Origin of the sequence: Arthrobacter sp. H35-D1, from assembly GCF_030063185.1 — a bacterium.
GTDB lineage: Bacteria > Actinomycetota > Actinomycetes > Actinomycetales > Micrococcaceae > Specibacter.
Window position 1 is genome coordinate 1 of record NZ_JASISP010000018.1, and the last position, 57,671, is coordinate 57,671.

The 57,671-nt window shown below is 60.0% G+C and carries 44 protein-coding genes, 1 tRNA gene and 1 pseudogene (1 of these 46 running past the window's edge); 26 read left to right on the top strand and 20 right to left on the bottom strand.

Going from position 1 to position 57,671, the window contains the following annotated elements:
* Positions 1-748, bottom strand: a 748-nt coding sequence (locus QMG25_RS15075; RefSeq protein ID WP_283461652.1) for a DDE-type integrase/transposase/recombinase, incomplete at its 3' end; no start/stop codon positions are given.
* 222 nt (positions 749-970) lie between these two features.
* On the opposite strand from QMG25_RS15075, the gene QMG25_RS15080 reads away from it, so the two are divergent.
* Entirely contained in the window at positions 971-2,737 is a 1,767-nt protein-coding gene (locus tag QMG25_RS15080) for a glycoside hydrolase family 13 protein (protein ID WP_283461655.1), read from the top strand.
* A 42-nt stretch (positions 2,738-2,779) separates the two neighbouring features.
* On the top strand, positions 2,780-4,171 hold the full coding sequence (locus QMG25_RS15085; protein WP_283461657.1) for an FAD-binding oxidoreductase: 1,392 nt from the start codon (positions 2,780-2,782) through the stop codon (positions 4,169-4,171).
* 153 nt (positions 4,172-4,324) lie between these two features.
* Here QMG25_RS15085 and QMG25_RS15090 read toward each other — a convergent pair whose 3' ends face one another.
* The 4 genes from QMG25_RS15090 to QMG25_RS15105 all read right to left on the bottom strand — a co-directional run bounded on the left by QMG25_RS15090 (position 4,325) and on the right by QMG25_RS15105 (position 9,281).
* Positions 4,325-5,698: a DUF4032 domain-containing protein gene (locus QMG25_RS15090; RefSeq protein WP_283461659.1), complete on the bottom strand. Its 1,374-nt coding sequence runs from the start codon at positions 5,696-5,698 to the stop codon at positions 4,325-4,327.
* 126 nt (positions 5,699-5,824) lie between these two features.
* Positions 5,825-6,922 (bottom strand): ABC transporter ATP-binding protein, encoded by a 1,098-nt coding sequence (locus QMG25_RS15095; protein WP_283461661.1) that lies wholly within the window; start codon positions 6,920-6,922, stop codon positions 5,825-5,827.
* Positions 6,923-7,065: 143 nt separating this feature from the next.
* Positions 7,066-7,845: a trehalose-phosphatase gene (gene otsB / locus QMG25_RS15100; RefSeq protein WP_283461663.1), complete on the bottom strand. Its 780-nt coding sequence runs from the start codon at positions 7,843-7,845 to the stop codon at positions 7,066-7,068.
* Positions 7,842-9,281, bottom strand: a complete 1,440-nt coding sequence (locus tag QMG25_RS15105) for an alpha,alpha-trehalose-phosphate synthase (UDP-forming) (RefSeq protein WP_283461795.1) — start codon at positions 9,279-9,281, stop codon at positions 7,842-7,844. The genes otsB and QMG25_RS15105 overlap by 4 nt, the downstream gene beginning before the upstream one ends.
* 195 nt (positions 9,282-9,476) lie before the next feature.
* Here QMG25_RS15105 and QMG25_RS15110 point away from each other — a divergent pair, with 195 nt between their 5' ends.
* Together QMG25_RS15110 and QMG25_RS15115 are read left to right on the top strand one after the other, a co-directional pair.
* A complete protein-coding gene (locus QMG25_RS15110) occupies positions 9,477-10,379 on the top strand; it encodes a DsbA family protein (RefSeq protein ID WP_283461665.1) in 903 nt (300 codons plus the stop codon).
* Positions 10,380-10,537: 158 nt separating this feature from the next.
* Positions 10,538-10,611: transfer RNA gene (locus tag QMG25_RS15115), tRNA-Thr, on the top strand.
* Between the two features lie 104 nt (positions 10,612-10,715).
* On the opposite strand, the gene QMG25_RS15120 is transcribed toward QMG25_RS15115, so the two are convergent.
* The 3 genes from QMG25_RS15120 to QMG25_RS15130 all read right to left on the bottom strand — a co-directional run bounded on the left by QMG25_RS15120 (position 10,716) and on the right by QMG25_RS15130 (position 12,644).
* Positions 10,716-11,855 (bottom strand): site-specific integrase, encoded by a 1,140-nt coding sequence (locus tag QMG25_RS15120; RefSeq protein WP_283461667.1) that lies wholly within the window; start codon positions 11,853-11,855, stop codon positions 10,716-10,718.
* Positions 11,856-12,036: 181 nt separating this feature from the next.
* Positions 12,037-12,255 (bottom strand): helix-turn-helix domain-containing protein, encoded by a 219-nt coding sequence (locus tag QMG25_RS15125; RefSeq protein ID WP_283461669.1) that lies wholly within the window; start codon positions 12,253-12,255, stop codon positions 12,037-12,039.
* Between the two features lie 119 nt (positions 12,256-12,374).
* A complete protein-coding gene (locus tag QMG25_RS15130) occupies positions 12,375-12,644 on the bottom strand; it encodes a hypothetical protein (protein WP_283461671.1) in 270 nt (89 codons plus the stop codon).
* Between the two features lie 98 nt (positions 12,645-12,742).
* Between QMG25_RS15130 and QMG25_RS15135 the strand changes: the two genes are divergently transcribed.
* Positions 12,743-13,141, top strand: a complete 399-nt coding sequence (locus QMG25_RS15135; protein WP_283461673.1) for a hypothetical protein — start codon at positions 12,743-12,745, stop codon at positions 13,139-13,141.
* Positions 13,142-13,187: 46 nt separating this feature from the next.
* On the top strand, positions 13,188-13,688 hold the full coding sequence (locus QMG25_RS15140; protein ID WP_283461675.1) for a hypothetical protein: 501 nt from the start codon (positions 13,188-13,190) through the stop codon (positions 13,686-13,688).
* On the opposite strand, the gene QMG25_RS15145 is transcribed toward QMG25_RS15140, so the two are convergent.
* The gene (locus QMG25_RS15145; RefSeq protein WP_283461677.1) at positions 13,636-14,358 is read right to left on the bottom strand and encodes an ArsR/SmtB family transcription factor; all 723 of its coding nucleotides are present in this window, start codon (positions 14,356-14,358) and stop codon (positions 13,636-13,638) included. The genes QMG25_RS15140 and QMG25_RS15145 overlap by 53 nt on opposite strands.
* Before the next feature lie 36 nt (positions 14,359-14,394).
* On the opposite strand from QMG25_RS15145, the gene QMG25_RS15150 reads away from it, so the two are divergent.
* From QMG25_RS15150 to QMG25_RS15170, 5 genes are all read left to right on the top strand, one after another.
* Positions 14,395-15,138 (top strand): hypothetical protein, encoded by a 744-nt coding sequence (locus QMG25_RS15150; protein ID WP_349307146.1) that lies wholly within the window; start codon positions 14,395-14,397, stop codon positions 15,136-15,138.
* 27 nt (positions 15,139-15,165) lie between these two features.
* A complete protein-coding gene (locus QMG25_RS15155) occupies positions 15,166-15,891 on the top strand; it encodes a hypothetical protein (RefSeq protein WP_283461681.1) in 726 nt (241 codons plus the stop codon).
* Between the two features lie 221 nt (positions 15,892-16,112).
* A complete protein-coding gene (locus QMG25_RS15160; protein WP_283461683.1) occupies positions 16,113-16,988 on the top strand; it encodes a C40 family peptidase in 876 nt (291 codons plus the stop codon).
* A 273-nt stretch (positions 16,989-17,261) separates the two neighbouring features.
* A complete protein-coding gene (locus QMG25_RS15165; protein WP_283461685.1) occupies positions 17,262-18,434 on the top strand; it encodes a hypothetical protein in 1,173 nt (390 codons plus the stop codon).
* Positions 18,435-21,239, top strand: coding sequence for a DUF4365 domain-containing protein (locus QMG25_RS15170; protein ID WP_283461687.1), 2,805 nt, complete (start codon positions 18,435-18,437; stop codon positions 21,237-21,239). It abuts the gene before it with no gap.
* Between the two features lie 16 nt (positions 21,240-21,255).
* On the opposite strand, the gene QMG25_RS15175 is transcribed toward QMG25_RS15170, so the two are convergent.
* Positions 21,256-22,047, bottom strand: coding sequence for a DUF8453 domain-containing protein (locus QMG25_RS15175; protein WP_283461689.1), 792 nt, complete (start codon positions 22,045-22,047; stop codon positions 21,256-21,258).
* Between the two features lie 547 nt (positions 22,048-22,594).
* On the opposite strand from QMG25_RS15175, the gene QMG25_RS15180 reads away from it, so the two are divergent.
* From QMG25_RS15180 to QMG25_RS15225, 10 genes are all read left to right on the top strand, one after another.
* Positions 22,595-22,885 (top strand): hypothetical protein, encoded by a 291-nt coding sequence (locus QMG25_RS15180; RefSeq protein WP_283461691.1) that lies wholly within the window; start codon positions 22,595-22,597, stop codon positions 22,883-22,885.
* Between the two features lie 264 nt (positions 22,886-23,149).
* Positions 23,150-24,457, top strand: coding sequence for a type IV secretion system protein (locus tag QMG25_RS20610; RefSeq protein WP_502866422.1), 1,308 nt, complete (start codon positions 23,150-23,152; stop codon positions 24,455-24,457).
* Entirely contained in the window at positions 24,450-25,916 is a 1,467-nt protein-coding gene (locus tag QMG25_RS15190; protein ID WP_283461696.1) for an SCO6880 family protein, read from the top strand. The genes QMG25_RS20610 and QMG25_RS15190 overlap by 8 nt, the downstream gene beginning before the upstream one ends.
* Positions 25,913-27,373 carry a putative type IV secretion/conjugal transfer ATPase gene (locus QMG25_RS15195; RefSeq protein WP_283461698.1) on the top strand — a complete coding sequence of 487 codons (1,461 nt, stop codon included), beginning with the start codon at positions 25,913-25,915 and terminating at the stop codon, positions 27,371-27,373. The genes QMG25_RS15190 and QMG25_RS15195 overlap by 4 nt, the downstream gene beginning before the upstream one ends.
* Positions 27,373-29,193, top strand: a complete 1,821-nt coding sequence (locus QMG25_RS15200) for a type IV secretory system conjugative DNA transfer family protein (RefSeq protein WP_283461701.1) — start codon at positions 27,373-27,375, stop codon at positions 29,191-29,193. The genes QMG25_RS15195 and QMG25_RS15200 overlap by 1 nt, the downstream gene beginning before the upstream one ends.
* A gap of 2 nt (positions 29,194-29,195) precedes the next feature.
* Complete coding sequence (locus QMG25_RS15205; protein ID WP_283461703.1) at positions 29,196-29,747, top strand: hypothetical protein; 552 nt, start codon at positions 29,196-29,198, stop codon at positions 29,745-29,747.
* Between the two features lie 15 nt (positions 29,748-29,762).
* On the top strand, positions 29,763-30,920 hold the full coding sequence (locus QMG25_RS15210; protein WP_283461704.1) for an ArdC-like ssDNA-binding domain-containing protein: 1,158 nt from the start codon (positions 29,763-29,765) through the stop codon (positions 30,918-30,920).
* Between the two features lie 508 nt (positions 30,921-31,428).
* Positions 31,429-32,079, top strand: a complete 651-nt coding sequence (locus QMG25_RS15215; RefSeq protein ID WP_283461706.1) for an N-6 DNA methylase — start codon at positions 31,429-31,431, stop codon at positions 32,077-32,079.
* On the top strand, positions 32,076-33,737 hold the full coding sequence (locus tag QMG25_RS15220) for an Eco57I restriction-modification methylase domain-containing protein (protein ID WP_283461709.1): 1,662 nt from the start codon (positions 32,076-32,078) through the stop codon (positions 33,735-33,737). The genes QMG25_RS15215 and QMG25_RS15220 overlap by 4 nt, the downstream gene beginning before the upstream one ends.
* 34 nt (positions 33,738-33,771) lie before the next feature.
* Complete coding sequence (locus QMG25_RS15225; RefSeq protein ID WP_283461711.1) at positions 33,772-36,291, top strand: DEAD/DEAH box helicase family protein; 2,520 nt, start codon at positions 33,772-33,774, stop codon at positions 36,289-36,291.
* Positions 36,292-36,395: 104 nt separating this feature from the next.
* Here the strand turns inward: QMG25_RS15225 and QMG25_RS15230 are convergent, their stop codons facing one another.
* From QMG25_RS15230 to QMG25_RS15240, 3 genes are read right to left on the bottom strand one after another with little or no spacing between them, the layout of a single operon-like run.
* Positions 36,396-36,917, bottom strand: a complete 522-nt coding sequence (locus QMG25_RS15230; RefSeq protein WP_283461713.1) for a hypothetical protein — start codon at positions 36,915-36,917, stop codon at positions 36,396-36,398.
* A 22-nt stretch (positions 36,918-36,939) separates the two neighbouring features.
* Positions 36,940-40,491, bottom strand: a complete 3,552-nt coding sequence (mobF, locus tag QMG25_RS15235; protein WP_283461715.1) for a MobF family relaxase — start codon at positions 40,489-40,491, stop codon at positions 36,940-36,942.
* The gene (locus QMG25_RS15240) at positions 40,488-40,778 is read right to left on the bottom strand and encodes a hypothetical protein (protein WP_283461717.1); all 291 of its coding nucleotides are present in this window, start codon (positions 40,776-40,778) and stop codon (positions 40,488-40,490) included. The genes mobF and QMG25_RS15240 overlap by 4 nt, the downstream gene beginning before the upstream one ends.
* Before the next feature lie 1,191 nt (positions 40,779-41,969).
* On the opposite strand from QMG25_RS15240, the gene QMG25_RS15245 reads away from it, so the two are divergent.
* Complete coding sequence (locus QMG25_RS15245) at positions 41,970-43,232, top strand: hypothetical protein (protein ID WP_283461719.1); 1,263 nt, start codon at positions 41,970-41,972, stop codon at positions 43,230-43,232.
* Positions 43,233-43,559: 327 nt separating this feature from the next.
* On the opposite strand, the gene QMG25_RS15250 is transcribed toward QMG25_RS15245, so the two are convergent.
* The 5 genes from QMG25_RS15250 to QMG25_RS15270 all read right to left on the bottom strand — a co-directional run bounded on the left by QMG25_RS15250 (position 43,560) and on the right by QMG25_RS15270 (position 47,645).
* Positions 43,560-44,618: a DUF4192 domain-containing protein gene (locus QMG25_RS15250; protein ID WP_283461722.1), complete on the bottom strand. Its 1,059-nt coding sequence runs from the start codon at positions 44,616-44,618 to the stop codon at positions 43,560-43,562.
* A 98-nt stretch (positions 44,619-44,716) separates the two neighbouring features.
* A complete protein-coding gene (locus QMG25_RS15255; protein ID WP_283461724.1) occupies positions 44,717-45,685 on the bottom strand; it encodes a hypothetical protein in 969 nt (322 codons plus the stop codon).
* Positions 45,685-46,158, bottom strand: coding sequence for a hypothetical protein (locus QMG25_RS15260; protein ID WP_283461725.1), 474 nt, complete (start codon positions 46,156-46,158; stop codon positions 45,685-45,687). The genes QMG25_RS15255 and QMG25_RS15260 overlap by 1 nt, the downstream gene beginning before the upstream one ends.
* Before the next feature lie 183 nt (positions 46,159-46,341).
* Positions 46,342-46,611 (bottom strand): SRPBCC family protein, encoded by a 270-nt coding sequence (locus QMG25_RS15265; protein WP_283461727.1) that lies wholly within the window; start codon positions 46,609-46,611, stop codon positions 46,342-46,344.
* A gap of 323 nt (positions 46,612-46,934) precedes the next feature.
* Entirely contained in the window at positions 46,935-47,645 is a 711-nt protein-coding gene (locus tag QMG25_RS15270; protein WP_283461729.1) for a DUF6338 family protein, read from the bottom strand.
* A 584-nt stretch (positions 47,646-48,229) separates the two neighbouring features.
* On the opposite strand from QMG25_RS15270, the gene QMG25_RS15275 reads away from it, so the two are divergent.
* The 3 genes and pseudogenes from QMG25_RS15275 (at position 48,230) to QMG25_RS15285 (ending at position 51,845) form a co-directional block, all read left to right on the top strand.
* Positions 48,230-50,419, top strand: coding sequence for a helix-turn-helix domain-containing protein (locus QMG25_RS15275; RefSeq protein WP_283461731.1), 2,190 nt, complete (start codon positions 48,230-48,232; stop codon positions 50,417-50,419).
* A gap of 10 nt (positions 50,420-50,429) precedes the next feature.
* Positions 50,430-50,771, top strand: a pseudogene (locus tag QMG25_RS15280) (AlbA family DNA-binding domain-containing protein); the annotation flags it as partial.
* 552 nt (positions 50,772-51,323) lie between these two features.
* Positions 51,324-51,845, top strand: coding sequence for an ATP-binding protein (locus tag QMG25_RS15285; RefSeq protein ID WP_283461797.1), 522 nt, complete (start codon positions 51,324-51,326; stop codon positions 51,843-51,845).
* 1,459 nt (positions 51,846-53,304) lie between these two features.
* On the opposite strand, the gene QMG25_RS15290 is transcribed toward QMG25_RS15285, so the two are convergent.
* Positions 53,305-53,541 (bottom strand): hypothetical protein, encoded by a 237-nt coding sequence (locus QMG25_RS15290; RefSeq protein ID WP_283461733.1) that lies wholly within the window; start codon positions 53,539-53,541, stop codon positions 53,305-53,307.
* A 144-nt stretch (positions 53,542-53,685) separates the two neighbouring features.
* Here QMG25_RS15290 and QMG25_RS15295 point away from each other — a divergent pair, with 144 nt between their 5' ends.
* The gene (locus tag QMG25_RS15295) at positions 53,686-56,622 is read left to right on the top strand and encodes a helix-turn-helix transcriptional regulator (RefSeq protein WP_283461735.1); all 2,937 of its coding nucleotides are present in this window, start codon (positions 53,686-53,688) and stop codon (positions 56,620-56,622) included.
* A gap of 14 nt (positions 56,623-56,636) precedes the next feature.
* Here the strand turns inward: QMG25_RS15295 and QMG25_RS15300 are convergent, their stop codons facing one another.
* Positions 56,637-57,671, bottom strand: the 3' portion of a protein-coding gene (locus QMG25_RS15300) for an HD domain-containing phosphohydrolase (protein ID WP_283461738.1). It continues 552 nt past the right edge of the window; the window shows 1,035 of its 1,587 coding nt (coding positions 553-1,587); its start codon lies off the right edge, out of view; it ends in the stop codon at positions 56,637-56,639.

Here is a 57,671-nt window from a genome sequence, read left to right on the forward strand (position 1 = left end):
TCGTGTCCCTGGGCACGATGTCAGCCTTGGCGACCTTCACCGCGTTCTCCACCCCGCCCTTGGAAGCGGGATCCGCCGGCTGACACGTCAACACCGTCACCCCGTAGTAGCGGGCAAAATCCACGGTCTGCAAGTTCCGCACCGGCACCCCGGCCACATGCGAGACCGTCACCGTCTTTTCGTTATCCGTCAGGACATAAGTGGGCGCCCCGCCAGCGATGCGGAAAGACCTATCCAGGGCCGCGAACACGGACGGCGCCGTCCTATCCCGCAAAGCGATGACAATCCGGAACCGTGACCACGCCAGCCAGGCCACGAACAACACCGTCTTCACACCGTCAATATAAGGGCCGTCTCCGAAATCATATTGTAGCCAGCCGCCAGGCTCCGTGACCCACGGCCGGTGCACGCGCACCCGTCCGAGCTTCCACTCGGCCTTGACCTGGGCCATCGCGCGGCGGGTGGAACGCTCAGACCCCGCATAGCCCATGCCCACCAGCTTTTGGTGGGTAACATCGGCCCGGATCCGACCCCGTGTCTTTTCCACGAGCTCCTCGATCTTGGGCAGGTACTCATCGGTGATCTTGTCCCGGGCCACCGGTTCCGCCAAGGGCCGCCCGGCATCGCGGGCGGCGACGTGCTTGGCCACGGTGTGATGCGAACAGCCCGCGAGCTGGGCTGCGGCACGCAACGACTTCGTAAGATCATACGCTTCAAGAATTTCCATGATTTCTCCGTCAGACTTCATACAGAGCCTCTTCCTGGTTTGGTTTGGTGCGACTAGACACCGACATCAAACCCCAGGAAGGGGCTCCCGCCGTTAACAACACGGCGATGCTAGAAAATAAGAGTGGGCAGATCTCATGGCCACCAATGGGCATTTCTGCTGGCCATCAGTGGGCAGTTACGTGGCCGCCTATGGGCAGTTTGCCATGGCCGCTAACAGTGGGGGACTGCCTCACGCATTTGGGTGCGCAGCGTTCAGGACGGCGAACCCCGGTATGACGAGGCCCGGGTCATCGACACCCTCGACGGCTGGGTCTGGTGGGAAACAAGCATGCTGGCCGTGAACCCTGTGGCTCGCTACCGATTCGTCATTGAGGTGGCCGGCCTTGACCACGAAGGCGCCAGCTACTGGCACCTGAACAACGGGGGCTTCTTCAACAGGGACACCTCCGACTACAACGACTTCAGGGTCACCACAGCCAATGATGCGCCTGCGTGGTCGCGCGACGCCGTGATGTACCAAGTGTTCCCGGACAGGTTCGCGAGATCGTCCAAAGCCGCAAACCGTACCGTCCCGGAGTGGGCCATCTCCTGCACTTGGGAGACTCCGGTCGAAGGAACCGGGCCGGATGCTGGCCGCCAATTCTACGGCGGGGACCTGAACGGAGTCACGGAGAAAATTGACGAGCTGGCGGACCTCGGCGTGGACATCGTGTACCTGACACCCTTCTTCCCCGGGCGTTCCAACCACCGCTACGACGCCTCAACCTTCCATGCAGTGGATCCGCTGCTGGGTGGCGACCAAGCGTTGATAGATCTGGTGCAGGCCGCCCACGCCCGCGGCATGAAGGTCATGGGCGACCTCACCTCCAACCACACGGGTGCTGCCCACGAGTGGTTCATCCGTGCCCAGTCAGACCGCAATTCCGTGGAGGCCGGCTACTTCTACTTCAACGAGGACCACAGCGACTATGAGAGCTGGTGGGGCGTGAAATCCCTCCCCAAGCTCAACTGGGCCTCCCAAGCGCTCCGCGAAGCGTTCGTCACCGGAGAGGACTCCGTCGTGGCGCATTGGCTGAAGCCTCCGTTCAACCTTGATGGCTGGCGGATCGACGTCGGCAACATGACGGGCAGGCTCGGCGCCGTGGACCTCAACCACGAAGTTGCAGCGCTCATCCAGGCGAGGATCCTCGAGATCAATCCCGATGCATTGCTGCTGGGCGAGGAAACCTCAGACGCCGGTGTGGATGTGGACGGTTTCGGCTGGCAAGGTGCCATGACGTACTCGAATTTCACCCGTCCCCTGTGGCAGTGGCTGGGGGACCACACCGCCAGGGTGGACTTTTTCGGCACCCCGCTGCCGGGCCCCAACAAGGTGAGCGCCGACGTCGTGCTGGCCACCCACAAGGACCTCTCCAGCGCCTTCAGCTGGCCCGTGCGCAACGCGACGATGAACGCGCTGAACACCCACGACACGGCCCGGGCGGGAAGCGTGATGATTCCCGGTGGCCCGATCGTGGCGGCGACGCTGTCCATGCTGCTGCCGGGCATCCCCGTGGTGTTTGCCGGCGACGAATTTGGTTTGCTGGGCGACAGGGGCGAGTCGTCGCGCACGCCCATGCCCTGGGGCGACCCGGCACGCGTCGTGACGGATCTGCGCCCCGCCTACGCTGCCCTGGCCGCGCTGCGCCACCGGAGCCCGGCCGTGGCCCATGGTGGCATGCGGTGGTTGATGGCCGACGGCGATGTGCTGGCTTTTGTGCGCGAGTCGCCGCTGGAGTCGCTGCTCGTTATTGCCGTGAGGGCTCCTGTGGAGGGGCTGGACCTGAACGCGTTGGGTCTGGGCGATGCCGCGGACATGTTCCAGGATCAGATCTTTGGCACCGGGGACGTGGACGCGGCCGACGGCGTGAGCCTGGCCGGTCCCGGCGCCTACGTGTGGCGGCTGCCCGGGGTCAGCGTGCCAGCTGGCACGCCAATGCCGACGGTGCGTGAACTCGTTCTAGACTGAAGTGAAACATACGCGCTTTGACGAAAGAGGCACTGCAAGACCATGGCAGAAATCGGGATTGATCCTTATCAAGGCTTCGCGGCGGCGGTGCTTGCGTCATTGCGAGGGGAACAGCTCAGCGTTGCGCCGGAGGACCTGCAGACTTTTGCCATAGACCAAGGACCCGTGACGGATTTCCACGAACCGGCCGCGGTGGTGTGGGCCGAGAGTGTTGCCGACGTGCAGGCGGTGGTGCGGGCCGCTGCCGCACACAACGTGCCGCTGGTGACCCGCGGTGCGGGAACCGGCGTCTCCGGCGGAGCCCACGCAACGGCTGGCTCGGTGGTGCTGAACCTGACCCGGATGAACACGATTCTGGAAATCAACGCGGCCGATGAAATTGCCAGGGTCGAACCGGGCGTCATCAACGGCGACCTCAACCAGGCGCTGGCCGAGTTGGGGCTCATGTTCGCCCCCGACCCCGCCAGCTACAAGATCTCCACCATTGGCGGGAACATCGCCACCAATGCCGGCGGACTGCGGTGTGCGAAGTACGGAGTTACGCGCGACGCCGTGCTTGCCCTTGATGTGGTGCTGGCCGACGGCACATTGATCCACACCGGGCACAGGACCTTCAAGGGCGTGGCAGGCTATGACCTGACAAGCTTGTTCGTGGGTTCGGAGGGGACTTTGGGCGTTGTTGTCGGCGCTACTGTGCGCTTGAAATACCTGCCCACCATCGTGCGCACACTGGCGGTGTTCTTCCCCGATGTGCAGACGGCTGCGGCGGGGGTGTTGGCGCTGGGGTCGGCGCGCGTGCAGCCCTGCATCCTTGAACTGTTGGACGGACCGTCGTTGCAGGAGCTGGACTTCCGGAATGGAAGCGACCTCGCCAGCAGGGGCACGGCGCTGCTCCTGATCCAGTTCGACGGGCTGGCCGCAGCGCAGGAAGAGGCTTTGGCCATTGCAGCTGTGGAGGAGCTGGGCGGAACGGCCAGCCGAGAAGATCCGGCAGAGGCCCAACGGCTTGTTGACCTGCGACGCAACAATCGCGGACTGGACGTTGACGCGGTGAACAGGGTGGGAGAGGACGTGGCCGTGCCGCGCTCCCAATTGGTCCACTACATCTCCGCGCTGGAAGAAATGGCTCGACGCCATGGTGTGGACCTGAATGTCATTGCCCACGCCGGAGACGGCAATCTGCACCCTACGTTCTCAGTGCCAGGCATGGATGCGATCAGCGTTGCCTCGCTGAACGCGGCCCTTGACGATTCCATTGCCAAGGCCCTCGAGCTTGGTGGCACCATCACCGGCGAGCACGGGATCGGACAGTACAAGCTGAGATGGCTGCCGTTGGAACAAAGCGAGCAGGTGTTGGAAATCCAGCGCAGCATCAAGGACATGTTTGACCCGCAGGGCATCCTCAACCCCGGCAAGGCCATTCCCACCGCTTGAGAGACGCTCACTGCGGTCATCGCGACTTGTAGGAGCGTCCGATGCAGACGCCCCGAACGTGCAGGAGGGTCCGCAGTAAATCCCCCGAAAGTGCAGGAGCGTTGGTAGGTAGGTCGGTAGGTCGGTAGGTAGGTAGGTCGGTAGTGGGGTGGGTTAGTCGTCTTCGTAGGAGTCGGCGTTTGGCAGGACTCCTCCTTCCAGCATGGTGAGGGTTTCCGTGTCGGTGCTGAGCATGATGGCGTCTTCGTCGCGGCGGTAGCGCAGGATGTTGTCTACGTAGGACTGCACTGCTTCGGCCAGAGGGACGTTGCGCTCTTCCTCCTGCGACTTGAACCAGCGGTGCTCCAAGACCTCGTGGACCACTTCTGCAGGTTCCAACTTGCCGCCCAGCTCGCGGGGGATGGCCCGCACAATGGGTTCGAAGATGGTGCTGACCCACTTGTGCGCGCTGATTTCCTCGTCCATGGGCGTGCCCGAGTCGGCGCGGAAGGAATCCATGTCATTGAGCAGGCGGCGGGCCTGGTTTTCCTGGGCGTCCAGTCCGGTCAGCCGCAGCAGGCGGCGCTGGTGGTGCCCGGCGTCCACCACCTTGGGCTGGAGTTGGATGGTGGAGCCGTCGGGCGTGGTCTTGATGGCGTATTCTTCCACGTCGAAGCCCAGCTTGTTCAAGCGGCGGATGCGGGCGCCGACGCGCCAGCGGTCCTCCAACTCGAAGGACTCCTTCTCGGTCAGCTCTGCCCACAACCGGCGGTAGCTATCCATGATGAGCTCGCTGGTGGCGACGGGATCCACCTTTTCCTCAATGAGGCCGCCCTCCAAAAGGTCCATGAGCTCGCCGGCGATGTTGACGCGGGCGATCTCCAGATCATATTCGCGCTGCCCGGTGGACAGGTCCGGGTAGAGTTCACCAGTTTCGGCGTCGACAAGGTAGGCAGCGAAGGCTCCGGCATCGCGGCGAAAGAGCGTGTTGGAGAGGGAGACATCGCCCCAGTAGAAGCCCACCAGGTGCAGGCGAACCAGCAGCAAGGCCTGGGCGTCGATGAGGCGGGTCAAGGTGTCCCGGCGCAGTTTCTGCGAGAACAGCGCACGGTACGGCATCGAGAACTTCAAATGCCTGGTGACAAGCACAGGGTCAAGGGGCGCTCCTGTTGGGGTACTGCGGCCACTGATCACGGCAACAGGTTCCACACAGGGCACATCGAGGCGGGCCAGCTTGCGCAGCATGTGATACTCGTGCTTGGCCACGTGCTCGGAGGTTTCCTTGATGGCAATGACTGAGCCGTCGAGGTGGGCAAAACGAACCACGTGGCGGGAGATGCCGCGGGGCAGTGCGGCGAGGTTTGCCGCGGGCCAGTCCTCCAGCTGGATGTGCCACGGCAGGTCAAGCAGTCCGGGATCCGCGCTGGCTGCGGTGATGTTCAACGATCCCATGACTTGGGCCGGAGGCGCGCTTTTCCGCGGGAGCTTGCCCATCTGCTCGAAGTCGGTGGGTTCGTGGTTCCACTTGGCGCCTGGTTGCTCAGTCATGGGCCAATTCTCTCTTAAAGGGTAGGGGGATTAAACGCCGAGACGCGGCTGCCGGTTGGAAAGTTATCCAACAGGCAACCGCGCCTCAAGGTGCATTGGTCTCGACAGGCTCGACCACCGGGGTGGTCAGACGGTGATGCTCTTGTCGCCCAGGCGGGCACCTGATGTTGCATCGAAGAGGTGCACGTGCTTGGCCGACGGGCGGACGTGGACGGTGTCGCCCTTCATCGGTGGGCGGCGGCCGTCGACACGGACCACCATGTCGCGCTCGTTGCCGTTGATGATGGCGTGGCCGTAGATGAACGCATCGGCGCCGAGTTCTTCGACGACGTCGGCCTCAACTGCTAGGCCTTCTCCGGCGCCAACCATCTCGAGGTCTTCGGGACGGACACCCACGGTGACGGTGTTCCCTGCTGCTTCACCCAACACAGAGCTGGGCACCGGGTAGATGGATCCACCGAACATCACGCCGCCGTCAACCACAGGCAGTTCCAGCAGGTTCATGGCGGGTGAGCCGATGAAGCCGGCAACGAACACGTTCTGCGGGGCATCGTAAAGGTTGCGGGGGGTGTCAACCTGCATCAGCAGGCCGTCCTTGAGCACTGCAACGCGGTCGCCCATGGTCATGGCCTCAACCTGGTCGTGGGTCACGTAAACGGTGGTGACGCCCAGACGGCGGGTCAGCGACGCGATCTGGGTGCGGGTCTGGACGCGCAGCTTGGCGTCCAAGTTGGAGAGGGGCTCATCCATGAGGAACACCTGCGGGCTGCGCACAATGGCGCGACCCATGGCAACACGCTGACGCTGGCCACCGGAGAGTGCCTTCGGCTTGCGGTCAAGGTAGGCCTCGAGGTCCAACAGCTTGGCGGCGTCCTGGACGCGCTTGGCGCGCTCTTCCTTGGAGACGCCGGCGATCTTCAGTGCGAAGCCCATGTTGTCTGCAACGGACATGTGCGGGTACAGCGCGTAGTTCTGGAAAACCATGGCGATGTCGCGGTCCTTCGGCGGAACGTCAGTGACGTCGCGGTCGCCGATCAGGATGCGGCCGGCGTTGACATCTTCCAGGCCGGCGAGCATGCGCAGTGAGGTGGACTTGCCGCAACCGGAAGGTCCCACGAGAACGAGGAATTCGCCATCGGCGATGTCAATGTTGAGCTTGTCAACAGCGGGCTTCGTGGTGCCCGGGTAGATCCTCGTTGCATTGTCAAAAGTTACTGTAGCCACAGTGATATATCCCTTCATCGGCAGGTACGTGCCGAACGATCCTCAAGTGAATGGTTTTTTCATGCGTCAGGCCGCGCGCCGCTGGTGCAGCACACAGTCTGATGTATGAAGTATGACACATTTTCCCCGTGGGCGGGGTCACTTTATGAGGTCATGTGTGCGCTGCGGGCCTCCGCGAGCAGCTCGAGGATTTCCGGGAGTGTGTGTTCGTCGGGGATGCGGAACTGTGCGGCGCTGTCCCCTGGACCCACCTTGAGACCGAGATCCCCGGGCAGGAGCGCAGAAAATGCGTGCTCGTCCGTGACGTCGTCCCCGGCGAAGAAGGTGGCCGTGGCGCCGCTGAACTCTCGCAGCGACACCAGGCTTTGGCCCTTGTTGGCCTTGAGCACTGAAATCTCCAGCACCTTCTTGCCTGTGGTGATGTGGAAGGCGGGGTTGCCGGACAGGGCCGTGTTGACATGCTCGACGGCGGCGATCCCGTCGGCGTCGTCGGCCAACCTGTAGTGGAGCACGACGCCGGCCGGCTTCTGTTCGGCGGCAGTCCCCGGGAAGTCCCTGGTTGCCCGGGCAACACAATCCCGGGCTTGTTCCAAGGAGGACTGTTGCTCCGCCGAGAGCTCCAGCACGGGGGAATCGGGCCCCCAGTACGTTTCCGCCCCGTGGCTGCCCACCAGCAGTGTCGGGGCCGGAGGGGCGGCGACCGAGCGTAAACTCTCCAATGCCCGGCCTGACACGAGCGCCGTCGTCGTGCCTTCCATGCCGGCCAAGGTGGCAAGGGCCGCCGCAGAGCGGGGGAGCGGGCGGGCGTCCTGGGCGCGGCTGACAATCGGGGCCATGGTGCCGTCAAAGTCCAGGGCCACCAGCAGGTGCGGGGTTTGGGCCAAGCGGACGACGGCGGTGCGCAGTTCCACGGGCAGGCTCATACCGGCGTGGCCTCCTTCTGCAGTGCGGCGAGGAATTCGCTGCTCCAGCGCTGGACGTCGTTGTTGACGATCTGCCGGCGCATGGCCCGCATGCGGCGGCCGGCCTCAGCGGGGGAGAGGTTCACGGCGCGCAGGATGCCGGACTTGAGGCCGTCGATGTCGTGCGGATTGACCAGGATGGCGGATTTGAGCTGGTCGGCGGCGCCGGCGAACTCGCTCAGGACCAGTGCGCCGGTGTTGTCGCCGCGGGCCGCCACATACTCCTTGGCGACGAGGTTCATGCCGTCGCGCAGGGCCGTGACGAGCATGACGTCGGCGGCCAGGTACAGCGCCACCATCTCCTCCACGGGGTAGCTGTGGTGAAGGTAGCGCACTGCCGTGTTTTGCATGGTGTCGTACTGGCCGTTGATCCGGCCCACCATGCCCTCCACGTCCTCACGCAGTTGGATGTACGTTTCCACCCGCTCGCGGCTGGGGCTGGCGACCTGAATCAGTGCGGCGTCCTCCACGGTCAGCTCACAGTCGTGAAGCAATTCACCGTAGGCCTTCAACCGGTGGGTGATGCCCTTGGTGTAGTCGAGCCGGTCCACGCCCAGCAGCACAGTCTTGGGGTTGCCGAGCTCTTCGCGGATTTGCCGTGAACGGGCAATGACGTCTTTCCTTCCGGCCAGTTCCTGGATCTGGCCGACGTCGATGGAGATGGGGAACGGAGCGGCCCGGGCAATGTGGACCACGTTCCCTTCGTTATCCTTGACCTGAATTTGGGCGGACTTGACGCCGGCGCCGACAAAGCGGCGGGCGGAGCGCAGGAAATTGGCCGTGTCACTGGCACGCTGGAAACCTATCAAGTCGGCTTCGAGCAGGCCCTCGATGATGCTCTGGCGCCACGGCAGCTGGGCAAAGATCTCCTGCGGGGGAAAGGGGATGTGGTTGAAGAAGCCAATGCGCAGGTCCGGGCGCAGTTGGCGGAGGTAGCGGGGGACCAGCTGCAGCTGGTAGTCCTGCACCCACACGGTGGCGTTCTGTGCGGCAGTGTTGGCGGCAGCCTGGGCGAACCGCTTGTTCACCCTGCGGTAGGCGTCCCACCAGGTGCGGTGGAATTCCGGCGGTGCAATGACGTCGTGGTAGAGCGGCCACAGGGTGGAGTTGGAAAAGCCCTCGTAGTAGAGCTCCACTTCCTCGGCGGACAGCGGCACGGGCACCAGATCTATGTTTTCGTGGTGGAACGGTGCCAGCTCCTCGTCCGGGGCGCCGTGCCAACCCACCCACGCACCGTCCTGCGTCGCCATGACAGGGGCCAGCGCAGTGACGAGGCCTCCGGGGGAGCGGCGCCATCCGCCGTCGCCCTCTTCCGTGGAAACCCTGTCCACCGGCAGCCGGTTTGAGACCACAACAAAGTCCGAATCGCCGGGGTGGTGCAGCGGCTCGTTGATCATTTCTTCAGGCACGTGGAACTCCCATGGTTCGATCTGCGGTTTGTCCCAGCTTATCCCGCGGGGAAAATACCGGGCGGTAGAGCGCGGCAGGGGGCGGGGCGGACGGCATCGAGGATTCTTCAAGCTTTCTCCCCTAAGATGATCAAGGACTTGCCGTTGCACGGCCCTTTTTCATGCCCAAAGACTTGAGGAACAATGAGCCCCAAAAACGAACCGCGATTGACCAATGCACAGCGAACGGCGCAGGCCCGCGAAAAGGCAAAGGCCATTCGCGACACCCAGCTGAAGAAGGAAAAGCGCAACAGCTGGATGATTCGCGGCGGAGTTTTGCTGGCTGCGCTGGTGGTCATTGCGATCATCGCGCTGGTGGTCATCAACACCAACAAGGCCAATGAGCCGGTGGCCGAGACGGGACCGGTTCCCGCCAACGCCAACGTCTACGGCGGCGTGGTCCTGGGCAAGGACGCAGCGGTGATAGCGCCGACTACTACGGAAACTTCCGTTGACGTCAGCAAGGTGCCACCCATGCCGACGGCGGCGCCCACCTCGGTGGATCCCGCGAGCATCGGGATCAAGCCCTCGGCATCCGGCGAGCCGGCACCCGTGGTGGTCTACCTGGACTTCATGTGCCCGGCCTGCAATGGTTTTGAGCAGAACTACGGCCCCGGGCTGGACAAGCTGCGCAGCGAGGGAAAGGTGACGGTGGAGTACCGCCCGCTGCCGTTCCTTGACCGCTTCTCCTCCGGCACCAACTACTCCTCACGCTCGGCAGCTGCGGCAGCCTGCGTGGTGGACAAGTCCCCGGAGAAGTACAAGGCGTACGTTGATTCGCTCTTCGCCAACCAGCCTGCGGAAAACAGCAAGGGCCTGGACAACGCCACGCTGGAGAAGTACGCCACCGAAGCCGGTGCCGCCGACATCAGCAGCTGTGTAGCTGAGAAGACCTTCCGCCCGTACGTGGCCTACGGCGGAGCGCTTGCAGCATCTGCCGGTGTCAATGCCACACCCACCGTCTTCGTCGACGGCAAGCAGTGGATGCCGGAGACGGACAAGGACTTCAACGCCTTCGTGACCAAGGTGCTGGACGCCAAGAAGTAGCTTGTTGTGGCTGGTGCTGCGCTCGCAGGAAGCGGGGGCTGCACCGGCTACGGAGCATGCTGAAACCGGCTCCCCGACGCGCAATTGCGGGGGGGGGAGAGCCGGTTTTCATTTTCTCCGGCGCTTACGGTAGCCTTGTCTAGCGCTTGATTGCGTCTGCCTCCTTAGCTCAGCTGGCCAGAGCACCGCTCTTGTAAAGCGGGGGTCATCGGTTCGAATCCGATAGGGGGCCCAAAAAGCCCGGATTTACAGGGATTTTTGATGTGAGAATGGCCCCGAAAGGGGCCATTTTTGCTTAACCTACCGGTAACCTACCGGATTGGGTCACCTCTTTCATCATCTTTCGTCCTCTTGGGTCGGTTCCTGAGGGCCCTCCGGTGGCTCCGAAACTTCTTCGGATGATGGCATTTCAGTGCCACCCGGCTGGTCCTCTTGGCCTGTTTCATGCACGGGCTGAGTCTCGTCTTCGGGCTTGAACGCGTCAGTGACGGACGTCGTGTCCAACGCCTCATGGATTTCTTCAATGTAATGTTTCTGGGTCATCGAAATCTTGGAATGGCCGGCTTGATACGCTGCCGCCTCGGGGCCCAGGGTTCGCGCGATGCGAGTTGACGTGGCCTTCCTGAAGGTCTTGAAGGTCACCCATTCGTAGCCGGCCCGGTCTGCAACCTTGCGCCAAAGCTTCCCCACATTGTTGGGATCGACAGTTGTTCCCGTCGATGAAGGGAAGATGAGATCGAGAGGATTGGATACTCCCGATTGCTTCTGACGATTGCGGCGTAAGAGGAGCTGCTCCACTAGGAACGCAGGCATGGCAAGATGGCGGACGCCATGCTGAGACTTTGGATGGTCCTGGATCCTGGCGCCGCCTGTCCGCGTTCTAATAACTGTGGCATTGATAAAAACTGTGGGCGGAGTGGCCGTGAGGTCAAGATCGTCCCAGCGCACCGCGAAAAGCTCGCCTGGGCGAACGCCCGTGGCAATGAAGAAGTCCATCATTTCGTGAAGTTCCTGCGTTCGGGGCCGGCCGAGGGTTGGCTCCCGTTCCCACTCTATGACTTTGGCCCTGAGGTCCCGATACTGCTCTACATCGAGGGCCTTGGGCTTAGATTTCTTGCCGCGTGGAATGGTGATTCCCCTAACCGGGTTACTCGTGACGGCGTCATGACGAAGGGCTACTTTGAACATCCACGACAGGACGGCGCCACAACTTCTAGCTGTGGACGGTCCCACGTCCTCAACGAGTCCGCGAATGAAGCGGTCGATCACGCCTGAGGTCGCTTCGCCAATGCGGACTTCCCCGAGCGCCGGCAAAATGTATTTGTTGACGCAGTAGTCGTACTTGTCCTTTGTCCGCGAGGCCTTGTCGGAAGCTTCAAGGTCGACCAGGAACACCTTCGCGAGTTGCTCGATCTTGTCCCGGGAGTTTACGAGTCCATCCCTCGGTGTCTTGCGGTCAACCAACTTCTGCTGCAAGTTCCTTCGCGCCGAGGCAGAGGAGGCACCCCGCGCTTCTACATGACGGATTTTTCCATCCAAGTCGCGGAATCTGGTGCGGGCCTGCCAGGAGCCCGCACCGAGCCGATGAACGTGGATGGACCCCCAAGCGCCCATGGGGAGGGGATCTCTGGCCATCTGACTTATCTCCAGACTGCCGTTATTCGGGATCAGACCGGAGCGACAGCCACGCCTCGAAGTCCGTTTGGCTGACCCGAAGATGCTTGCCGATCCTGTAGGCGTGTGGCCCGACGCCCCGCGACCGCCACTGGTAGAAAGTCTGCAACGGAATCTGCAGCTCCTGGCAGATCTCGGTTGGGGACAGCCAATGGGTGGTGTCGGAATCGATACGGCTGCTGTTCTGGGTGTACATGCTCATGTCGGTACCTTCCTCGGGTCCTGCCAACGTCTAAGCGCCAGCAAGCTGGATTCGATACCTAACCATGGTTGAAATCGCGTTTTACTACATGACCGCAACCAATAGTGGGTCGTGATGGCTTATAACCAAGGAGCGAAGAAAAGGCGCGCCTGAGCTATTTCATGAATAACTTGGGATGAGTTGACGGCGTAGGCAGGGTGGGCATCGGTGAGGGTGGCGTCTGTCATGCGGACAATCCCGGCGGTTGACAGCATTGCGAGTGCCTGGGTGACAGTGACCGTGTTGAGGGAGAGCGCGGTGGCAATTGCAGGCGCGGTTGCAGGGCCGTGTGTGACCAGCATGTGCAGGATTCGGCCTCTTGTCAGATTCATCAATATTGAGGGTTCCATGGAAAACGCTCCCTGGCAGCGCACAAGACGCTTTATTGGATCTGTCTATTATTGAAATTTACTCTCACTAGGTCATGGTGTAAATACCGCTGATCACCATGACTGTGGATAAGCCGAACAGGTTCGATGCCGTACCCGCCAGCTTCAGACAGAACGGGAATCCCATGACGAGACATCCTCAAATTGAGACTTTCGTGCAGGCTGCGGAGAGCATGCACGAGAACAGGTACTGGGCAAGGGACACCTGGGAGCAAGTGGAGTTTCTTGAAGCTCTCCGCGATGTCATAACCGAGCTTTGTTTCCACCTTGACCGCAACCATGTCCTAGATCCAAGGGGGCTGGCGGCATTTGCGGCTGCGGGCGAAGGCCAATACGGTTCACCGTGGATGGGGCATAGCGCGGAATCGGTGTTGTTGCCCGAGTTGGACAGAGCGATCCAACGATCCCTTGCAGCGGTGGTGACCAAGGACAATACTGGAGAGGACCCGGCGGTATAGCCAAGCAATGTTGGCCAACCGGCCCGGCCAACGTGAGGAGTCCGTTGTGAGTGATGGACGCGGTAAGGCACCAGACCAGCCATCGCCTCAGACGGTCATGGGGAAGCGTATCAACTTGCTCTTGGACGCTGCTGCAGAGAAGCGTGGTTCACCTGTGCTCTTCCCCGAGATCAAGGTCGAGCTGGCTGCGCGTGGTGTGAGTATGTCGCGGGCGCGGTGGTTTTATATGAAGGACGCCTCTGGACCTCTGGTAAAGAACAAAAAAGTCTTGACGGCCATCTGTGGCATGTTCGACGTCAACCCCGCGTATCTGCTGGACTTGGACTCCAATGAACTCCCTGAAAGTATTCAGGCAAGGCTCGAATTTGTTCGAGCACTCCGGGTGGCCCGGATCCAGGCCTTCGCCGCACGCACCTTGGATGACGTTACGCCGGAGACGTTGAATGCGATCGCAGATTTTCTTAACCAGGATATCCAAGCGACTGACGACGGCGCTACTGCTTCGGAGTCGTCAAGTACTGAAGGTGGGCTTCCAAAAGCACCCTGATGCGATCGGGATTGACTGAGTACCGTGGTGCGCGTCCGTGTCGACGTCCAGGCTCAACGTCTGCCTCGACAATTCCGGCATCCTCGAGAAGTACAAGATGCTTGGCCACGCTGGCATCGCTGGCATCCACATTGGCCACAATTTCCCCGCGGGGCTCCGGTCCATGCTCCAGTAGATAGCGAATGATCTCATTGCGTGTTCGGTTGCCAAACGTGGTCATGGCAATCTCAGCTTCTGGTGACCAATCTTTGACTGGCGGATGCGTGCTTCGCGTCATGGCTTCATTCTGCCCCATAGTTGTCAACAGGGTAAGAGTGACCCCTTGACAATATATTCCTGATACTTGGACACTAGTATTATTACCTTTTGAAGAGGGTTGTCCGCGATCGTTGACCACGCCCAGCCCACTGGGTCCGGCACCTGCCGGAACGATCTTGCCGCCACCAGTGGTGTCCCCAGGGTCTTCCACGTAACGCCCAACGGCGTCGCGCTTGATATTGAAGCTAACTGCAAAGCGGTGATCATCATGGGTCTCAGGACCAGCGAACCAGTTGAAGTATTTGGCACCATCACGGCGGATCCCTCCCTCATCCGTCCTCCTGAATATGACATTCCTGTCGACCAGCTGATGAGGGCCGTCGAGGGCGTACGGCCCTACGTGAAGATTCACTTGGGCAGGTTCGGTCTCGGCGGTGACGTTGACGACGTGCTGCAGGACATCCGACTTGCAGCGTGGCAGGGAACGGTGCGTGGCACCTACCGGGCCATTCCGGGGGTGAAGTTTGATGCTTGGGTCCAAGGGATTGCGTGTAACCTGTGTGCACTCCATGTGCGCCGGAGCATCGCGAGGTCGGCGCTGCCGCTGGACGAGCAGTTCGAGTCCGGTAGCAACAGCCTGACAGACCTCCACCTGACGCGGCCCGATGAGCAAGCCACTAACCGCATCTGGGCGGAGGAAGTTCTGCAATTCGTCAAAACCCATGTCTCTGAGCACACTTGGGAACTCGCACTGGCAAGCCTGCCGAATATGAAAGCAGAGTCTCAGTCTGATGTGGCCTTTGGTGCATCTTCCCGCACCTGCTGGAACGCAATCTTTGTGGTGCGACAGATGGCACTGACTGCGAGCCACGCGCTGGAAGTGGAGCCACAAAAAATTGTGGATCTTGCAACGCTGCGAACGTACGTTGTTGCGACCCTGCCGAATCCGTTACTACGGCTCATCGCGGACGACCTCGTTTTGCCGGCATTGCTGGGTAAGGCGCGTGCTGCCGCTGTTGCCGGCGTGGCCGAAAAGGCTGGCGTCAGCGTGCGTTACGTTAAGGTTCAAATCGGTCTGGTACGGGACCTCGTTACGGCCGCCGAGGAAATCCTTCGTTCCGGCACCGGAATTGAAGGTTCCGTCATCGAAGCGCGCATAACTCCTGCTTCCCACACTGTCGCCCGAGTCTGAGTGTCTACATAGCGCTGAGGTGGAATCATGAACACGGGATGGCTGATATTCAGGGTCAAGCCAAGCCGACGCCGAGCCTGGCTGCTGTTGCTGATCACGGTCCTGGCTATCGCCGGGATTGCAATTGTGTTGTCGCTCCGAACACCAGCGGCGACGCCTGAAGTGAGCGACCAGACTCCGTCCAGTGCGCCCTCGCCGTCGATATCAGCGGCTGCACCGACTGTCGCGAAACCACCAGCTACAAGCTCGCCACCAAATTCGCAGATTGCTCCAGCTGATGAACCTGTCACGCTGGACTATCGCGAGTTGGCCACGGCAGCGGCCAGGACCATTTACACGTGGGATACGCGCAAGGCGACATATTCGGAGACCTACGGCAGGATCCGCACCTGGTGGCACGTGCTCCCAGACGGTTCAAACCCCTTGGCCGTCTATGCCGATCAGTTCGAGGCCACTGGCACCAACGCCGCAGCATATGCATCGCTCAGTGGCGCACATGGATACCGCTCAGCCAAGGCTGAAAATTCCACGTGCGACGCGCAATTGGCCCAGTTTGTCCAGTATCCCGCGCCGTGGGAAGGCCTTCACGTCTGTACTGTGACTTTGGCTGTAACGGAACACGCGACTTCGGGAACGAACAGCTACACGGCACCCATTAGCGTTGTCGTGAACTGTCCTCCCGCCACTACTGCACCGTCAGATCGCTGCGAAATGGTGGCGTTCTACGCGTCGCCGGACAGAATCGTCTACTGATGCCGGCCCCGGCGCTCCTCCTGGGACTGCTCAAGAAACGGGCAGCGCTGAGACTGATTAGCGCGGCAGCCAGCGCGTTGGTGCTGGTCTGTGTCATGGGATTCTGCGGGTCAATAGCTTTGGTGGCCTTCGCATCACAGGGTTCGACGACGGCGTGCACAGTCGCTGATGTCGGCCCGGGTACGGCGGTATCCGTCACTGTACCGGGCCTATCGCCTGCCATGCTGAGCGAGTCCCAATCGACGGTGGCGAAGGCTTACATTGCCGTTGGCCGGGCACAGGGAGTACCGGATGACGGCATCGTTATTGCCCTGATGATGGGTCTCCAAGAATCCGGGCTGCAAATGTTAGCTAATCCATCTGTGCCTGAGTCCTTGACGCTTCCTCATGACGGCGTTGGCAGCGACCATGATTCCATTGGTAGTGCTCAGCAGCGCCCTTCATCCGGGTGGGGGAGTGCCGAGCAGCTCATGCAAGCGGCCTACAACGCGGAAGCCTTCTATGGTGGGCTCCAAGGCCCTAACCATGGATCGCCTCGAGGGCTTTTGGACGTCCAAGGGTGGCGGCAGATGAACAAGGGTGCCGCAGCCCAAGCAGTTCAAGGATCTGAGTTTCCGGAACGATACGCCAAGTGGCAGCCCGAAGCCGAGGCGATTCTGAAAGGCCTAGGGGCATCGACGGCCCCTGCGGAATGCAGCCCTGGCGAATCTGGCGTCTCTCAACCCGCGTTGCCGTCCGACCTCAGCCAGCTTCGAAGGGAAATTCTCGCTTACGCACAGGAAGGCGTTGGTGGGGCGTACGTCTGGGGTGGGACGGCCTACAAAGCATGGGACTGCTCCGGGTATGTGCAATGGGTCTATGGGAAAGTTAGCATCCAGCTGCCACGCACGGAACAGTGGACGGCTGGGACGTCAACGGCTGATCCGCTGCCGGGTGACCTAGTTGTACAAAATCCCGATGGGCCGAACCATTGGGGACACATCGGCATCTACGCTGGCAACGGCATGATGTACAGCGCGCTTAATCCTGTTGTCGGGACGCTGCTGCACCCTGTCGCCTGGAATTCGGGGACGAAGTACTTCCGTGTAACGCCATAAGGGCTACATGAACGCCTATGTTAGAGCACAGTGATTGAAACTTACGGGTCCACGTATCCGATTTTGATTTTCCATGACGTGGGTATCGTTGTTGAGGATTTTCCGTGGTCGAGACCACAGCCCGGCTGGTACTAAGCCTTGATTTTTTTTGGGGGGGGGCGTTGGCGAATTGTGTGCTGGCACCCGGCACTGCAGGACCGTAGCTAGAGCGAGACCAAGGTCCTCCGGCGCGGCGGCTGAATTCGTCCGGCGTCGTAGAAATATGCTGGTCAGATGTACCCACCTCCTGCTGGTCGCGAGCTCACAACCGAGCAACGTCGAGAACTTGACGACACGTTCTTGTCGTCCGATCCCTTCGGATACTTCACTGCGCGCATCGGAATGCTTTTGCAATGGGAAGAAATCAACAGCATAAATAATGCGTCTGACACCGAGTCATCCGATGCTGGCGCACACAAACCTCATGCAGGAAAGTCTCGTGCACAGTTCTCGAGTTTTCTTGGCCAGCCGGTTGACTTTCTCCCTAGAGTTACGGAGAGGACCGTCACTACGCAAATAGCTACAGACGCCTACTCCTTGCGGCACCACGCGGCGGAATCCCTGACTCGATTGACAGCAGCGCTTCTGACGCATTCGGAAGATGCGGAGCTATGCGTATGGGAAGCCCTGTCGATGGGGCCTAATCAGCTTGATCTAATTGTGGGCCAGATTGGCGAGGCCTTCTCGGCCAAAGAATCTCCCATGACTTTCGGGCGGCTAGTCCTGATTGAGCACGACTTGCAAAAAGGCATGACCGAGGTGCTCGCGTCAGCGTGCAACGTGTTCGCTGACTGGCTGCAGTTCGCTGTTGACCTACTCATGGGCCATGAACTGCAACTGAATGCTGCTCATAACAAGGTCAAGCACGGCCCGGCCGTTCGCGCTCGCGACGACCTGAAGATCTCTTTCTCGACAAGCCCGCCTAACACCGATGGATCTATCTCGCTTAGTGCTCTGACCGGGCCAGATGTCGTCAACATCTTTGACCGTCCTGTCATGGAGGTCCTTGCCCAAGGCCCTAAAGTTCAAGGCCATAAACAAGGTCTAGAGCTGACGCAGTTGAGAGTTGACATTCCTGCAATTCTCGCCGAGGCCTACATGATCGCATGGACCCACGGGGCAATTTTCCACGTCGCCGCGGCGCAGCACTTTACAGGTCGGTGTGATTTTCCCGAGCACCTCAACGTGCCTGCCCACCCCGGTTATCCGACCGGGGGTCCTCATCCTGAACACATCGCTGCGAAAGCTCCGATAGGAATGAGATTTCCGCTTACCACGCCTCCTGGGGGAGGAGCTGCACTGCGCCCCGCTGGAATCGCATTTCGAGACATGTTCATTCCCTTGAGTTTTACAGGCACTGCGATGGGCAATATCAGGGTCGTTGAGGACGAGGAAACGGAAGTATAGATGCGGGCGCCAAAGAACGAATCCACGGGAACTTCGGGCGAATCCGAAGTTTTAGCGCAGTTCGAGCGCCTGGGCTGGGCTGGCTCAATCGACGGCCGGCACGACACCGGTACGGACTTGTATCTCCGCCCACGCGATGCCCGCAGGTACGAGCTCGGGGCCGTTATGGGCGCTCAGGTCAAGACGGGGGTCTCATACTTCAATTCACCACAAAAGGATGCTGAAGGCATAGTCACCGGATGGTGGTTTGCGGAAGACAGCCATGTGCACTTTGACTATTGGCTACGTCATGCGCTACCACATTTGGTAATTCTTCGAGACCAGGCTAGCAACGTCTCGTATTGGGTACACATCACCAATGAACGTGTCGTCTCAACTGGCAAAGGGGCGAAGATTCTCGTTCCCGCATCGCAATTGATCGATGCGGATCAAATCGTTGCACTGTCAGATATCGCGCTGACTCAACTCCCGAGTCCAAACTGGCATGGCACGGCATGGGCCGGAGTCGTCAATCTTTCACCATCGGACGAGATTCGACATGCGCTCATCACACCCAGACTAGTCGCACCCCACCCGAACTTGTTGCCTGAATCGATCACGGGTCTCGAAGCCCTTGCCATGCAGGTGCTTCTCCGCGATGAGCTTGAACGGACACTTGAGCCGTCAGAGATCGCCCTTTTCGCAGATAGTGCCAAGTGGAAGGGGTTGCCACTAGAGGATGCCCGGAAAGCGGAGGACTGGTGCTGGCGTGCCACTGCAGCGCTCCATCTTTGGCTGTATCAAGGACAGGCCACTGAGTTGCTGCAACTCGTCGAAGGTTCCTCAAACGGGGCCGAACGTGCCGCTGCCACAGTAGTTTCCTGCGCGTACCATTTTGACGTGAACGATCCAGATTCCGCCCTCCAAGCGCTACTCCGCGCGCTTGGTTATGACGACTACTCCCCAGTCGATCATGCATGGCTAGAGACACAGCACGCACGGGCGCTGCTGGAGATCGGACAGCACGAGAATGCGTTCGACCTAGCGATGAAGACCCAGCGTATCCATCGTGAAGTCCCCTCAGATGTCACGAGTGGAGCCATCGCAGGTTCATGCGCGCTGACAGCGTTCAGGGCTTCAGGATGGATGAAGGGTGACATCGCGAACTTCGTGCAACGCAGCGACAACCCTGCGTCGTGGTGGAGAGCACAAGTGTTGTCAAACGGTTTATCTGCCCACCTGTCCGAGGAGTTCCGTACATGGACCGAGAATGGGTCGAGGCGGACCGGGGTCTCTGATCGCGCACACCGGCGACTGGTGTCGGCGGCTCTACTTGCGTCATATGCCGGTGATCAGGATGGATGGCGCAGTGCGACAGGCTCACTTGCGGAGCACTTTCTTCTCGCCACCGATTCCACAAGCCCTACTAAGCAGGTTGCCAACGGATTGACGCGGCTCCGGCAGTCGGGTGACAGCAAAGGCACCAGCCGGGCAACTCGACATATCGTGAGTAGCGGCCCAACGATAGCTGCCAGAATGGCGGCTCTCGAAGTGAGCTTGGAACGATCGACCAGAACGACGGCCCTATCAGATCTAGAATTGCTGACGGCCGCTGGCGACGTACTCGAACAGGCGCACGCCGACGATATTTGTGTCTGGGCATTGGCAACACTGCAAGACCCTCAGAACTACATTGAGCGTTCTCGGCCCACATTTATCGTGCTATTCAAGATAATTGATCTACTCAAATCGATGGTTTGGTCATTGAGCGAAAAATCGCTCCAAAGCGTCATAGACTACTTCTTCGACCAACCTCCAATCACCGAGGACAGTACCGCGCAGACTCTTGCGAGCTTGATCCGGGCGATACCAGAAACGGCGTGGCAAGACAGCGATCGTCAACGCGCTGCAATCCGGAGCAAGGTCGAGCCACCATACCTGCGCGAGGCGTACTTGGCTGTCTCTGCCCCCACTATTGTGGAGAGTCGTGAGGAGATTCACGACCGGGCTCTAGCCGGAGAATTGATAATCTTCGAGGCCATTGCTGATGTTCAGACGCTCCCGGGTGACGCAGTCGAGGCTCTGATTGCGCGTCTGTGTGGCGCCGTCGGGACCCTCATTGACCATGCTTCCAAAGGCCTCTCATATGGCAGTGGAGGGCTTGACCCCGGCCAGGCCTTGACACTACTTGGCGCATTGCACCCTTCTAGCTCGCGATGGGATCTCATCGAGGCCCTACTAACGTCGCCTCACATTCGACCCCGTCAACAGACAGGGACTCTAGAGGTACTGGCCAAGCACGGGCTCAAACTTCCCGATATGGTCAAAGCACAACTTGTTGAACACGTATCAGACCTTAGAGACCGGGAGCCACAACTCGACATCTTTGAGGAAGAAGATAACCGGAGCCTCGCGGCCGAAGCCTTCGCTTCTCTGACCGGTGAGGCATCGCGGGGACAGTTAGTAAAGGAGCTTCTTACCCGGGACGACGCGCACCGAGCTGCTGCCGCACGCATTATTGAACGATTCGGAGATGAAGCAGATTCCGGAATTCTCCTAGCATTAGCCGGTGACGCCAGTGAAACCACACGCAACTCAGCTCTCGGAGGGTTGACTAAACTTGTCGTTGCCGAAGGAGCATCGCACGGAGTTGTGTCGATCCTTGCCCAGATTCTTGAGTCGGGTGGTAGGCGTAGCGCCGCGGCAGTGGTCTCAAGGCTAGCTGGAGGTTCAGAGTCGAAAGACGTCTTGGAACTGTTGGCAGTCGCCCTGCGACACCCATCAGCTCAGATTCGGAGCGTTGCGCATAAGATGGCTGAAAGCTGAAAGTACATCGCCGCCACTATTGCGGAGAGGAAAGCGGTGGCAAAGGTGCTGGACCGGCGCCTTCCTCGAGCGCATTCTGCTGTGCTTGAGGTGCGAGCTGCTGCTTGGTGACGGAATCGCTCAGTTCGTTGAACCCGTCCGTCGCAGGTTCTTGCACCTCCAGCCGGTTGGCGACGCGCTTAATTGTCGTTTCGATGCCGCCCACCGCCTTGGTGAGATCCTTGATCGCGCCACGTACATGGTGCAGAGATCCGTCGGGCGCATCCCGTGCCTGACGCCACTCAGAGATGTCTATCTCAAACTCGAGTACCGGCAAGGGGCCATGAGCGCCTTCGCCTTCGACACGTACCGTCCGAACTTGGGGATCCTCGCTCGATAGGAGATCGTAGCCTGCGCCGAGCGTCCATCGAATTGCCCGATTGGGGGCAAGCGATCGAAGACCTTTGGCGAGTATGCGTTGAACACTCTCGACCTTGTCGGACTGCTGTTGGCCGGCGGGAAGCGGCGGATCAAATGTCACCTTCACGTTACGCGCCACGGTCGGCCCGCTGTTGCCAACCACAATGTGCATGACTGTTCCTTGCTGCGTGTCTGGCTGGATATCTGCCCACACGTAGGGCTGCGATGCCTCACGCCCGAGCTCACGTTGTAGTTGAGTCTGCTCACGGGCGGCAGCGACCTGCTCGCGTTGGATCTCAGTCTGGTCGTGGGCCGCCTTGGCCTGCTTCGCTGCGGCACGTGCTGCCCATGCGGTGAACGGCAGCGAAAAGGCAGAGATGACCAGAGCAACAATTGAGATGGCGAGCATAACGCCATCTTCTCACCAACTACTGACATGCAGAACAATAGATCCTGCTCAAAGCGACACGATGGACCCAGCGATGCAGGCTGTATCGCACCATCGCTCCTTGCCTAAATGCACCGCGCCGGTGTCGCTTCCCACAAATGAGTGGCGCATCGACAATGAGACGACCCAGGGCATGGTCGGACGTAGTTTAGGAACACGCAAACCGGCCATTGAAGCAGCGAATCTGCGTGAACTGCTGTCGCTATGAAGTGCAATATGGCTCGCCGCTCATCGAGACTTCGTTCGACGTTACCAGTCACGGCGTGACCAAGTCTCCCCAGGTTGGCAAGAATATGTCGAGTGGCGCGGCCCAATCTTCGTGCTGAATCAAAATGGAAATGGCGGGGACCTCATCTCCTCCAGCTTACCGAGACTGTCCGTCAGCGGTGGTAGCACCCAAGTCGTTGGTATCCGATGGTCAGCGGTCATGTAGTTTTCGCTCCCCAGCGCCATGAAGCAAGTGAACAAAACGTCCACGCATGTGGGCAACCATCGATTGGAGTTCACAATGTTGTATCTGGCAGCGGTGGATCCGGGGATCACCCCAAACACCAACTTTCCGTTTCTCGAGTCCCTCAAGCAAATCGGAGGCGGCATCCTCGTCGGCGCGTTCATCGTGATCACCATCGTGGCGATCATCGGGGCCGCAATGCTTTTGGCCGGCAAGCTCAGCCAATCCTCGCGGCTGGCATCTGGTGGTGGCATGATCCTGCTCTGGACAGGACCTGTGGCCGCCATCCTTGGTGGCATCAATGGCTACATCCTGTGGTCCCAGAACGCGTTTAACCTCGGCTTCTAGGTGTGAACAATGCTACCGATGGTGAAATGCGACTTGGGTGGCTGGTGGCCGCCGGGCTGCGGGATTGTTTCGCAGGCCAACGATAACCTTGCCTCGTCCGTGACCTCCTACATTGCTGGCATTCTCGAAAGCATGGCGTCATGGATGTGGTCGTTCATCTCCGGTTCCTTCGGTGTCTCAGACATTGATGCATCGGAATGGGGCATCGTCAGTGGCCTGACGAACTGGTGGGTTGTCGTCATGATGACGCCGCTCGTCGTGGCCATGATTGTCCAGCTCATCGCGGGCCTGATTAGTCAGCAGCCACGGCGAATCGGTCGGGCGCTGCTTGGTGGCGCGCTGGCCGTGCCGCTGGTCTACTTGGCCACGAACCTCATGGCCAAGCTTTCCAATTTCACTGATTCCGCGTCGACTGCGCTGTTGGCCACGCTCGGTAAAGATCCTTACGTCGTCTTCATGCGGTTGTTTGGGTTCCAAAAGGCCGCGGCTGGTTCGGGGCGGGAATGGGACATAGTTTCGCTCAGCTCTGGAACAACAGGAGGCCCGTCCGGGGCAGTCGTCGTTACAGCCATCGCAATCCTTGTTGTGTGGATACTGGCGTTCATCCTCATGTGCTCGATGATCTTCCGTTCTTTCGCACTGATAGTCCTGGCGGCCGTGGCGCCGGTGGCTCTCATGCTCTTGCCTTGGGAGAGAACCAAATCTTGGAGCAGAATCTGGTGCGAAACGGTCATAGCGTTGCTGATCGCCAAACCGCTGGCGGCGACCGTCCTGGCAGTTGCAGTCAAACTGTTTGCAAATTCGACGTCGTTTAGCGGTCTTGCCTCTGGCGCCGTTGGAATGGTCTTGGCATGCGCGGCACCTTTGATGGCACTGAAGCTTGTCAGCTTTGCTGGTGGCGAGATTGCCGGGGCGGCCCAAATGGCTGGTGGTGGCCATGTTGCCAGCCGTGCCGGGAGCTTCACGGGCAGGCAGCTTGGTCGTCAGTTTGGCGGCAAACTACACATGCCGAGCGTAGGTAGTAAAGGGCCGACGCCGGTGACGTCCAGTCACTCTGCATCACCTTTGCGCCCCACCGCCATGCACGCCGGTGCGAGCAAGGCCTGGATCGGAAACCCGTCGCAGACTGCGGGGCCAACGGCGTCGAGCCCGAAAGGACATGGTTCGACACCCGCCGGATCACCTGAGCATGATTCGGGTACGTCCACTGCTTGGCCGATGCCACCAGGCCCATCGGCCAAGCAAGGACAAACTGCCCGACCTCCGAGTGACCACAAACCGGCCGCTGCGTCTGATGGAACCGCCTCGGCGCCCCCGACAGCTCCCACCGGGCCAACGACGTCTCGATACCCCGGCAGGAGCCCGGGGCCCTCAAATAGCACAGCAGTGCCACAAGGTGCGGGTCCTTCGCGACCGGCGGCGGCTCAGGTCGACCGTCCGAACCCGGCGCCACATGTCAGACCGACGATTCCACCGCCTCATCCGGCACCGACCGCTCAGAACTATCCCGTGGAGCCGTCCAAGTGTATACCGAACAAGCCTCCCACTAATGGAGATGGACATCATGACTGAGGACACCCGCGTATTACAGCCCGTTCGGTTCCCGCGGCACGAACGGCACGGATTGTTTATGGGGCTGCAGTGGTACCAGCTTTCTTTGGTTGCCTTGGGAATGTTGATCGCCGCCCTCTCATCCGCGACGGGCGGTCCACTTGCCTTCATTCTGACAGTGCCGGTGTGGATGGGGTTGATGTTGTTTGGAGTCCTGCAATACGCCCGCATCCCTTACCCGGTGTGGGCGTACACGGTGTCGATCTTCTTTCTCCGCTCAGTATTGGACGAGACCCACTATCTGGCACGTCCAGAGCAGCCTCGAAAAGTCGGCACTATGGCACTGCCGGGTGGATTAGGAAGTCTGGAACTTTGTAAGACAGCAACTGGCGAAGGGTTCATTCTAGACCGCAACGGACACGAGGCCATGGTGTCGCTTCGCTGCACCACCACGTCCTTCGCCCTCATGGACAACGACGACAAAGCCTTCGCTGTCCAGTCCTGGTCACGGGTGCAGGCGGCTATGGCTCGGCGGTCGGCCATCGCCAGGATTGCGATTCAGGATTACACAGTGCCCTACCCTTCAAGCGCGCTACGGGCGTACTACGAGCGTGCTGTGCCGCCAGAGCGCATCGCCGACGCGCAGTGGGGTGATGCTTCGTATCTGGACTTGATTGAGGCTGCCGGATCCGCCATGAGTCACGAGATCATCATGACGATCGTTCTTGATACGGCCAAGGCGCACCGCAGGATCAAGGACGCAGGAGGCGCCATGGGCGGATTGGAGCATGTTCTGCGCTCGGAAGTTGAGGCTTTCAGTACCGGGCTGAAAACACATGGCGTGACGGTGACCGAGTGGTTGTCAGACACTGCTGTGACTGCCGTAGTCCGGGGCTCGTTTGACCCCGAAACGGTCGCAAAGGGGGCGACCGTGACAGGAGCGGGGAAAAGCAACATGGCGGTGTCGCCTGGGCCCATGGCTACCGAAGAACACTGGACTTACCTACGGACGGATTCAGGTTTCCATCAAACCTTCTGGGTAGCCGAATGGCCCCGCCAACAGGTCTACCCGGGGTTCTTACAACCGCTGATCTATGTGGGGGAGTTCCGGCACGTCATATCCCAAGTCATCCGGGCAGTGCCTACAGATCAGGCGCTTCGGGACATTCGTTCGGCACAGGAAGCGCACGAAACCCGGCGCCGCATCAATGCCCGCCTGGACCGTCCCCTCACACGTGAGCAGCGGGCGGAGGAAGAAGAAGTTGCCCAGCGCGAAGATGAAATTGTTGCCGGTCATGGGGATGTGCGCCCGGCAGCCTATGTAACTATCACAGCCGAATCGCTCGATGAACTCTCCCGCTGCCGGCAAGAACTTGAATCCGCCGCTGCTGGATCGTTTGTCGAGTTGCGGCTCATGGCAGGGCAGCAATGGCCAGCCTTCATCGCCGGAGCACTGCCTTTGGGAAGGGGACTGAAATGAACAAGCACGTAGCCGCCGTCAGCATCGCTCCCGCAGATGAGAACCGCTTTGCGCGGAAAGAACGACGGCGGAGCGAACGTTTGCTGAACTCCTCGCCGACGCTGTCATTGCGTGAGCTGCGGGCACAGCGGACTGAGGACACTGGCGGGGGCATCTCGGCCGGCGATTGGGGCAAACGAGACGGTGCCACACTGTGGGGTCCACACCGAGTTCACCCGGCGCCGCACCGTGCCTCGACTCTGACCATGGCGGCAGCCTACCCGTTTCTCACCGAGTCGGGCCTTGGCCCGGAGGGAACCTACATCGGCACGGACCTCTTCGGATCTGGCGCGTTCTGCTATGACCCCTGGGTCATGTACGACAAGGGCTTCATCAGTGGCCCGTCAATTGTCGTCATCGGGACTGTCGGCACAGGCAAATCCATGTGCGGCAAATCGCTGGTCACACGTTCCATCACCCTGGGACGCAAAGCTGCAGTGGCCTCAGACCCGAAAGGAGAATGGGTTCCCGTTGCCAACGCCATCCCGGGCGGAAAGGTGATCTCCGTGGGGCCGGGCCGCGCAACAAGAGTCAACCCGCTGGACGCTGGCCCCCGATCCAGCGCGTTGTCCGATGCGCAATGGCTGGCAGTGGTGCGACAGCGCCGCCGACATCTGCTTGTTGCACTGGTCTCGCTCATGCGTCCAGGTGTCCCGCTGAGTCCTGTCGAGCATACGGCTTTGGACATGGCTCTGACCGATGCGGTGGCTGCCAACAGCACGCCAACCCTGCCCATGGTGCTGAAGTACTTACTCAACCCAACCCCAGCGACAGCCGCGCTGGTCGGACCGGAAGGAGGGCTCGGCGTCGGACATTCACTCCGGAGAACGGTATCAGGTGACCTAGAGGGCATGTTTGATGCCCCTTCCACCGTGGCATTCGACGCCGATGCCCCCATCATGGTCATGGATACCTCGGCCCTGATCGGCGCCTCGGAACAAGCCTTGTCCCTAGCGGCTGCCTGTGGTGCGACGTGGCTGGAAGCTGCAGTGACGAACCCTGACGGGGCAAAACGCATCGTGGTTTATGACGAAGGCTGGCGGATGCTTGCGGACCCGTACATGCTCGCAAAAATGAGTGAGCAATGGCGCCTGGCCCGCAGCTATGGCATTTCAAATCTGCTCATCATGCACAAGATCGCCGACCTCAATGAGATTGGCGACAGCACCAGCGGTCTGCGGCAAAAGGCGCTTGGCCTGCTCACCGAAGCAGACACCAGGGTTATTTACCGGCAAAAGCATGACGCTATGCAGCTGACGAAGGAAGCACTGGGTCTGACCGAAGCGGAATGCGAACACGTGGAGAAGCTGCCCAAGGGCGTAGGCCTGTGGAAGGTCGGCAACCGCTCGTTCATTGTGGCGAACCAGGTCACCACCGACGAGCTGGCTGTGTTCGGCACCGATGAGAGGATGCTCTGATGCTCCGGCGGCTGGATGATGGCAATCCGATGGTCACCTTCGGACTGGTTGCCACGTCAATTTACGTGGTCCTCAGCCTCTTGATCGAAGCTGCTGCCCACATTGCCTACTCAACGCAATGCGAAGGGACTGCACCCTGGAATCTCAGCCCCGCCGTTCTGCCCGGCCTGTTCAGCGGACGGATCCAATGGATCCTGCCCGCAGAAGGCACCTGCCGCATCGGCACCGGACAGGTCTGGCTCATCGTCGCACCCATCCTCGTTCTCATAGCTGTTGCTTCACTCGCGGGCATCCTCGGCTGGCATGTCTGGCGCCAATCCGGAGCCTGGCTCCGGCAAGACATCCTCAGCCGCGACGGCGTGGCACGACGGGCAGAAATCGCCCGCGAATTCGGCGCCAAGGCCGCACTGAAGAGAGGCCGGTACACCCGCCCCAGCGCCAAAGACCCCAAAGTTGAAGAAGTCTCCTGGACCATCGGTAAATCGCGCGGCGTCACAGTCCACGTCTCCACCGAAGAATCCCTCGTCATCCAAGGCGCACCCCGCTCCGGCAAGGGCCTCTACGTCATCATCAACGCCATCCTCGACGCACCCGGCGCCGTCGTCACCACCTCAACCCGGGCAGACAACCTCGTCGTGACCATGAAAGCCCGCGCCACCAACGGCCGCCCCGTCACGGTCTTCGACCCACAAGGAATGTCCGGCTTGCCCACAACCCTGCGCTGGTCACCAGTGAGAGGCTGCGAAGACCCCGACGTCGCCACCCGCCGAGCACTTGTCATCTCTGCAGACGCCGCACTCAAAGGAGAGAACGCCGCCTGGCAAAAGCGCTCGCAGATAGTGCTGCAATGTTTGTTGCATGCCGCTGCGCTTTCGGGTGAGGGAGTTTCGTCGTTTCGCCGCTGGGCGTCAAACCCCGTGCTGGCCAGGGAGGCCCTCAACATCCTCGGCCGGCCTGAGGCTGCTCTGGGCTGGCAAGCCGATTTGATGGGCATCGTCGACGACGATCCCCGCAATACCTCCAACTCCTGGATCGGCGTAACCGCGGCTGCTGCGCCGCTGTCGTCTCCCAAGGTCCTCGCTGCTCTGAACCCGAGAGAGAGCAGCGAGCAATTCGACCCCAAAGCCTTCATCGAACAACGCGGCACGCTCTACCTGATCGGGACCAAGAGCGGTGCGGCCGCTGCCGGTCCCTTCTTGTCCGCGCTGATCGATGACATTGATTATGCCGCCCGGGAGATGGCTTTCGTCTGCGCGGGTGGTCGGCTTGACCCGCCGTTGTCGCTCATCCTCGACGAAATCGCCAATCTCTCCCCATGGCCGGGGCTGCCGGTGGTGCTGTCGGACGGTGGCGGCATTGGCATCTCCACCATTGTGGTGTTGCAGTCCCTGTCTCAGGCGCGCTCCGGCTGGTCGATGGACGAGGCCGCCACCATTTGGGATGCCGCCATCATCAAGGTCATCTTCGGCGGCGGCTCGGACGAACGCGACCTCCGCGCACTCGCTGGTCTCATTGGCGAACGGACGCTGACGTTCAACACCCGATCATGGTCATCGCAGGGCCGCCAGGACGGCGAGCAAATCCGTGAGTCGCCGGTAATCCCGTTGCATGAAATCCGCCGGCTCCCGGCAGGTACGGCCATCATGCTCGGGCGTCGTAGCCGCCCCATCCTGCTGGACCTGCGTGAATGGCACAAACGCAAAGACGCAGCACAGTTGGGCCGTTCCAAGGAGCAAACCGAGCTAGAACTGCTCACCGGCCACCTCAAACGACAGCACGAACAACAAACGCCATTCCCCGCAGGAGAACAGGAGTCATAGCCATGGACGAGGACGAATCCTTTGAATACGACGTCGAGAACGGTGCCGAAGACAATTTCGCGGCGCTGCTTTTCGGCTCAACGCGCGGCCTGCGCTCCGAGCGCGTACCCATGACGTACCGGTGGCGGGATATGGACCCCCGCACCGCCGAGACCGTGTGGAACCACCTCGGTAGTTGGGTCCGCTGGCTCGTGGAAACCTACCACCTACCCACCTCCGTGATTCCCGACTGCTGGTGGCGGCACTCGGACATTGTGGCCGAGTTGTACGCGCTGCAGAGAGCGGAGCAGGCCTCCTACACCGAGGACGACGGCGGGTTCGGCCCCTTGGGCTTTCACGAGCGCCTGGAACACAGCGTCGTCCGGTTGCGAGACCTAACCAGGACGGCTGGCTGCGTCAGCTTGCAGCAGCACCGCGAACCGGTCGTCCGCCGATTGCCTGACGACGGCCCCGCCATGACGGGGTTGCCGCATACAAGCTTGAATGCGGCAAATCAGCCAGATTCGGAAACACCCGGCAGCGCGGATTCAGGCACCACCGATTCCGGACAGTAACGGAGGGATGAAGCCATGGAAGCCATATCCGAACCAACACCACGATGGCTGAAAGCAGTTCAAGCAAATGAGGGAGCGCCGCCAGCCACCCACCCCAGTCCTGAACAGCGAGTTAACGAGCTCACCGAAGGGCTCTACTCGTTGCTGGCAGAGGCTGTTGACCAGCCGCAGCAATGGCACCGGCTCCTCGACGCTTCGGCGACCATGTGGCGGTACTCGGGAGGAAATGTCGCACTTTTGACGATGCAAATGGCCCAACGAGGTCCAATGAAGCCGACCCTCGTTGCCGGGTACAAGGAGTGGGAACGGCACAGCCGCTATGTTCTCAAGGGTGAACACGCCTTGTATGTGATTGCGCCAAGAACCGCCCGAATCACGCCTGCTGATGAACAAGGTGAGGTTTCCGGGGCACGAGAACCTGAACTTGCGGCGTCGGGGGACGGCGAACACCGATCCAGGATTGTCGGATGGCGCGGGCAGCCAGTGTTCGATGTGTCGCAGACCGAGGGGGAGCCTTTGCTTGTTCCTATTGCCGGTCGGCCAGATGTGCCACTCCAAGCCGATTCATGCACGCAGCTGTGGGAGTCACTCACAGCAGTGGCGCGAAACGCGCTCTACAACATCGTCGTCTCAGAGACGCAGGCAGGGTTGGCGGACGGATACACCGACCACTCGCGCCGCCTCATCAGCGTAGGGTCCTGGCTGGATGCGGAAGACCGCGTTGCAACGCTCGCGCACGAACTCGCCCACGCCTCCCTCCACGTCCCTGGCGACGCCATTGGCGCCCTGTATGGCAGCAGCTCCGAACACCGCGGCCTCGCCGAGATCGAAGCCGAGTCCGTCGCCTACGTTGTCCTGCGGGCTCATGGCATCGACCGAGATGAACAGTCCGCTGCCTACTTGGCAGGCTGGGCCGACGCCGTGATAGAAGCTGAAGCCTGCTCGATTCTTCGTTGCTCTCGAGACAGGAAGCCCATGTCCCGGGTCGACATTGCAAAGTCCGTGCTGGGTCGAGTGACATCCGTGGCCAAGACGATTTTAGAAACGACAAACCCTCCAGGGTTTGGTGGGAGACTGGCGTGCCTTGCTTTGGAACCCGAAATTGGAGGACAAGAACACCTACTCGGCATTCGGTCTGCCGCGCGACCTAGGGCGTCAACTGTCTTTGAATGATCGCAGTATCGTGATCGGCATGTAGGTGTCTGGTCGAAAGTGAAGTGGGCGGCAAGTCATGTGGCATCACGAAGAATTGCACCGATTAGATTTGTGGACGAGTCGTTGTCGCATGTCGGGCATTCAGAAACTAACATACGTATCTTCTCACCGTTGTGGACTAAATCCAGGCATGGCCACTGAGGTAACATCGGGAATGGTGTCTAGTGCTCGATTGCTGGATCTGGCTGCAATGACGCGTCCTTGGCAATTGGCTGCCAGCTGTCATGTTTGCAACCCGCTCGCGGGCGCCTACAAGGCTTCGTGTAGCCGGTACGCGAATAGAGCTACGCGCGTGCACTCGGGCGTGGCGCCTGTCATGTTTTCCTCAAACGAGGTCGACGGTTGGATAGGAGGGCTATGAGTGGCGTGGAAACTACGGGATCCTACCAACGCATGGCTGAGGAAATGAATGTCAGAGCGCCATCGTATCCTGATCAATCAAAGCAAGTAACCTGAAGGAGCGGCGATGAGTCTGAATGAGGTAGAGCGCCTAGTCAAGTCCAAACAGCGCGTCGCCGACCACGGTGAGGTGTTCACACCCGCCTGGATGGTGGAGAATATGCTCGATCTGGTCAAGCAAGAATCCGAGCGTATAGACTCCCGCGTGCTCGAACCTGCCTGCGGTTCCGGGAATTTCCTCGTGCCGATATTGGCGCGCAAACTTGCCACGGTTCAGTTTCGCCATGGCAAGAGCGACTTCGAGAAGCGCCACTACGCCCTATTCGCACTTATGTGCACGTACGGCATCGAACTCTTGGCCGACAACGCCTTGGAATGCCGTGACAATCTCGCCTCCCTCTTCAACGCCTTTCTTGGAATCAAAGACGATGACGAGTGGGCGCTGGCAGCCCACACCGTGCTTGAAGCAAATATCGTTGAGGGAGACGCGCTGGAAATGACGTTCTCAAACGGCCAGCCGATCGCTTTCCCTGAGTGGGGATACCTCGGGAAAGGTAAGTTTCAGCGCAGGGACTTCCGCTACGACAACTTGACTCAGCGCGCCTCCTACGAGGGCACGCTCTTCGGTCAACTTGACGAGGAGGACCTGTTTGTTCCGTCTAGGACGTACCCGACCATGACTGTTCACCAGATTGCAGAGAACGTGGGCCAAATATGAGCGTCGCACCATTTACCTTACGGAGTCACAACCCGGACGTGCTGACCTGCATCGCCAACCTTTCCAACGACGAAGTTTTTACGCCTCCCGACATGGCGGAATCCATGCTCGATATGCTTGCCAGGGCGTGGGCGGAAGCGAACGATGGTGCAGATATCTGGTCCAATCCGGACGTCACTTTTCTAGACCCGTTCACCAAGTCTGGCGTCTTCTTACGCGAAATCGTCCGTCGCCTTGCCGATGGGCTCGCCGTCATAATCCCAGACCTCCACAAGCGTATCGACCATATCCTCACACGGCAGGTCTACGGTATTGGAACCACCCAGCTCACTGCGCTCATGGCACGCCGCAGCGTCTATTGCTCGAAGTACGCCAACGGGCCACATTCCATCGCGAATTCTTTCACCACGGAAGATGGCAATATCTGGTTTGAGCGCACCGAACATGAATGGAGTGGGGGAAAACGAGAGTTCCGCGTTGACCCGCTCACAGGAGACGAGCTAATCGTCTTCACCCACCGGCGCTGTGCTTATTGTGGAGCGAGTGAAGACGACTATGGCCGTGGCGACGAGCTCGAAACTCATGCATATGCGTTCATACACACAGACGACATCAAAGCTCGCATAGCCGAGCTGTTCGGAGACAAAATGCAATTCGATGTCATCATCGGCAACCCGCCCTACCAGCTCAGCGACGGTGGTCATGGCTCATCAGCGGCGCCGATTTATCAGCTCTTCGTCGAGAAAGCGCTTAGTCTTGATCCGCGCTTCGCAGTCTTCATCACGCCTTCCCGCTGGTTCTCAGGTGGAAAAGGCCTCGACGAATACCGCAAAAAAATGCTTTCCGATCACCGTATGCGCGACATCGTGGATTACCCAAAGCTCTTTGAAGTCTTCCCCAGTGTAAAGATTAGGGGTGGCGTTTCATACTTTTTGTGGGACCGCATCCATGATGGCCCCTGTACCGTCCAGACCATCTGGGGTGGTCAACCGCTCGGTGGTTCCGCAGCCCGATACCTCGACGCTTACGACGTTCTGATCCGGAGAAATGAGGCAATCCCCATTCTTGAAAAGGTCCGAGCTAAGGGAGAACCGACCCTCGAATCCCGGGTCTCAAGCCGTAAGCCATTCGGACTCGCAACCAACTTCAAAGGAAAACTGACGTCGTCGGGTATGACCGATCCGGTAAAGCTCTTCGCGAACCAGAGGATCGACTGGATTGAACGAGCTGATCTTCCCACCAATCGGGAATGGGCCGACGTCTGGAAAGTTCTTATGACGCGAGTTCAGGGCACGAGCGCTGCCGTTGAGACGAAGTTCCTTTCCAAACCGATCATCGGCGGGCCAGGTACCGCGTGCACAGAGACCTATCTCGTTGCTGGCAAGTTTGACACTGAGGAAGAAGCCGACAGGTTTGCCCTGTATCTTCGCACCCGATTCGTGCGTTTCCTTGTGTCTCTGCGCAAGTCAACTCAGGATGCTGCACGGGGGGTTTACACGTTTGTGCCTGACGTTCCACTGGACCGAGATTGGACCGATGCGGCGCTGTATGAACGGTATGAGTTGACTGCTGAGGATGTCACATTCATTGAGTCTCAGGTCGCGGAGCACGACGCCACACTTTTCGACGAGATCCGGGATGAAGCCGACGATGAGTAGAGATATCGGGGAGCTCCTCCCGAAGAAACCAGACGTGCGCCTGCGTATTTATGCATGGACCCCCAACGATCCGCCGGCCAACTATGCGGGGCTGATCAAGGTGGGCCAGACGACAAAGGTCGACGTAAACGAGCGTATTCGTGAATCTCAGGGCCAAATGCAGCAAACCTACACGCTCCACGTAGATGAAGCTGCAGATTGGGAGGATGGTTCCGTTTTTCGCGACTCTGATGTACGTCAGCGTCTCATTGACAAAGGTTTTGAGAACCCAGTCTTCGGGTCGGCCCGTGAGTGGATGCGCTGCACCCCGGCTGATGTCCTCACTGCGATCACTGAACTACGCACCGGTCAGAAGCTGAGCGGCACCCACCATGAGACCTTTGAAATGCGTCCCGAGCAAACTCGCGCGGTCGAGAAAGTCCACGACTACTACGAGTCGATCTGGGCCGAAGACCCCACTGCCGTTCCCCGATTCTTGTGGAACGCGAAGATGCGGTTCGGCAAGACCTTTGCCTCCTATCAACTCGCTAAACGTCTCGGCGCCAAGCGTGTGCTTGTCGTTACGTTCAAGCCAGCCGTTGAGGACGCGTGGCAAACGGATCTGGAGTCTCACGCAGACTTCGACGGGTGGCAGTATTTGTCATCAGCTACAGGCGGCGACCCTGAGACTACCGACCGATCCCGCCCGTTGGTTTACTTTGGATCGTTTCAAGACTTACTGGGCCGAGATAGGAAGACTGGCCTCATCAAGGCCAAGAACGAGTGGGTTCACGCCACGAACTGGGACCTTGTGATCTTCGACGAGTACCACTTCGGCGCTTGGCGCGAATCTGCCAAAGAGCTGTTCGAGGGTGAGGATGAAAAGGTCGCGAAGAAGGAGCTCGCCGCCGAATACCACGAGGTTCTTGGAGACTTTGACGAGGAACTCGATGAACTTGGTAATGATGAGGATGACTTCCTGCCGATCACGACGCGTGCCTACCTGTATTTGTCAGGTACACCATTCAAGGCGCTGGCGACTGGTGAGTTCATAGAGGAGCAAATCTTCAACTGGAGTTACACCGACGAACAACGAGCCAAGGCGGAGTACACCGCGGCCCATCCAGATAAGTGGAACCCGTACGGGGCTCTGCCGGAGATGCGTATGTTCACATACCAGATGCCCGATGAACTAATCGCTGTAGCCAGTCAGGGCGAGTTCGATGAATTCGACCTTAACGCGTTCTTTGAGGCCACCGGTCATGGCAAAGACGCTGAGTTTACGCATAAGACCGATGTGCAGAAATGGCTAGACATCATTCGCGGGGCGTACATGCCCACGCAGGTCGACTCGATGCGGATGGGCACCCGCCCGCCATTCCCATACTCGGATGCCAGGCTTTTGCCCTACATGCAGCACTCGTTCTGGTTCCTGCCAAACGTTGCCGCCTGCGAGGCAATGGCGAATTTGCTTGCGCAGCGCCTAAATGTCTTTTGGCACGATTACCAGGTCCTTACTGTCGCTGGCCCTCATGCTGGCATTGGGCTCGACGCTTTGCCGCCAGTGCGCGAGGCAATCCGAGACGGGCATGACACCAAGACGATCACATTGTCATGCGGAAAGCTCACCACTGGTGTGACTGTCAAACAATGGTCATCTATACTCATGCTCCGAAACCTTAAATCACCCGAGACCTATTTTCAGGCAGCGTTCCGGGTGCAGTCTTCGTGGTCGATAATGAATCCCAATGGGAACGACATTAAAGAAGAAACTGTACTCAAGCCGGTGTGTTTCGTGTTTGATTTCGCTCCGACCCGGGCTTTGAGCCAGATTTCGGATTATGGGGTTGGGCTGTCGCCGGAGACAGCTGACCCGGAGCTTGCGGTAGAAGAGTTGGTGAAGTTCCTGCCAGTTCTCGCCTATGACGGCTCGAACATGACCCAAGTTGACGCTGGAGGCATCCTAGACATTGCGATGGCCGGGACTTCGGCGACGCTGTTGGCACGCAAGTGGGAGTCCGCGATCCTCGTCAATGTCGACAACGATACTCTGCGCCGCATTATTGGCAACCAGGCTGCGATGGACGCGGTGATGAACATTGAGGGCTTCCGCGCACTTGGCAACTCCATCTTCGAGACGGTCATTAACAAGAGCGACGCTATTAAGAAAACGAAGAAGGAGAAAAGCGAGGGGTTCACTTCTGCTGAGAAGAAGGAACTGACTGCTGAGGAGAAGGACTACAAATCCAAACGCAAGCAGATTCAAGACAAGTTGATTAAGTTCGCCACACGTATCCCGGCATTCATGTACCTCACAGATTTCCGCGAGAACACCCTACAAGACGTCATTACCAAGCTCGAACCTGCCTTGTTTAAATCTGTTACTGGGCTGACAGTTGATGACTTCCATTTGCTCGTAAATCTTGGAGTGTTCAACGCTCCTCACATGAACCAGGCTGTTTTCGCGTTTCGCCGCTATGAGGATGCTTCCCTGTCGTATAGTGGCGTCGAATCCCATAGTGGTCTGCGCCATTATGGCCTCTACGACACTGTCATTGCGGTGGATGAGCACTGAATTCATGAACGAGCCTGTGGACTTTGTGGCGAAGTTAGGTCCAAGGGGTCGCCATCCAAGCAAGGTATCCGTTTTGAGAAGTTCATTGCATAAAGGGCTATTTCTTAACCGAGTCTTGGTGCAATAGCTAAACAGGCGTGGGACCGAAGATAGTAGGTTGGCGGCCATGGCGCGCCGACCTGGATTTGTGTCGGATCTGGACGGATAAGCAGGACGGAATCTGGCCAGATGGCAAACGTTCCGTTCTCGATCCAGACTGGTTGAACGTAGCCGAACTTGTTCCAGCGTATGGTTGCCCAGGAGCCAGTCGGTTGGATTTCTTCGAAACTGATGACTGTGATCTCAGCGGTGGCTTCGTGTTCGCCTTTGATCCGGGTTAGGTATTCCCACTGCCGGTTGGCAAATTGCTGCCACTGTCGCCGCCCCTGAAATCGTCGGGCCCAGCGCCAAGCAACCCAGCCTGCCGCCAAGAGCGCTATTCCGAACGCGATCCAAACACTCTGGAATCCTGGCCACGCGATGGCAATCGCGACGGCCAAGTACAGCAGAGCCACTCCGACGATGACGGTCGTCGCGACTAGGAGGCCGCCGCTGAGCTGTGGCTTGATCATCGGGTTGCTCTCCATAGCTACCTCCTCCGCTCTTATTCTAAATTTCCCAGCCGACATTGGTAAGGGCAGCACCAACGGAAACCTTCACGGCGGTAGATCCATCGCGGTCGGCAACAGTGGATTGTAGCCGAGCCAGTTCTGCTTCGAGCTGCCGCCGGTCGTTGGCGCGTTCCCACTCGTAGTCTGCAGTGGGAGGGCCCAACGGTTCCGGGTCATTCCCGATCTGCCAACGATCCCTGTAGATGGCTATTTGTTCCAGCAGCGCATTTCTTACTATCGCATTGGTGACGCTGGGAAGCGTGCCGTCAACTCGCTGTGTCCACGGATCGGTGCCGGCCAGCACCTTCATTTTCAGCTCCTGGACTCTGGCTGCAGCGAGGCGGCGTACTTGGGAAATCATTTCCGTGAGATCTGGACGGCTACTGGCGAACTCCTCATGCAACCAATCATCGAGGCCATCTGACGCGCTGCCACCGAGAAGGCGGAGTCGTGCATGGAGAACAGCCATAAGGTCATCGGCGTCGCCGGGGCTACGAATCGTGTGTTCCAGTGTTGTTGTCGCCGCACGTGGCTGGGCCGCCGTTGCCCGTCTCCAGGCAGCGACACCCGCACCCCACGATGGCGAGCACTCCAAGATGCTCGCAAGCCCTGGCAGCACATGGTCGACGGCGATACGCAGGTCGTCTGCGGCCGCGATCTGGGCGAGGTAGTCGTATTCAGCGGCGAGACGATGCAGGGAATGCGCATTCTCCTGTTCCTCGTCGCGAACCTCGTGCGCGGCTCGCTCGGATCCTTGGGCTGCCAGGACTTCACCGATGATTTCCAACCAAGTCGACTCGGGCACCTCGTGCAGCTCGTCGTCACTGGCGGGGCTGGATTCACACACGTAGGCGGTGTTCTTGTCCCGTCCGCGGGTCATGCCGACGTAGAACAGTTCACGCGTCAGGCAACCTTGGGTAAGCAAGGTGTGGCTGGTGCCGACAGTGATGCCTTGGGAGCGGTGCGCTGTCGTCGCGTATCCGAGCTCGGTGGATTCCGTGAGGTACTCGCTGCTCAGCCGGATGCTCTTGCCGCTGTCGAGCCGGCGACCCATCACTGATCCATCGCGGTCCGGCGTCGCGGTGATTTTGATGAGCGTGCCATTGCGGATGAAGTCACCGGAGTCATCAGTGAGGCGCCGGTCGTTCTTGCGGGCAATGACGGTGTCACCGCGGCCCGCGTAGAGCTCGTCGCTGAGCCGCACTGTCCGGACGGCATCAACAGTGCCCTTGTCCACCAGCTCCGCGTGGGCACGTTCATTGAGGGCTGTGACAGTCTCATTGTCCGGCGCGATGAGGATCGACGAAACTCCGGCTTGGATATCCGAGGCCCACCACTCATACGCCTCGTCAACCATCTCGACGTAGTCACCGTGGCGAAAACGACCATGTGTTGCATAGGCCTGGATCGCCGCCACATCACCTACGCGCAACAGGAGCGACGCCGGTCCCTCCCACTCGTGGCTGAACCTCCGCACACTGGTCAGCTGCACCGCCTTGCCCTGCCGGTCCAACCAGCCCACGATCCCGCCGGCATCAATCGCGTCCAGCTGCGCAGGATCACCTACCAACACAATCTTGGCGCCGACATCGCGCGCCTGATGTACCAGCGCCGCCAATTGCACGGTCGATACCATCGACGCCTCGTCCACGATCACGAGCTGATCGCGCCGAAATTGCCACTGCTCGTGCTGCATGGCCAAGGCAGCCATCCGCTGCGTCGTTCGGGCCCGCTGCCACGACGAGGCTGGATCCGCTGTCTCCAAGTCCAGAAACTGTTCCGCCCGGTGAGCGGCGCCTTGGCCGACCGTTTCATACAGCCACTTGGCCACATTCTCAGCGGCCAAACCCAGCTTCCTGCCGAGCACCTCGGCACTGGCAGCTGCCGGGGCAAGTCCGACCACGCTGCCTGCTCCGAAGGCCTGTTCCCATCCGTCGCGGATGGCGGCCATGGTTGTGGTCTTGCCCGATCCTGCCGGACCAACGACGGCGTCAAGGAACCTGCCGCTGGACAGCACCTCGTGCGCTGCGGCACGTTGGTCAGGTGCCAACCCAAGGTGACCAGCAGTATGGTCACTCGTGGTGAGGAAGGTGTCGGCTAGGTGGGGCGCGATGGCGGGTCCGCCGTCGTCGTTCATGGTGTCCATCACGAATTGCTCATTGGCGAGGATGCCGGCGTCCGTGTAGAGGCGGGCGCCGGGGAACTCGAAGACGGCGTGGCCGGCGAAGGCGATGTCATTGCTGGCGTTGAGCGGGACGTTGTAGCGGTAGGCGTTGAGCGCGACGCTCTGGTACTCGGCTGCGGAGGCGACGGCGTCGAGCATGTGGCGGCGGTCGGCGGGGGAGGCGCACCGGATTTCGGCGCAGATGCGTTCTGCCTCGGCCAGGAGGTTCCAGCGGTTCCATGTGGCGCGGCGTTGCGCCACCGTCTGGCGAGTGGCGGCGGCAGCGGCGGTGACCCATAGACCGGTGAGGTCGGCAGCGCTGACGGGATGTTCGTGGGAGCGGTTGATGGTTTGGCGGACGACATCTGCGGGTTCAAAGCCGAGTTGCTGGGCTCGGGATCGCCATCCGGCGGCGAGGTCGCTGAGTGGCCGCGGGTCCTTACCCTTTGCCTGCCTGGTGGCGAGTGTGGCCTGCTGTCGCAGCTTGAGGACCATAGTGGGGGTGGGCTCACGGCCGTGTTCCTGCGTCCAGGCTGCCACAAGCCGGTCCTTCTCCTCATCGATACGGTGGGTACGGCTGGAGAACTCGTGAATGAGGGCATCATCGACCCCGACGAGCTCATGTCGAGCGTTGCGCACGTGACTGGTCGGTGGCCGGAAGCCCGGCACCGCGCCGAGGCGTTCCTGCAAACGGTCAAAAAGCAGGCCGTTGTAGTGTTCGCTGGCAGCCACGGTGGCCTTGTAGAGCGTCCTTGAATCCAGAGTGGTCCAGGCGCCGTCAGTTGCCCGCTGCACCCGGTTGGCGATGACGACGTGCGTGTGGAGTTGGGGATCTCGGGCGCGGGATTCCCAATGGTCAAACGCGGCGGCAACGGCGCCCTTCGCTGCGACGTGGGCAGCACCGCCGCGGCCGGTGCGGGTATGGATGGCAGATTCCTCGAGCCACTCCAGGACCTCATTGACGGCATCATGATGAGCGGCGAGGATCTGCTGCTGTTCATCGCGTGAAGCCAGCGCCCAAAGGACGGAAATGGATTTAGGGACGCTGAACGTCAGGTCGAATCCGGCCACGGCAACGCGCTGGATTTCCTCACCGTTGCGATGGGCGATAGTGGCTTTTCCATGGTGGTGGCCCAATGGCTGGTGCGTGTCCGGGTGGTCGGCGTTGGTGAATACTGCGGCGGCGTCGTCACTGGTGACGGGGTCCAGCCTTTCACGGCTTATGCCAGCCAAGCCGCTGCCGATCCACCGGCCCGGGGGAGTGCCGGCCTTCATGTAGTAGCTCGCGGCGTCGCTTGGGATGAGGGGGACGTCGTCGTGCATGGTGGTTTTCAACAGGTACTTGACGCCGCTCTTCGCGGTCAGGCGGGCGATGGAGATAGTCATCGGGATTCCGCCGAGATCTTCGTGTTCCAGCCGCGGTGGTGGAAGATTTCCGCGGTGGGCCGGTCAAGGGGGATGCCGAGGTGGTCGGTGAGTTGGAGCATGCGGACGGCGATCTGCATCAGGTCCTGCAGATCAGCGTTTCTAGTCTTCAGGATTCGCGAGACCTCCAGTTTCAGCTCGACGCATTCAGCCTTGGCCTCTGCAAGCTGACTGGACTGGTCAAAATACTTGTTGGCCAATAAGTGCAGCTGGGTCCGCTGATCGTCGATGACCCGGTCGCGAGCCAAGACGGATGCCTTGGACTTGGACAGGATGGCAGACGTTCCAGATTGCAGGCTGTGCAGGTGCTGTTTCTCCGCGTTAAGCAGGCGAGCGTTGCCATTCGCGTGCTCAAGGGCAACGAGGGTTTGGGTGTTTGTTCTTGCTGTGGCTCGTCGAGTATCCCGCCGGCGTCGCTCACGGGATCGTCCTGAGCACGTGGCTGAACAGTACAGCTGGGTGGTGCGCCGCGGTTCAAACGGGGCTTGGCATTCTGGGCACTTTTTCGTAGACATACAGAATCATGGCCAAATGGGCCCAGATCACCATGACTGCCCGTGGAACTTCCCGCCACGGGCAGGACCTTGGATGCCAGACGTGTAAGGCTGGGTGCGAGGCGACTCATGCGATAGGTGCGACGAGGTTGAGGGGGATGGGTGCCTAAAACGTCTCGCTAACGGTGCGCTCTCGCTGGGGCCTATCATTCAGCGGCGGCAAATCGGCAGATCGGTTTAAACAGGCCGTACACGGGTGGGGTAGTCCACGGAATCGCTTAGTAGGCCTTAATATGTGTTTGACAACGGTGCGGCCTTTTTTGGGCGACACAGGCACTGATTTTCGTTATCGAACCACTGCGGGACCGACTAACGGCAGGGGCAGCCGATTCGGTCAACAGATTCTTGTGATTCCACGGGTCGCCGCTATGGCGCCCATGTTCGTGGTCTTCTGGTGGGCGCGGGTAGTCTGTCCTTCAAATCTACCGAGATCTCGCAAGCGGTCAGCCTATCAGCGTCGGAATGGGGTAGCTAAAAGTACGGCCAGCACGATGTCTCATTTCCCACTTAAGCTGAAGCGGCAATGACCTTCAATTCAAGTCTGATCCACCACCATACTGAACTTGACCGACAACCCCGCCCCAAAATAAGGCGGCATAGTCCCCTATAGGGCCTCGACGTCGGTAAATGATGGCCTAGCTGTCAGCCGGAGGTCACTGAACGGCTTTACATGTCCAGGGAGTATGGAGCCCAGCTGGCAATGAATTGCAGCGGAGCATCAGAAAAGTCAACGAAACGAGAATGCGCGACTCAATCATTTCAGACAACACGCTCCCGGCCTCTAAGTCGCAAGTGAAGTGCAGTGTCAGAAGCGAACGATACGGTGGGTATCAATCTGTTTTCGAACCTCCACCCCATCAATCAAATTCACCGCGGGAGACATATATGGAACAAAGTGCATTTCAGAATCATTCTCTCTGGGAAACCCTGGCCGCGGTTTCGCGTGTTCTTTCGGAGATTGATGGGTTGGCCGACGTTGCTGTTTCTTCTAGTTTGGAAGAAATTCGCCACCTGCGGGCACACTCCGAAGCGTTGGTTGAGACCGATCAAACCTTCCTCATAGGCCAGTCTGCGGTGGATTCCTTGGACTCCGCCTGGGGACAAGTGAATACAAGCTTGAATAATTACCTACAATCGCCAGCGAGCCACCTCCAGCATCTCGAAAATGCCAAGGGTGGTTACCTGGACAGCGTGCGCAGCGCCCTCACTCAATTCCCTCGGGCTGAGGAAGCTGGTGCGAAGAAGGCCGCGTCTACTCGCGCCGCGTCAGCGTATGTCGAGCAAGTGGAAACTGCCCGAGTACTCCTCGATAAGCAGATCGAGGAATTGCGCGCTGAGCAGGAGCGGATGACACTCGTACACGCAGAGGATCTGGAGAGGTTCAGATCGTCGGTGCAGGAAGCTGAAGAACATCTCGAACGGTTGACTACACGGATCGGCGAAGGTGAGAGCCGACTTTCAACCGCTCTCACCGAGACGAACGATGCATTCATCAAAGCTCAAACAGATCGGCAAGATCGTTTTGGCAAGTGGCTTGAGCAGCAGGAACAAGAGCTTCTTGAGCAGGCCAAACCCCATCTTGACAGTATTATAGATGCTGATGATAAGGCGGAAGCGGCGCTAGAGAAGGTGGAGTCCCTGAGGACGAGCGTTGTTGGCATGTCAAACCTCGCTGCCGGCGACATTCTCGGGGACCAGTATAAGAAATCCGCACGTTGGGATCGTATCGCTGGATACGTCGGCTACGGTGTTGGGATTCTTGCTGGTATCGCCGGTGTTTATCTTATTTTATTTGCCTTTGGAAATATTGAAACCGGCCTCAGCTGGCCTCAAGTAGCACTAAAGCTCGGGATGACAGCTGGCATCGGAGGTATCGCGACGGTCGCGTTCCGGTTTGGCGGGCACTCATTGTTCCGTGCCACTGCATTCAAACGGCAGGAGCTCGAACTTCGAGCGATGACCCCGTTCCTGCAGGATGTAGAGGGCGCCGATGACGCGAAGCTTGCATTCGTCAAGCAAGCCTTCGGGCGAGCGTGGATAGCCGAGCAGAAATCAGAAGACGCTTCGCAGGACAGCACAGCACAGGCAGACTTGGTCAAGTTGCTACAGACGGCAATTGAGGCATTCAGCAAGGCCGGAAAAGTATGACGCGTAGGTGACTGTCCTCCGACCGTGTAGCTAAAGGTCTGCACGCTATTCATTTGACGGATCCCCGCTCGTCCCTGATTAAATTGTGAGTCTAATCTGAGCGATCACTCGAACATAACACGCCCGTTGGCGACGGAAGAACTGGTTAGGGATGCGGCTGGTCTATTAAGGGGAGTGTGTAGGTTGAGCCTGGGATAACCTTTGCCATGTCCGAAATGCCCTTGGCTATGTGGCTGGCGACGGCTTCCGGCTAGAAACCCATCGATACCGTCTTACACGCGCGACCCATTTTGGCCGTCGGTGCTGGAGTCCTCGGAATTGGGAGCTTTACACCATGCCCATCCCGCCAATTTCCGGTCCGCGGGTGTGCGGTGGCTGGTATGCGGTTTGCCTGTCTGTGGCCCAGTCGGAGAGGATCCCTTCGCGCACGAGATGGTCGGTGAGTTGGGCGAGGCGGTAATCAGGGTCAGACTCAAGCGCGCGTTGAAAGCATTCGTGAGCTTTGCTGCCGTGGCCTTCCCACCATTGGATGACGCCTAAGCTGGTGAGCACGGGGGCAGCATCGGTACCGTCTGTGCGCATGTAGAGCTGGAATAGCAGTTCGGAGGCGCGCTCGACGCGCTTCCAATGGGGGCTTTGTTTAGTTTGGCCCAGGAGTAGGTCGCGCATGCTGTCGTCGATGCCCGGGATGTCGGCGAGGAGCCGGTCCCGGACACTGATGAACTTGAGGTTGGCGATGAGCTCGGCGGCTTCGTCGTCGGTAGGTTCGCTGCCGCCGTCGAGCGTCTTGTTCCACAGGGTTCTGGCGCGGGTGATTGCAGCCTGCGGGTTCATGGCTTCGATCCTGAAACAGTGCCGCAGGATCTCGGTGCTGAGGGCGGGCCGGGCTATCACTGGGATGCGGAATCCTGGGGAGGCTTCGATGCTGGAGCCACGAAAGACGAGTTCTGCATTGAGTTCGCTGGACAGCACCCTGTCCAAGGGGTGGCTGACACTTCCATCGGTGCCCATGAGTAGGTAGTTGGTGAAGGTGGTTTCGCCGATGAGCCAGCCATCCCGGACAACCACTCCTTGCAGGCTGAGCCTGCCTGTCAGTTCCTCCATCACGCTCTCATGGGGACGCAATTCATTTGGGTTCCAGGGCGCGTGGGTGAAGATACCGAAGACGACGCCGGTTGCCTGACGGTCCGTGCTGACATGATGCACCACCTGGTCGATGAAGTGGTTGGTGTCGGTTCCGAGAACGGGAAGGTTCACCCTGAGCGTGGCTCCGATGCGTTTGTCGTCCAGGATGACGCAGACCAGGCTTTCCTCGGGCCAGAATCCTAGACTGTGGCCCATCAAGGCGATGAAGTCGTCAGGGGTTTTGATGCTGAGCTTTTCCATGATGCCTCCACATGGCGGTGCTGCTGGCTGATGCCGGCAACACATGTTCATGGTTTGGAGGCGCGATAACTACATGACCGTCACCGCCGATGGATCGCTCAATGTCCCTGGAGTAGTTGTTCTGCCTGGTTGACGAGGACGCGGTCGCGGGGGAGCAGCTTCGTGCCGCGAAGCTGGGCGTCCCTGATCTCGACAACCCGCCGTTGAAGGTGCCTCGTGACTCGGCTTGCAACAGGGTCGAGGAGAGGTGTCCATCGGTTGCGAAGCAAGTATTTTCTTTTGGTGCTGCTGCGCCGCCATATTGGAGTCAGCAAGACCATCAGCCAACGGGAACGGATATTGCGCCGCAGGATTCCCAATGATTGGCGGAAGCGCGGCAGAATGAGGCCGATGCTGACGAGGAGAACGGCCATAACTTCAAGGGTGGTGAACGACAAATTCAGGACGCCAAGTAAGTGGCTTCCTTGGGCGGGGGAGGCCGCGACCATCCCCAGCAGCAGCCGGTTCCCCAATGCCAGCGCCAAGCAGATGCACCCTGCCGCAAAGCAACCGAACCCCGATTTGAACGTTCTGCTCCTCATTCTGGGCAGGAACCGCATGCACGTCAGTGCGGCATCGGCGCAGACCCAGATGATGAACGCCGAACCCATCCAGAGGAAGACCTGCATGCCAGGCTGGCTGCCATAGGCCAAGGGCAAATTCTGGTTGGTCACATCCACATGGCTGATAAAAAAGCCAACGACGACGCATGTGCCAGCCACCGAGATGGCCACACGTCCGCGCACGAGGTGGTGCCGCCGTCGTACTTGGCTGCTGACGGCGGCCAACACGGTGGCGGTGTGGAATTGCCAGAAACTGACCATGATGGCGATGACCAGGACCAGACCCACGTGGTTGCGGCCGCCGAGAAGAGGATCGACCGCGTTGTAGACGGCAGGGATAAAGAGTGTGCAGGCCAGCGCTGCGAAGAACGTAGCGCGTAGGACGGACGCGCACTCCCTGTCCAAGGCTGTGCGGATCCTGACGAGCGTCAGCAGCCACAGCATCGCCGCTGGGAGGTACTCCATTATCCGAAGACCTTGCTGAAGCCTGCGGGGTCCGACGGAAGGTCCCGAGCTTGGGAGAGGCGTTCCATGAGGAGGCCTGCCAAGAGCTCGGTGGCGGCTTCGTCCTCGTCCTCGAAGCTAACACGACCCAATACCTGTATTGGTCCTCCCGGGAATCCGGGGAGGTCCACCAAGCGCTGTGATGTCGGGGTGCACCGGTGTCCAAGGATCATGTGGGCGAACTCGTGCAGGATGATGTACTGACGATGCCACGACGAGTTGAGCGGGGCGTGCAGGACATAGTCGCGTCCCTCGTGGAGGAACCAGAGCCCGCAAATGTCGTTCCCACGCAGGGTGCTCAGTTCCCCGATGACGATGGGGCGGCCGTTCTTGGCCTCGATCCAGGACTGGATGTCGCCGAGGTCAGGGTGCTCGCCAAGCTCAAGCCGGTTGATAGCACTTTGTGCGGTGCTGCGGCTCTTTCGGGTCGTCATGGCAGGGCTCTGTGTGACTGGCCGCGCTGATGGGCACGCAGCGTATTCCTTGTGCCTATTGTCCCCACGGGTTGGTGCTGGCGGACGTACATAAACGGAACCGATCGAAGTGCTTCAGCGGATGTGACGATTCACCGCGTACTTCATGGTAAATCTGTCCGTGGTAGCTGGCCAGACATGAAACTAATTCTTGTCCGTCTTCCTTGCCAAGTATGCCCGAAGCCCGGCCTCGCCGCGGCGCATCAGGGCTGCGTGGGCGTAGGTGAACACGGGCCTAGCGACGGGGCTGAAGAACGTCATCCAATGGCTCGTGGGACGTACCCGCCATTCGATGTCCATTTGAGTTTGACCGTTGCTTGTTGAAGAGAGTGTGACTCGTCCTTCGCCGGCCAAGTCGCCGCCGGCGTTGAACGTGACTTCATTCAGAGTTTCAACATGGGTTGGGTGGTACATCACTGAGAGTGTATAGCCCAACGAGGCCTTGAAATTTAGGGTGGCAGTTGATGCAAGGAGGAGCTCAGTTTTGCTGGTGCCTGCATCTGGCACCCGTTGGAGAGGAATTCCCTGCGTGCAACCGGGCCACCAATCCTGCCAGGCCATATTGGGATCGGCGATGACGTCCCAAACTTCCTGCCTTGAGTTCGGAAACATCCACGAGGATGAGAGGTCATACAGTCGAGCTGTCATGGTGACATTGTTGCACGGCACATCGGAGTAGACTCGCTATCGTCAAATAGCATGCTCCTTCGGACCTTGGGGTCTGTCGGATTGCGTCTTTATGAGTCTTCGACGTCAGGGGCTGATTTGGGCTCATATGAGACAGTCATGAAGTCTATTTCTGAGGCGGTGACGACTATCATTCCGACGCCTTCCAGTTCAATCAGGTCATCGCTCCCGGGCAGTCGGCACTCAATCGTGCCATTGAGTGTCATGGCCCGGTCCGGTCCCTCATCGGCCGATTGGGTGTAGGAGTCGAGCCCGCCTTGAATCCAGGCTCCGCTTTTGAGCTGGACACCGACATTGACGTAGTGCTCAGGTTCGGCTTCGAATGCTGCGCTCCAGGCCGAGAGGCCGCGCTCGAATACTTTGAGCTCCTTGCGAGTAGCCTTCTTGTACGCCCACGCCCTGAATCGCTTGAGGGCTTGAAATGCGGATGCGGATCCGTAGGCTAGCCCCAAGGCTGTGGATACAGTAAGTAGCCCGAGTACGACTCCGATGAAGAGCTGGGTATCTCTCGCGATTAGCTCATCGGGTTTGGTGACGAAGGAATATAGATATGCGGCAACCGGCGGGCTCAGGAAAGACAACAGATAGGTGAGCACGAAAACGGTCCCGAGCGAAGCCACTGAAGCAATAACAACCGAGGCGGTTTCCCTGAACGCGGACCTCTTTACGGTCGGCCGGTGCCCTTCATAGCTCCAGACGAATGCAACGCCGGGGAGCAGTAGGGAAACGTATAGCAGAGCTGCAACGGGGTCTGTAGGCATAGTTCCTGATTCTTGATGCTGGGTCGGTCATAATGAATCTACACACAGCACACTACTTAGGAGGACAATATGCCGGACGCCAAGTCTCAGGGCAAGCCTGCCGGGGCCAACAAGCAGGCGGATTCGCGTTCCATTATCGCCAAAGAAGGGCAGAAGCCAGCCAACGTACGACGACCAACAACAGTTCTCCAGCCAGGGCAGAAACCTACGTTTCCGGGGAAGAAGTAGTCACTTAGTGACAGCCTCGTTTCGCACGGCTGGTGGTGGCTGCCAGACTTTCTTCAACACAGTCCGCGAGGGAGGGAGGCTCCAAAGGTGTCCGTACCTATGTCGTAGCCCTGCGTTGGCAGCAAAATGAGGAATCATAGGGTGTAACGAATGCCCAGTTGCTAAAGGACCCGTAGTGAACGTCTCAATACCTCGAACCAACATTCACGACCTTGTGCTCGAACTTGCTTCGCTGCCGGACGAGACTCAGACCTCCTGAAGTAGGATCTGGGTTCCCCTAGTTTCCGGGGTTTTTTCGGGCGACATGCCGTCGGAAATCCGTTGAATTATTGTAGTCGTCCGGTAGTGTTTTAGGCATGTCGGAGTCGATTTTGGAGTTTGCGGGAATGCCGGATCCGGCGGTGCTTCGCCGGGTGGATTCGCGGGGCCAGACGACGGTCCTGCTCGGGACGCGGGTGCTGTTCTTGTATGAGTGCGACGACGCGGGGATGCGCAATCTGGCGGTGGTCGCGGTCACGGACGCCGGGGTGGCGTGCCGCCGGGCGGCGGAGTTGTTTGAGCTGAGCCCGCAGTACGTGTCGATGTTGCGGGCCCGGGCTCGTTCGGAGGGCTCGGCCGGGCTGGTGCGCCGTAGGGGGCGTCCGCCCAAGCTCAGTGACCGGCAGGTGGCCCGGGCCAGGACGTGGGCCGGGCAGGGCATGACGCAGACCGAGATCGCTGCCCGCCTCAAGGTGGCACGGTCGGTGATCAGCGAGCTGCTCGCCCGGCACGGGGTGATCAGCCCGCAGGAGGAACTCGAGATCGCCGCGCCCGGGGCGGCCGGTGCCGGCAACGGTGCGGGGGAAATCACGGACGGGCCCGCGGGCGGGCACGACGGGGACGATGCCCCCGGCGTTGTACCGGAGGAAGCCTCCCCGGGGCCCGAAGCCAGTGGCTCTGAGGCGGCCACCGCACGCATCGATTCGGGTACGGTCTTCTCCCGGTATGCCGGGGCGATGCTGCTGCATGCGTTCCTTGACCGGGTCGGTGCCGAGGCGACGTTCGCGACCCTGGCCGGCGCCCTGGGGCGCCGTTATGACAACATGTCCGTGCTGACGACAGCGGTACTGGGCTTCGCGCTCGGGGCCGGCACCGTGGAGGGGTTCAAGCACCTGCGCCGGGGCGAACTCGGCCCGACTGCCGGGATCGCCATGGTCCCGGAACTGGCGACCCTGCGCTCCCGTCTGTCCGCCTTGGCCGACGCCTCCGACCCACTGGCTGTGCAGCGGGCCTTCGCCGCCGGGATGCTCGCCTTCGACCCGGCCGAGGATTCGCTCTACTACGTTGATGACCACTTCGTCCCCTACGCCGGGGCGAAGCCGGTGGCGAAGGGATGGAACACCAAACGCCGCCACGCCCAACCGGGCCGTGATGACACGGTCCTGGTCGATGCCCGCGGCCGGGCCGTGGTCTTTGGCTCCGGGGAGCCAACGTCGCTGGCCTCCAACCTCCCCGGCGTACTCACCCAACTGAGGGAAGTGATTGGACCGGATGCGCCGATCCTGCTCGGCTTTGACCGCGGCGGGGCATTCCCCGTCGCCTTTACTGCCTGCCGAGACGCTGGCGCACACTGGATCAGCTACCGCCGTGCACCCCTGGTAGAAACCACCGCCACGCCCGAAACGTCGGCGACGATGCGCAACGGCAAGGACATCAGCGTCGACCTCGCCGATGAAACCGTGGCGATCAAGGGTTACGGGGACGCACGGCAACTAACGCTCTTCGAACACGGCGCACCCGTGCTCCAAGTCCTTACCAGCGAAACGACCGGCACCGGGGCGGACCTGCTGTGCTGGCTGCGCTCCCGCTGGCGGATCGAGAACATGTTCAAATACGCGGCAGAGCATAACGGCATCGACGCCCTCGCCGACTACGGGATGGATATTGACACCGACACCCGGCTGGTCACCAACCCCGCCCGCACCGCGGCCCGCAAAACCGTCAAAACCGCCGAGACCACGTTGGCTGACGCCGAACGCTCTCTGGCCCAGCTCCTCGCCGGTGGTGGCACACCGAAACAGATGAATGCTTCCCTGCCCGGCATCCACCGGCGCATCGAAGACGCGACCAAGGACCTCGCCGACGCCAAAAAGGCGCTCAAGCCCATCCGGGCCAAACTCCCCGCGAACGAGCTGAACGCCGACGCGCAACTCGCCCGCCCCCACCTTCAACGCCGAAGCATGCAAATGGTGCTGCGGCTACTGGCGTTCAACGCCGAAGCCTGGCTCGCCGGCCGCCTCAACGCCTACCTCAACGATCCGGACGAATACCGGGCCATCACCCGACACCTGCTCCACCAAGGTGGCACCATCAACTACACCGCCAAATCCATCACCATCACCCTCGAACGCCCCGACAGCCCACGCGTCGCCCGAGCCCTTCAACTGCTCACCGCCGAACTCAACAACACACCCAGCCGGCTCCCCGGCGACCACCGCACCCTGAACTACCAACTCACCCAGACACAAACTTCAACAACGAACGAGTGCCTACTTCAGGAGGTCTGAGACTGAGTGGGTTGAGTTCAAGGAGAACAACGAGGACCCCCAGCTGATTGGCGAATACATTTCGGCGTTGTCGAACGCGGCGGCGATGGCCGGCCAAGTGTATGGCTACTTGATTTGGGGGATACGGGATGGTGACCACTCCGTCGTGGGAACTTCGTTCAATCCCGGTCAGGCGAAAATTGGCAACGAAGAAGTTGAAAATTGGTTGCTGAGAATGGTGACCCCAAAAATCAACTTCGAGTTCTTCAGTGTCAAGGTACAGGAGCAAGATGTTGTTGTTCTTCGAATTGAACGCGCATACGGTCATCCTGTTCGGTTTCAGGATACCGAATTCATCAGGATAGGGACTTACAAGAAAAAACTCAAAGAGTTCCCTCAAAAAGAGCGCGAACTTTGGCGACTTTTTGATCAGACTCCGTTTGAACGGCTAGTAGCCCTGGAAAATGTCCGAGCTGATGACGTTCTCCGCATGTTGGACTACCCCGCCTACTTCGACTTGATGGACCAGCCGTTGCCAGGCACTCCGAACGAAATTTTGAATGCCCTCTTCGCGGAGAAGTTCATCGAACTCTCTGCCTCCGGGGGGTGGAATATCACCAACCTCGGTGCGCTGCTTTTTGCGAAGAACCTGTCGGATTTTCAGAATCTGGCCAGAAAGTCTGCACGGGTAATTCAATACAAAGGTGTGGGCCGAATCGATACGCTCAAAGAACAAGTAGGCGCCCGAGGTTATGCAAGCGGCTTCGATGGACTCGTTGGATACATCGAAGCACTCCTTCCATCCAATGAGATCGTCGGGAGGGCCATTCGAAAAGACGTTCCAATGTTTCCGCCACTTGCAATTCGAGAGATTCTGGCAAACGCCCTCATCCACCAAGATTTCAGCGTCGGCGGATCGGGACCCATGTTTGAGATTTTCGACGATCGAATTGAGTTCACAAGCCCCGGCATTCCTCTGATGGATCCCAAACGGTTTGTAGATACACCTCCCCAGTCAAGGAATGAAGCGCTGGCCTCCGTCATGCGAAGGACAGGAATCTGTGAAGAGCGGGGAAGCGGTTGGGACAAGATCGTGTTCCAAACTGAGTACCACCAGCTACCGGCACCGCTCGTAGAGGTAACAGAGAATCACACCCGCGTAGTTCTATTCGCTCATCAGCCTTTAACGAAGATGGACAAGGATGATCGGGTTCGAGCGATCTATCTCCACGCCTGTCTCCGGTACGTGACTCGCCAGCATACGACGAACACGTCTGTCAGAGAACGATTTGGTATCGCTCCTAAGAACAGTGCCCAGGCTTCGCGCCTGATCAGAGAAGCTGTAGCTGTTGGAGTCATCGCACCGTTCGACGCAGATGCTGCACCTAAGCTACGACGTTATGTACCTGAGTGGGCCTCGGGAGGGGTCACCAATTCAGGTATGTAGTTTTCGGTTCCATGGCGAGCTCGGGCGCAATGAGTTGAATCTTTACTTGATGGGTACTTGACTGGCCGGGTTCTTAGCCAGCATTTTGGTTCTTTTTCCGCTGAAAAACCACATGAATGCACGGTTCGTGGTACTTGATGGGTACTTGACGCGAACTCGCCGTTACATGTTTGGGGCATCCACGGGGCTTGGTCCACGTATCCCAATAGTCAGAGGCAGAAGGACACGGGCGGCACGGGATTCAGCGTGGCCGGCGTGGGCTGCAATGGTGGGTGAATATGACCGACTCATTAGAAACTCATTAAATTGGGCGACAACTGCCGCCTCTTCAGTACCATCCATTGTTATGAATCCGTCGCACTGCCAAAGGCCAGGAACGGCTTTTGACAACTCGAATTGGTCGATCGAGTCGACAGCGGGGGTCATGGGTTCGAATCCCATAGGAGGCCCATTGGTGGTCGGTAGTTGCCAATAGCCCCGAATGGTGGGCGTTTTTGCCGCGAAATGGGCTTATTTCAGGGATATTGACCCCATAGATTGCAACCGTCGTCGGTTCAAATCTGATAGGGGCCCTCGAGTTTTTTCGGGGCCAAAAAGCCCGGATTTACAGGGTTTTCGCAGTGGCGGGGTGGGTTTCCGCCCCGTCATTGCGCGTTTAAAGGCCATGTGCGTTCGAACGCAAAGGTCGTCGGTTGGAATCGGTCACTAGGGTGGGGTATGCGCCGCTGACCTGCGGTTTTGCTGTGGGGGAGGACCCTCGAAATGAGTCGTTCGGACTGGACTCATTAAAAACACATTAAGTTGAACCCAGGCCGGAATCGGTTTAGGTACGTCCCGGGGCACTATTTGACGTTGCCCGCCCTCGCTTTCGTGGTGTTTTCGATTCATGCGCTGATCAGGGATTTGTTGGCCCACCCTAGAATTCCACCGTTAGCCGGATACGTTGTGTGTATGGTTATGGCCCGAGCGTGCCAGAGTTTGCGCTTCGCCCAGTCTTGGGCTTCTCGCTGCGCTGGACCTGCCGATCAGCAACCGGCTCACCCCGAGGCGCGGCTTTCCAGCCTTTGAAGCGCGTAGGCGCACTTTGTTGGCATCGTTCAACCGTTTGCACGGCTCGGCGTTGTGGCTGACTTCATGAGTGTGGATGAATTTGCTTGACGAGGCCATGGAACCGCGCACACTGTACGGCGCCCTTGGGCGGGGGCTTTCGTTCAGAGTCCGCATTTCCGGTCTTCTGTTCGTGCCAGCTGATCCGCGCCAAGACATGGATCGTTGTTGCACATAGCTTCCTACGCAGCTATTGTCTCAATTGATCCGGCACTCCATTCTGCGGGCCACAAATATGTCGATGGACTAGCTGCCTCGCCATGGGCAGAAAGACGCCGAGACAACAAGTTAACGATCCTGCGCCCGCCAGGCGTGGCCGGTGAAGACCACCGCCGGAGGGGTGCGGGATTGCTTAGCTCTCCGGGACCCAAGACGGGGCAGCGGTCCCTGCGCCGGTGAGAGCGTCGCAGCGGACAAATTGAGTTCCGATTCTGGTTTGCTTGCAGTGGTGGTTGGTTACAACTGTCACAGTCCCTTCCAATGTACCTGGATCCGGGCGAGCATTTGCCGGGGCTGGGACGGTGACGGCCATCAGCACGGCGGCGATTGCAATGCTCGCCGGCCGCAATGCCCGGTGTGTTGTCTTCATGGTCTTGCCTTTCATTGAGTGTATTTCCGATACCTCTACGGTCCTCCCCGGACCGCCCTAGGCGCATCGTGGCTTCCCCCTGAGAAACTCAACGAAAACCCTCAGATTCCTTCCCGTTTGGGGAGGTTGTGGGAAACTTGTGAGGTGAGCCAAAACGTGGAGGCGATTAATCCCGACCTGGTGGGCCGGGCAACGGAACTAGCTGCGGTAGACGCATTTCTGGCCAACGTCTGCGCCGGGACGGCAGGAACACTGGTGGTCTCCGGAGACCCTGGGGTCGGAAAGACGGCCCTTGTGCAACGCGCCTGCGCTGCACTCCACTCCCAAGCCTGGGTTCTCGCCGGGGCTTGCCTGCCGTTGGCGTCAATGACGGTCCCGTTCTTGGCCCTTCGATCGGCGTTTCGCCGGGCCCCCACGTTCGACGGCGTTGCTTACCCCACGCTGAGAACAGCCGGGGAGGGGCTCCAGGACGTGCCGGGCTTGATTGACGACTGGCTGGAGGGCCTCTGCGTGCTCCGGCCGGTGGTTTTGGTGATAGACGATCTGCAGTGGGTGGACCAAAGCACTCTGGATGTGCTGATGTACCTGATCGCCGGGCCGCCCGAACGGCGTCTGGGCATTATCGCCACCTTGCGCAGCGGCGAGGTCGGCGAAGGGCACCTGTTGCAGCGCTGGCTCGCCGACATCCGACGCCTGCCTCGAATCCATTGGATGGAACTGGGACCCTTAGACCGTTTGGGCACCGGAGCCCAAATCTCGAATCTGCTGGGTGCTCCTCCGCACCAGAGCTTGCTGCAGGAAATCTTCACCCACACCGCCGGAAATCCCTACCTGAACCGCCTATTGGTCTCGGGCATTCGGCCGGAGGCCCGGCACCTGCCTCCGAAGCTGCCGCTGGACCTGAGAGCTGCGGTCCTGCGGTCTTGGCGGAGCCTTTCCCTCGAAGCCCGGCAGCTCACCGCGCTCATGGCTGTTGGTGGCCGGCCAATACGCGCCCGGGACCTCGCCACCGTCGCACATCCACAAAGAGACCAGCAGAGCGTCCTTACGCTTCTGAAAGAGGCAGCCGAGGCGGGAATCGCGGAGTGCGGCGCGGACGGAACGCACTGGTGGTTTCACCATCCGCTGATCGTCGAGGTCCTTGAACAGGAGCAAGACGCGGACGGGCGGCAACGGTGGCACGCAGCATTCGCCGCCCACCAACAGGACCAGATCAACGCTGAGAATACACCGGACTTTGAGTCACTGGTGGCGCTGGCGGACCACCATTACAGCGCAGGTCACATTGCCGAGGCGTACCGGTGGGCCCTGTGCGCTTCCACTGCTGCCGGGGATGCCGGAGGTGTGACAGAGATGCTGCGCCTGCTCCGCCGCGCCGTCGAACTTCGTCATACGGTGCCAGAGGCGCAGGAAAGCGAGCTGGAGTTGTGGTCCATGCTGCGCGTTGCCGCAGAGAAGACAGGGGCGCTGGAAGTGGAACTGACAGCGGTACAGGAACTACTAGCAAGGACCGACGCTGGCCTCCAGCCCCTGGATGTAGCGGAACTGCTGGTGCGCCGGACACACCTGCTCTTCTCTACGGGACGGTCCTTTATGACCGTGGAGGATATGCGCCAGGCACTCCGGCACGCCAGCGCAGACCCGTCCAGTTGGCAATACGCACTGGCACTGGCTGAACTTGCCCACGTCGAGCTGTGGAAAAACGATCCCGAGGCCAGAAGCAACGCAACCCGGGCGCTCGCCATTGCCCGCGCGGCCGGCAACCCCCATGCTCTGTCTTATGCACTAACGGCAAATGTCATGGGCTCGGTGATCGAAGGTAACTCACCGTCGGATCTGGCTTGGGGGCTCGAGGCGATGGCGGCCGCTGCGCAGGCCCGGGACTTCTGGGGTTTTGTCCACGCCACGCTCTGGCATGCCAATGCCACCGAGACGTGGAGTAGTCAGCGCTTTGCAGACCTTATGCGGGCAGGCCGGCACCAGCTGACTGAGCTCGGAGCCCCGCACCTGTACATTGCCAAGCTCGCCACCGACGAGGCGGGCAGCTACCTGGCTATTGGCCGTTGGCGCGACTGTGAGCGGGCGCTGCGAGTGGCGCTGGGCTCGGACCCCGGCACCATGGGCGATGTTGGAGCCCGGCTGTGCGCCGCCCGACTTGCCCTCTGGCAAGGCCGGCAGGGCGAAGCGCAAGCCCACCTGGCACGGGCCGAGGAACTTTATGAACACTTTTCGGACTTCCTCAATTTGGACTTCGATGCCATTCGGGCTGAGGTCTTCCTAGGGGGAGGCTTCCCCGAGGCTGCTTACGCTGCGGCGATGAATGGCGCCACCGCCACTAGCATGAAGCCGACCATGTGCGAATGGCTTGTTCCCCTTGCCGCCAGATCACTGGCAGATCAAGTCCAGGCGGCCCACGATGCTTCGGCCCCCACTGACACCATTATGGTCCTCATCGACGAGCTGGTGCGTCGCTTTCCGGCCGTGCTCAGGGAACCTGGCGACTGTACCGCGTTCTATGAACGGCAGGTGGCAGCATTCAACCTGCTCTACAGCGCCGAGGTGGGCCGCGCCCGTGAAAGCCCCAGCAATGCCACAGATTGGATGCGTTGCGCCGACGCCTGCGGGGCAGCCACGCTTTTGTGGGAAGAGGCCTACTGCTGTTGTCGGGCGGTGGAATCGATGCTGTTGCACGGACACAGCCAACGCGATCTGGCCAAGTCCTTCCTGCGCCGCGGTCTGGCGCTCACCGAGGAACTTCAGGCCGAACCCATCCGCGCCCAGCTACTTGCATTTGCTACCCAGGCCCGCATCAACATCACCGTGCCAGCTACCATGACACCATCAGGGATCTACGCCGAGCTCCCCGGGCTCACCCAGCGCGAACGGGAAATCCTTCACTACGTCATCGCCGGACGAACCTATAGTGAAATCGCACGGGACCTGGTGATCAGCGAGAAGACGGTGAGCTCACACATCTCCAACCTGCTGCGCAAAACCGGTGCCGCCAACCGTGTTGACCTCTCACGTCTAGCGACCCAACCAGCCAGTGCCACCCCTGCACCAATCCCGGGCCTTCGCTGAGCTGCTGGTTAATTTCATGATTCTACGTCTGCTTCGCCCAGTGGCGCCACGAGGCCGTGCTGGAGCGCATAGAGGCTGGCTCCGACCCTGTTACTCGCCCCGATCTTCGCGTAGGTCCGCTCAACGTGGTTGCGCACTGTCTTCTCACTCAGGAACAACCGGTTGGCGATCTGGCGGTTGGAGAATCCACGTGCGACCAGTCCAAGCACCTCGCGTTCACGTGCGGTGAGCAGGTCATCGCGTCGAAGTTTGGGCGTGTGGTGCCCGGCGACGCTGAGGATCGCGTCCACACACTCGGGATCGAGCGCCCCGGACGCGCTCTTGGTAAGCAGGCGCATCTTTGCCCGCTCGGGGTTCATCGGTTCGCGGTAGGGCCGTGGCTCCAGCGCTGACTGGTACGCGACGGCAGCGGCCAGGATACGCTCGCTGCGCCCAAGCATCGAACCCCCGGCCCCGAGTGGGTACCCGGTGCCGTCGAGATACTCATGGTGTGCGCGAGCGAGCGTGCGCACGTCGGCCAGCCCTGGAATCCGATCCAGCACACGCTCGGTCAGGTAGGGGTGCATCCGCACTCGCTCCCACTCCGAGGGACTCAACTTCCCGGGTTTTGACCACACGTGGTTGGAAACGCCGAGCCTGCCGAGATCATGCAAGTGTCCAGCCTGCACCAGCGTGCGGACCTCCCCGGTGCCGAGGCCGAGCAGTTCTCCGGCCGACTCTGAGAGTGTCGCCACGGCCCGTGAGTGGCCCAGCGTGAACGGGCACTTGAGATCGACGAAGTCACCGATCGCGCAGACCAGCCGGTCAACACCGTCGTTGGTGAGCCGCACCTCCGGGTCCGGCGCATAGCCCAAGGCTTCCTTCCACACATCCCCCTCGGGAGCAGCAGCAAAGATCCCTTCAGGGGAGGCAAGAACGGCATCAACTACGGCAGGGTCAAAGTGACCCCCGCGCCTGCTGCGGGCCATCGCCGCCACCGCCTCGAGTCCGTACAGCCTGTAATGCACCTCCGCCGTGTCAGCAAACTGCGCGATCCTCATCTCGATCGG

Coding starts and splice junctions, on each gene's coding strand:
- QMG25_RS15085 (WP_283461657.1), top strand. CDS start 2,780: ATGGCAGAAATCGGGATTGATCCTTATCAAGGCTTCGCGGCGGCGGTG.
- QMG25_RS15090 (WP_283461659.1), bottom strand. CDS start 5,698: ATGACTGAGCAACCAGGCGCCAAGTGGAACCACGAACCCACCGACTTC.
- otsB (WP_283461663.1), bottom strand. CDS start 7,845: ATGAGCCTGCCCGTGGAACTGCGCACCGCCGTCGTCCGCTTGGCCCAA.
- QMG25_RS15105 (WP_283461795.1), bottom strand. CDS start 9,281: ATGATCAACGAGCCGCTGCACCACCCCGGCGATTCGGACTTTGTTGTG.
- QMG25_RS15110 (WP_283461665.1), top strand. CDS start 9,477: ATGAGCCCCAAAAACGAACCGCGATTGACCAATGCACAGCGAACGGCG.
- QMG25_RS15125 (WP_283461669.1), bottom strand. CDS start 12,255: ATGAGCATGTACACCCAGAACAGCAGCCGTATCGATTCCGACACCACC.
- QMG25_RS15130 (WP_283461671.1), bottom strand. CDS start 12,644: ATGGAACCCTCAATATTGATGAATCTGACAAGAGGCCGAATCCTGCAC.
- QMG25_RS15135 (WP_283461673.1), top strand. CDS start 12,743: ATGACTGTGGATAAGCCGAACAGGTTCGATGCCGTACCCGCCAGCTTC.
- QMG25_RS15155 (WP_283461681.1), top strand. CDS start 15,166: ATGAACACGGGATGGCTGATATTCAGGGTCAAGCCAAGCCGACGCCGA.
- QMG25_RS15160 (WP_283461683.1), top strand. CDS start 16,113: ATGCTGAGCGAGTCCCAATCGACGGTGGCGAAGGCTTACATTGCCGTT.
- QMG25_RS15165 (WP_283461685.1), top strand. CDS start 17,262: ATGTACCCACCTCCTGCTGGTCGCGAGCTCACAACCGAGCAACGTCGA.
- QMG25_RS15170 (WP_283461687.1), top strand. CDS start 18,435: ATGCGGGCGCCAAAGAACGAATCCACGGGAACTTCGGGCGAATCCGAA.
- QMG25_RS15175 (WP_283461689.1), bottom strand. CDS start 22,047: ATGCTCGCCATCTCAATTGTTGCTCTGGTCATCTCTGCCTTTTCGCTG.
- QMG25_RS15180 (WP_283461691.1), top strand. CDS start 22,595: ATGTTGTATCTGGCAGCGGTGGATCCGGGGATCACCCCAAACACCAAC.
- QMG25_RS20610 (WP_502866422.1), top strand. CDS start 23,150: ATGATTGTCCAGCTCATCGCGGGCCTGATTAGTCAGCAGCCACGGCGA.
- QMG25_RS15190 (WP_283461696.1), top strand. CDS start 24,450: ATGACTGAGGACACCCGCGTATTACAGCCCGTTCGGTTCCCGCGGCAC.
- QMG25_RS15195 (WP_283461698.1), top strand. CDS start 25,913: ATGAACAAGCACGTAGCCGCCGTCAGCATCGCTCCCGCAGATGAGAAC.
- QMG25_RS15200 (WP_283461701.1), top strand. CDS start 27,373: ATGCTCCGGCGGCTGGATGATGGCAATCCGATGGTCACCTTCGGACTG.
- QMG25_RS15205 (WP_283461703.1), top strand. CDS start 29,196: ATGGACGAGGACGAATCCTTTGAATACGACGTCGAGAACGGTGCCGAA.
- QMG25_RS15210 (WP_283461704.1), top strand. CDS start 29,763: ATGGAAGCCATATCCGAACCAACACCACGATGGCTGAAAGCAGTTCAA.
- QMG25_RS15215 (WP_283461706.1), top strand. CDS start 31,429: ATGAGTCTGAATGAGGTAGAGCGCCTAGTCAAGTCCAAACAGCGCGTC.
- QMG25_RS15220 (WP_283461709.1), top strand. CDS start 32,076: ATGAGCGTCGCACCATTTACCTTACGGAGTCACAACCCGGACGTGCTG.
- QMG25_RS15230 (WP_283461713.1), bottom strand. CDS start 36,917: ATGGAGAGCAACCCGATGATCAAGCCACAGCTCAGCGGCGGCCTCCTA.
- mobF (WP_283461715.1), bottom strand. CDS start 40,491: ATGACTATCTCCATCGCCCGCCTGACCGCGAAGAGCGGCGTCAAGTAC.
- QMG25_RS15245 (WP_283461719.1), top strand. CDS start 41,970: ATGGAACAAAGTGCATTTCAGAATCATTCTCTCTGGGAAACCCTGGCC.
- QMG25_RS15250 (WP_283461722.1), bottom strand. CDS start 44,618: ATGGAAAAGCTCAGCATCAAAACCCCTGACGACTTCATCGCCTTGATG.
- QMG25_RS15255 (WP_283461724.1), bottom strand. CDS start 45,685: ATGGAGTACCTCCCAGCGGCGATGCTGTGGCTGCTGACGCTCGTCAGG.
- QMG25_RS15260 (WP_283461725.1), bottom strand. CDS start 46,158: ATGACGACCCGAAAGAGCCGCAGCACCGCACAAAGTGCTATCAACCGG.
- QMG25_RS15265 (WP_283461727.1), bottom strand. CDS start 46,611: ATGTACCACCCAACCCATGTTGAAACTCTGAATGAAGTCACGTTCAAC.
- QMG25_RS15270 (WP_283461729.1), bottom strand. CDS start 47,645: ATGCCTACAGACCCCGTTGCAGCTCTGCTATACGTTTCCCTACTGCTC.
- QMG25_RS15275 (WP_283461731.1), top strand. CDS start 48,230: ATGTCGGAGTCGATTTTGGAGTTTGCGGGAATGCCGGATCCGGCGGTG.
- QMG25_RS15285 (WP_283461797.1), top strand. CDS start 51,324: ATGTTTGAGATTTTCGACGATCGAATTGAGTTCACAAGCCCCGGCATT.
- QMG25_RS15290 (WP_283461733.1), bottom strand. CDS start 53,541: ATGAAGACAACACACCGGGCATTGCGGCCGGCGAGCATTGCAATCGCC.